The sequence below is a fragment of the Brevibacillus parabrevis genome (genome assembly GCF_003710905.1).
Taxonomy (GTDB): domain Bacteria; phylum Bacillota; class Bacilli; order Brevibacillales; family Brevibacillaceae; genus Brevibacillus; species Brevibacillus parabrevis.
This window is the reverse complement of record NZ_RHHV01000001.1, coordinates 1-57306: the sequence shown is the minus strand read 5'-3', so window position 1 is coordinate 57306 and position 57306 is coordinate 1. Positions and strand designations below refer to the sequence as shown.

The 57306-nt window shown below is 50.6% G+C and carries 53 protein-coding genes, 7 tRNA genes and 4 pseudogenes (1 of these 64 only partly in view); 15 read left to right on the top strand and 49 right to left on the bottom strand.

Translation table 11 applies throughout. The features are described from left to right. The 4 genes from EDM60_RS00325 to EDM60_RS00310 all read right to left on the bottom strand — a co-directional run. Positions 1-98, bottom strand: the start of a protein-coding gene (locus tag EDM60_RS00325) for a VOC family protein (RefSeq protein ID WP_122962188.1). The gene continues 289 nt to the left of window position 1, outside the view; the window shows 98 of its 387 coding nt (coding positions 1-98); it begins with the start codon at positions 96-98; the stop codon falls past the left edge of the window. 65 nt (positions 99-163) lie between these two features. After that, complete coding sequence (locus EDM60_RS00320; protein ID WP_122962187.1) at positions 164-373, bottom strand: hypothetical protein; 210 nt, start codon at positions 371-373, stop codon at positions 164-166. A gap of 12 nt (positions 374-385) precedes the next feature. After that, positions 386-1486 (bottom strand): threonine aldolase family protein, encoded by a 1101-nt coding sequence (locus EDM60_RS00315; RefSeq protein WP_122962186.1) that lies wholly within the window; start codon positions 1484-1486, stop codon positions 386-388. 107 nt (positions 1487-1593) lie between these two features. After that, positions 1594-2151 carry a bifunctional transcriptional activator/DNA repair enzyme AdaA gene (locus EDM60_RS00310; protein ID WP_122962185.1) on the bottom strand — a complete coding sequence of 186 codons (558 nt, stop codon included), beginning with the start codon at positions 2149-2151 and terminating at the stop codon, positions 1594-1596. A gap of 137 nt (positions 2152-2288) precedes the next feature. Here EDM60_RS00310 and EDM60_RS00305 point away from each other — a divergent pair, with 137 nt between their 5' ends. From EDM60_RS00305 to EDM60_RS00295, 3 genes are read left to right on the top strand one after another with little or no spacing between them, the layout of a single operon-like run. Then, positions 2289-3254 carry a DNA-3-methyladenine glycosylase family protein gene (locus tag EDM60_RS00305; RefSeq protein WP_122962184.1) on the top strand — a complete coding sequence of 322 codons (966 nt, stop codon included), beginning with the start codon at positions 2289-2291 and terminating at the stop codon, positions 3252-3254. A gap of 20 nt (positions 3255-3274) precedes the next feature. Continuing rightward, positions 3275-4393, top strand: coding sequence for a deoxyribonuclease IV (locus tag EDM60_RS00300; RefSeq protein WP_122962183.1), 1119 nt, complete (start codon positions 3275-3277; stop codon positions 4391-4393). 10 nt (positions 4394-4403) lie between these two features. Continuing rightward, positions 4404-4709: an Ada metal-binding domain-containing protein gene (locus EDM60_RS00295; protein WP_122962182.1), complete on the top strand. Its 306-nt coding sequence runs from the start codon at positions 4404-4406 to the stop codon at positions 4707-4709. Between the two features lie 141 nt (positions 4710-4850). On the opposite strand, the pseudogene EDM60_RS00290 reads toward EDM60_RS00295, so the two are convergent. The 4 genes and pseudogenes from EDM60_RS00290 to EDM60_RS00275 form a co-directional block, all read right to left on the bottom strand. After that, positions 4851-5618, bottom strand: a pseudogene (locus tag EDM60_RS00290) (amidohydrolase family protein); the annotation flags it as partial. A 37-nt stretch (positions 5619-5655) separates the two neighbouring features. After that, complete coding sequence (locus tag EDM60_RS00285; protein WP_122962181.1) at positions 5656-6381, bottom strand: response regulator transcription factor; 726 nt, start codon at positions 6379-6381, stop codon at positions 5656-5658. A gap of 33 nt (positions 6382-6414) precedes the next feature. Further along, on the bottom strand, positions 6415-7794 hold the full coding sequence (locus EDM60_RS00280; RefSeq protein ID WP_122962180.1) for a PepSY-associated TM helix domain-containing protein: 1380 nt from the start codon (positions 7792-7794) through the stop codon (positions 6415-6417). A 187-nt stretch (positions 7795-7981) separates the two neighbouring features. Next, positions 7982-8824 carry an aldo/keto reductase gene (locus tag EDM60_RS00275; RefSeq protein WP_122962179.1) on the bottom strand — a complete coding sequence of 281 codons (843 nt, stop codon included), beginning with the start codon at positions 8822-8824 and terminating at the stop codon, positions 7982-7984. Positions 8825-8999: 175 nt separating this feature from the next. On the opposite strand from EDM60_RS00275, the gene EDM60_RS00270 reads away from it, so the two are divergent. Continuing rightward, positions 9000-9359, top strand: coding sequence for a winged helix-turn-helix transcriptional regulator (locus tag EDM60_RS00270; RefSeq protein ID WP_122962178.1), 360 nt, complete (start codon positions 9000-9002; stop codon positions 9357-9359). Between the two features lie 48 nt (positions 9360-9407). Next, on the top strand, positions 9408-9665 hold the full coding sequence (locus tag EDM60_RS28995; RefSeq protein ID WP_233454165.1) for a hypothetical protein: 258 nt from the start codon (positions 9408-9410) through the stop codon (positions 9663-9665). Between the two features lie 48 nt (positions 9666-9713). On the opposite strand, the gene EDM60_RS00260 is transcribed toward EDM60_RS28995, so the two are convergent. Further along, entirely contained in the window at positions 9714-10922 is a 1209-nt protein-coding gene (locus tag EDM60_RS00260; RefSeq protein WP_122962177.1) for an MFS transporter, read from the bottom strand. A 235-nt stretch (positions 10923-11157) separates the two neighbouring features. After that, positions 11158-11346 (bottom strand): annotated as a pseudogene (locus EDM60_RS00255) (hypothetical protein); the annotation flags it as partial. A gap of 275 nt (positions 11347-11621) precedes the next feature. Between EDM60_RS00255 and EDM60_RS00250 the strand changes: the two are divergent. Together EDM60_RS00250 and EDM60_RS00245 are read left to right on the top strand one after the other, a co-directional pair. After that, complete coding sequence (locus EDM60_RS00250; RefSeq protein ID WP_122962176.1) at positions 11622-12476, top strand: YiiX/YebB-like N1pC/P60 family cysteine hydrolase; 855 nt, start codon at positions 11622-11624, stop codon at positions 12474-12476. Between the two features lie 67 nt (positions 12477-12543). After that, positions 12544-13620 (top strand): hypothetical protein, encoded by a 1077-nt coding sequence (locus EDM60_RS00245; RefSeq protein ID WP_122962175.1) that lies wholly within the window; start codon positions 12544-12546, stop codon positions 13618-13620. A gap of 1216 nt (positions 13621-14836) precedes the next feature. On the opposite strand, the gene EDM60_RS00235 is transcribed toward EDM60_RS00245, so the two are convergent. Then, entirely contained in the window at positions 14837-16063 is a 1227-nt protein-coding gene (locus EDM60_RS00235) for an MFS transporter (protein WP_122962173.1), read from the bottom strand. 130 nt (positions 16064-16193) lie between these two features. Between EDM60_RS00235 and EDM60_RS00230 the strand changes: the two genes are divergently transcribed. Further along, positions 16194-16799 (top strand): TetR/AcrR family transcriptional regulator, encoded by a 606-nt coding sequence (locus EDM60_RS00230; protein ID WP_122962172.1) that lies wholly within the window; start codon positions 16194-16196, stop codon positions 16797-16799. A gap of 73 nt (positions 16800-16872) precedes the next feature. On the opposite strand, the gene EDM60_RS00225 is transcribed toward EDM60_RS00230, so the two are convergent. Further along, positions 16873-17916, bottom strand: coding sequence for a LacI family DNA-binding transcriptional regulator (locus tag EDM60_RS00225; protein ID WP_122962171.1), 1044 nt, complete (start codon positions 17914-17916; stop codon positions 16873-16875). A 332-nt stretch (positions 17917-18248) separates the two neighbouring features. On the opposite strand from EDM60_RS00225, the gene EDM60_RS00220 reads away from it, so the two are divergent. Beyond that, a complete protein-coding gene (locus EDM60_RS00220; protein WP_063229073.1) occupies positions 18249-19301 on the top strand; it encodes a 2,3-butanediol dehydrogenase in 1053 nt (350 codons plus the stop codon). 90 nt (positions 19302-19391) lie between these two features. On the opposite strand, the gene cntE is transcribed toward EDM60_RS00220, so the two are convergent. From cntE to EDM60_RS00175, 9 genes are read right to left on the bottom strand one after another with little or no spacing between them, the layout of a single operon-like run. Beyond that, entirely contained in the window at positions 19392-20603 is a 1212-nt protein-coding gene (gene cntE, locus EDM60_RS00215; RefSeq protein ID WP_122962170.1) for a staphylopine family metallophore export MFS transporter CntE, read from the bottom strand. A 33-nt stretch (positions 20604-20636) separates the two neighbouring features. Continuing rightward, the gene (locus tag EDM60_RS00210; protein WP_122962169.1) at positions 20637-21380 is read right to left on the bottom strand and encodes an ABC transporter ATP-binding protein; all 744 of its coding nucleotides are present in this window, start codon (positions 21378-21380) and stop codon (positions 20637-20639) included. Beyond that, a complete protein-coding gene (gene cntD, locus EDM60_RS00205; RefSeq protein WP_122962168.1) occupies positions 21367-22188 on the bottom strand; it encodes a staphylopine uptake ABC transporter ATP-binding protein CntD in 822 nt (273 codons plus the stop codon). The genes EDM60_RS00210 and cntD overlap by 14 nt, the downstream gene beginning before the upstream one ends. A gap of 6 nt (positions 22189-22194) precedes the next feature. After that, a complete protein-coding gene (gene cntC / locus EDM60_RS00200) occupies positions 22195-23088 on the bottom strand; it encodes a staphylopine uptake ABC transporter permease subunit CntC (RefSeq protein ID WP_122962167.1) in 894 nt (297 codons plus the stop codon). Between the two features lies 1 nt (position 23089). Next, on the bottom strand, positions 23090-24022 hold the full coding sequence (opp1B, locus tag EDM60_RS00195) for a nickel/cobalt ABC transporter permease (RefSeq protein ID WP_122962166.1): 933 nt from the start codon (positions 24020-24022) through the stop codon (positions 23090-23092). An 8-nt stretch (positions 24023-24030) separates the two neighbouring features. Beyond that, entirely contained in the window at positions 24031-25644 is a 1614-nt protein-coding gene (cntA, locus tag EDM60_RS00190; protein WP_122962165.1) for a staphylopine-dependent metal ABC transporter substrate-binding lipoprotein, read from the bottom strand. Between the two features lie 37 nt (positions 25645-25681). Beyond that, positions 25682-26983, bottom strand: coding sequence for an opine metallophore biosynthesis dehydrogenase (locus tag EDM60_RS00185; RefSeq protein ID WP_122962164.1), 1302 nt, complete (start codon positions 26981-26983; stop codon positions 25682-25684). 11 nt (positions 26984-26994) lie between these two features. Further along, positions 26995-27801, bottom strand: coding sequence for a methyltransferase domain-containing protein (locus EDM60_RS00180; protein ID WP_122962163.1), 807 nt, complete (start codon positions 27799-27801; stop codon positions 26995-26997). 22 nt (positions 27802-27823) lie between these two features. Further along, positions 27824-28669: a histidine racemase CntK family protein gene (locus tag EDM60_RS00175; protein WP_122962162.1), complete on the bottom strand. Its 846-nt coding sequence runs from the start codon at positions 28667-28669 to the stop codon at positions 27824-27826. A 279-nt stretch (positions 28670-28948) separates the two neighbouring features. Here EDM60_RS00175 and EDM60_RS00170 point away from each other — a divergent pair, with 279 nt between their 5' ends. Continuing rightward, positions 28949-29716, top strand: coding sequence for an SDR family oxidoreductase (locus EDM60_RS00170; RefSeq protein WP_122962161.1), 768 nt, complete (start codon positions 28949-28951; stop codon positions 29714-29716). A 64-nt stretch (positions 29717-29780) separates the two neighbouring features. On the opposite strand, the pseudogene EDM60_RS00165 reads toward EDM60_RS00170, so the two are convergent. The 4 genes and pseudogenes from EDM60_RS00165 to EDM60_RS00150 form a co-directional block, all read right to left on the bottom strand. Further along, positions 29781-29960: pseudogene (locus EDM60_RS00165) on the bottom strand (hypothetical protein); the annotation flags it as partial. Beyond that, positions 29953-30879 carry a D-alanine--D-alanine ligase gene (locus EDM60_RS00160; protein ID WP_122962160.1) on the bottom strand — a complete coding sequence of 309 codons (927 nt, stop codon included), beginning with the start codon at positions 30877-30879 and terminating at the stop codon, positions 29953-29955. The pseudogene EDM60_RS00165 and the gene EDM60_RS00160, both read right to left, overlap by 8 nt. Before the next feature lie 21 nt (positions 30880-30900). Then, on the bottom strand, positions 30901-32385 hold the full coding sequence (locus EDM60_RS00155) for an aminotransferase-like domain-containing protein (RefSeq protein WP_122962159.1): 1485 nt from the start codon (positions 32383-32385) through the stop codon (positions 30901-30903). Positions 32386-32512: 127 nt separating this feature from the next. Continuing rightward, positions 32513-32995: a GNAT family N-acetyltransferase gene (locus EDM60_RS00150; RefSeq protein WP_122962158.1), complete on the bottom strand. Its 483-nt coding sequence runs from the start codon at positions 32993-32995 to the stop codon at positions 32513-32515. A gap of 97 nt (positions 32996-33092) precedes the next feature. Between EDM60_RS00150 and EDM60_RS00145 the strand changes: the two genes are divergently transcribed. Next, complete coding sequence (locus EDM60_RS00145; RefSeq protein WP_122962157.1) at positions 33093-33536, top strand: MarR family winged helix-turn-helix transcriptional regulator; 444 nt, start codon at positions 33093-33095, stop codon at positions 33534-33536. 101 nt (positions 33537-33637) lie between these two features. Here EDM60_RS00145 and EDM60_RS00140 read toward each other — a convergent pair whose 3' ends face one another. The 7 genes from EDM60_RS00140 to EDM60_RS00110 form a co-directional block, all read right to left on the bottom strand. After that, entirely contained in the window at positions 33638-35110 is a 1473-nt protein-coding gene (locus EDM60_RS00140) for an MFS transporter (RefSeq protein ID WP_122962156.1), read from the bottom strand. Between the two features lie 83 nt (positions 35111-35193). Then, positions 35194-35973, bottom strand: coding sequence for a TrmB family transcriptional regulator (locus EDM60_RS00135; protein WP_122962155.1), 780 nt, complete (start codon positions 35971-35973; stop codon positions 35194-35196). A 156-nt stretch (positions 35974-36129) separates the two neighbouring features. Further along, entirely contained in the window at positions 36130-36552 is a 423-nt protein-coding gene (locus tag EDM60_RS00130) for a nuclear transport factor 2 family protein (protein ID WP_167470221.1), read from the bottom strand. Between the two features lie 113 nt (positions 36553-36665). After that, the gene (locus EDM60_RS00125; protein ID WP_233454166.1) at positions 36666-37544 is read right to left on the bottom strand and encodes a helix-turn-helix domain-containing protein; all 879 of its coding nucleotides are present in this window, start codon (positions 37542-37544) and stop codon (positions 36666-36668) included. A gap of 128 nt (positions 37545-37672) precedes the next feature. After that, complete coding sequence (locus EDM60_RS00120) at positions 37673-38224, bottom strand: hypothetical protein (protein WP_122962152.1); 552 nt, start codon at positions 38222-38224, stop codon at positions 37673-37675. 71 nt (positions 38225-38295) lie between these two features. After that, on the bottom strand, positions 38296-39774 hold the full coding sequence (locus EDM60_RS00115; RefSeq protein WP_122962151.1) for a sensor histidine kinase: 1479 nt from the start codon (positions 39772-39774) through the stop codon (positions 38296-38298). After that, positions 39774-40436, bottom strand: coding sequence for a response regulator transcription factor (locus EDM60_RS00110; protein WP_122962150.1), 663 nt, complete (start codon positions 40434-40436; stop codon positions 39774-39776). Before EDM60_RS00110 ends, EDM60_RS00115 begins: the two co-directional genes overlap by 1 nt. 184 nt (positions 40437-40620) lie before the next feature. On the opposite strand from EDM60_RS00110, the gene EDM60_RS00105 reads away from it, so the two are divergent. Both EDM60_RS00105 and EDM60_RS00100 read left to right on the top strand, forming a co-directional pair. Then, the gene (locus EDM60_RS00105) at positions 40621-41010 is read left to right on the top strand and encodes a MarR family winged helix-turn-helix transcriptional regulator (protein ID WP_122962149.1); all 390 of its coding nucleotides are present in this window, start codon (positions 40621-40623) and stop codon (positions 41008-41010) included. 118 nt (positions 41011-41128) lie between these two features. Beyond that, the gene (locus EDM60_RS00100; RefSeq protein ID WP_122962148.1) at positions 41129-42280 is read left to right on the top strand and encodes an epoxide hydrolase family protein; all 1152 of its coding nucleotides are present in this window, start codon (positions 41129-41131) and stop codon (positions 42278-42280) included. A gap of 122 nt (positions 42281-42402) precedes the next feature. On the opposite strand, the gene EDM60_RS00095 is transcribed toward EDM60_RS00100, so the two are convergent. Both EDM60_RS00095 and EDM60_RS00090 read right to left on the bottom strand, forming a co-directional pair. Beyond that, positions 42403-44922, bottom strand: coding sequence for a DEAD/DEAH box helicase (locus EDM60_RS00095; RefSeq protein ID WP_122962147.1), 2520 nt, complete (start codon positions 44920-44922; stop codon positions 42403-42405). Between the two features lie 182 nt (positions 44923-45104). Further along, positions 45105-45287 (bottom strand): annotated as a pseudogene (locus EDM60_RS00090) (oligopeptide/dipeptide ABC transporter ATP-binding protein); the annotation flags it as partial. A gap of 215 nt (positions 45288-45502) precedes the next feature. Between EDM60_RS00090 and glpT the strand changes: the two are divergent. After that, the gene (gene glpT, locus EDM60_RS00085; RefSeq protein ID WP_122962145.1) at positions 45503-46867 is read left to right on the top strand and encodes a glycerol-3-phosphate transporter; all 1365 of its coding nucleotides are present in this window, start codon (positions 45503-45505) and stop codon (positions 46865-46867) included. Positions 46868-47182: 315 nt separating this feature from the next. On the opposite strand, the gene EDM60_RS00080 is transcribed toward glpT, so the two are convergent. The 7 genes from EDM60_RS00080 to sigW all read right to left on the bottom strand — a co-directional run bounded on the left by EDM60_RS00080 (position 47183) and on the right by sigW (position 55104). Next, the gene (locus EDM60_RS00080; protein WP_122962144.1) at positions 47183-47656 is read right to left on the bottom strand and encodes a DUF6896 domain-containing protein; all 474 of its coding nucleotides are present in this window, start codon (positions 47654-47656) and stop codon (positions 47183-47185) included. A gap of 394 nt (positions 47657-48050) precedes the next feature. Then, positions 48051-49883: a glutamine--fructose-6-phosphate transaminase (isomerizing) gene (gene glmS, locus EDM60_RS00075; protein ID WP_122962143.1), complete on the bottom strand. Its 1833-nt coding sequence runs from the start codon at positions 49881-49883 to the stop codon at positions 48051-48053. Between the two features lie 460 nt (positions 49884-50343). After that, positions 50344-51690 carry a phosphoglucosamine mutase gene (glmM, locus tag EDM60_RS00070; protein ID WP_122962142.1) on the bottom strand — a complete coding sequence of 449 codons (1347 nt, stop codon included), beginning with the start codon at positions 51688-51690 and terminating at the stop codon, positions 50344-50346. A 43-nt stretch (positions 51691-51733) separates the two neighbouring features. Next, positions 51734-52981, bottom strand: a complete 1248-nt coding sequence (locus EDM60_RS00065) for a CdaR family protein (RefSeq protein WP_122962141.1) — start codon at positions 52979-52981, stop codon at positions 51734-51736. After that, positions 52974-53792: a diadenylate cyclase CdaA gene (gene cdaA, locus EDM60_RS00060; protein ID WP_007780837.1), complete on the bottom strand. Its 819-nt coding sequence runs from the start codon at positions 53790-53792 to the stop codon at positions 52974-52976. The genes EDM60_RS00065 and cdaA overlap by 8 nt, the downstream gene beginning before the upstream one ends. A gap of 107 nt (positions 53793-53899) precedes the next feature. Next, the gene (locus EDM60_RS00055) at positions 53900-54523 is read right to left on the bottom strand and encodes a zf-HC2 domain-containing protein (protein WP_122962140.1); all 624 of its coding nucleotides are present in this window, start codon (positions 54521-54523) and stop codon (positions 53900-53902) included. Positions 54524-54540: 17 nt separating this feature from the next. Further along, positions 54541-55104 carry an RNA polymerase sigma factor SigW gene (sigW, locus tag EDM60_RS00050; RefSeq protein WP_063229047.1) on the bottom strand — a complete coding sequence of 188 codons (564 nt, stop codon included), beginning with the start codon at positions 55102-55104 and terminating at the stop codon, positions 54541-54543. Positions 55105-55282: 178 nt separating this feature from the next. Between sigW and EDM60_RS00045 the strand changes: the two genes are divergently transcribed. Further along, positions 55283-55432 carry an aspartyl-phosphate phosphatase Spo0E family protein gene (locus EDM60_RS00045; RefSeq protein ID WP_063229046.1) on the top strand — a complete coding sequence of 50 codons (150 nt, stop codon included), beginning with the start codon at positions 55283-55285 and terminating at the stop codon, positions 55430-55432. Positions 55433-55524: 92 nt separating this feature from the next. Here EDM60_RS00045 and rocF read toward each other — a convergent pair whose 3' ends face one another. From rocF to EDM60_RS00005, 8 genes are all read right to left on the bottom strand, one after another. After that, on the bottom strand, positions 55525-56421 hold the full coding sequence (rocF, locus tag EDM60_RS00040; RefSeq protein WP_063229045.1) for an arginase: 897 nt from the start codon (positions 56419-56421) through the stop codon (positions 55525-55527). Positions 56422-56612: 191 nt separating this feature from the next. Next, positions 56613-56686, bottom strand: a tRNA-Gly gene (locus EDM60_RS00035). A 49-nt stretch (positions 56687-56735) separates the two neighbouring features. Then, positions 56736-56812 (bottom strand) — tRNA-Pro (locus EDM60_RS00030). Between the two features lie 15 nt (positions 56813-56827). Further along, positions 56828-56904: transfer RNA gene (locus tag EDM60_RS00025), tRNA-Arg, on the bottom strand. A gap of 22 nt (positions 56905-56926) precedes the next feature. Then, positions 56927-57002, bottom strand: a tRNA-Lys gene (locus EDM60_RS00020). A gap of 5 nt (positions 57003-57007) precedes the next feature. Next, positions 57008-57082 (bottom strand) — tRNA-Gln (locus EDM60_RS00015). A gap of 15 nt (positions 57083-57097) precedes the next feature. Further along, positions 57098-57182: transfer RNA gene (locus tag EDM60_RS00010), tRNA-Tyr, on the bottom strand. An 18-nt stretch (positions 57183-57200) separates the two neighbouring features. Continuing rightward, a tRNA-Val gene (locus EDM60_RS00005) sits at positions 57201-57276 on the bottom strand. Positions 57277-57306: the final 30 nt, after the last annotated feature.

The window sequence follows — 57306 nt, the reverse complement described above, 5'->3', positions numbered from 1 at the left end:
GGAATGTCCATTTTGGTCACGAAGCCGAGTATCTCCGTATAAAACTTTTGCGCCTTTTCCTGATCGTCTACAAAAACACTCGCCAAACTGATTCGCATAAGGAACCTCCTGATTACTTTTCAGCCTATTTCGCTAGTGTACCCCCGATGGGCTGCTTTCCTACCTACCTGTCTTTGGGCAAGGCAAGATGAAAAATCCATTCCTCGCCATACACGACAAAAGCTCGCTGCTCGGCATTCGCTTGCGAGACCGCAACGACGTCAACTGGCAGCGAAGTATAAATAGCCTGCTCTTCCGGCAAGCAATAAGCGGCGATAGCAGGAAAGTCGTCTTGCTCATACGGTCTGATCCAAAATCCATTCGCTACAGTCATGGAAGCTCCCTTCTATTCCTGGCACGCCTCTCTCAGCTTCTGATCGAGCACCTGAAAGACGCTTGCCAGCTTTTCTGCGGGAACGTTCGCATAGCGATCGCCTATGCTCACTTCGTAGTAGCTGGAATGCTCGTCTACCTTCCGCGCATAATGGGAGATTCCTACGCCTGTCTCCTCGCAAATGGAAAGAAGAATTTGCTCGAAACGCTCTTTGGGCAAACGGACATGCACATGGAACATGTTTGATACAGGTACGGCAGGGATGGTGGTGACGCCGTGGCATTGGTTGTATCTGCCGGCGAGGTCTTTGGCCTGCTCGTAATACTCGCCGAACTTGCCCTTTCTCGCTTCAAAGTTGGCTTCGGCAGTCAAAATGTACGGATACAAGCTGATCAGATCGCCGCCATGGCGCCTTTTCCAGATCACGGCCTCTTTCGTGAAAGTCTCGTCTCCGGCCAAAATCGCTCCGGCGATGCCGCCGACTCCTTTGTACATCGAGATATAGACACTATCGAACAACGCGCATACTTCCTCGGCCGTTTTCTGATAGTATGGCAAAATTTCCAGAAGCCTTGCTCCATCCAGATGCAAGCGGATGCCTTTTTCCTTGCAGTGGCGCGAGATTGCTTGCAGCTCCTCGTAGGACGGCAGTTGTCCGCCGATTTCACGCTGCGGGAGTTCCAATAGCAGGCAGGAAATCTCCTCCGTCATGCCGAGGACATCGTCCAGCGCAATTACCCGGTGTTTGTCCGCAAGCAGCACCGCGTCGATGCCGTGGAGCTTGCGCAGCCCTTCCTCTTCATGAATCTCCAGATGGCAAAGCGGATGGTACGCCACCCGGTTGATGCCTTTTTCCTCGGACCAGATGCGCATGGCGATTTGCTGTGCCATCGTACCGCTCGGGAAAAAGACGGCGGATTCTTTTCCCAAATATTTTGCCATTTTATGCTGAAAATTCTCGATGACCGCTCCCGTTCCGTACACATCCGCCTGGAGGTCGCCATCCAGCTCCTGAAAAACAAGCTGCAATTGGCGGATATCTCTCTTGCTGTGCCCAGCTAACTGATAGGTCGTCTGATTGAATGCTTGCAGCAACGTTTTCTGATCTTCCATGTCGACAGGTCCCCTTTTTCCAGCTGAGTAGGCTGCGATTGTTTGCATGCGGCTTTGCCATGCCCCTTCTTCCAAGATACCATATCTTTTTCGCAGCCTTCTCAAAATTATTGCTTCAAGTGCAATTGACGGTATTCGCTGGGGGTGCTCCCTGTCGTCTTTTTGAACAGCGTAATGAAGTACGGCGTGTTTGGCATGCCGACCTCCGTGGAAATCGCGGCGATTGACTTGTTTGATTGAGCCAAAAGCTCTTTTGCCTTGTCCAGCCGTTTCTGCTGAATGTATTCCACAGGCGTCATTTCCTTGATTCGCTTGAACGTGCGATGCAAATGGTAGGGGCTGCCGTGGCACATGTCTGCCAGATGGGCCAAGCTCAGCTTTTCGGTGTAGTGAGAGTCGATATATTGCGTCATTTGTGCGACCCATTCGCGATCCGGCAGGCGCTGACCCGTCGGCTTGCACCTTTTGCACGGGCGAAACTCCTCGCGAATCGCCTCGCTCGCCTGTTCAAATATCCGCACATTTCCCCATCTCGGCGGCTTCGACTTGCACGATGGGCGACAAAAAATGCCCGTCGTCTTCACCGCGTAAAAAAACTGCTGATCATAGGTCGCATCGTTATTGATGATGGCTTGCCATCGCTCCTCTGTAATCCCAAGCTCCATGTTGCCCACCTCCACCGTCAGTATACCCCCAAGCGAACCGCTTCGTGCTCTGTTGTAAATAAAATAGCAAGATAACGAAATGACAGTCCAGCTTTTCTTGCGATACAACTAAGAGAGTGCCAAAAGGAGGCTGTTTGATGATGAATACAAACAAACGAATATATACGGAATTGCCACGCCAATGTCTACCTGCCAACGCTTGGGTCGATAATAAGAAGGAACTGATCCTGCATACCGAACAACCTTTTTCATTTTCCCAAAACCTCCATTACTTGTCGCGCAGCAACAACGAGTGCCTATACCAGATTGAAGGAGATCGGCTGTACAAAGCGATTCCTGTTGACGGCGACATCCCTGTCGTAGAAATTCGCGCCGACGATGACGGGCAGCTGTCTGTTCGTTTTCTCGGAGACGCTCCGCCGCCAAATGTACGCGCCCAAGTAGCGCAGTACGTTTACGACTGGTTTGATCTGGGAACCAATCTGACAAAGTTTTACGACCTGGCCCAAAACGATGCCTTGTTAAAAAACGCTGTCGCTTCTTACTACGGGCTGAAAAATATGGGCATCCCCGACCTGTTTGAAGCGATGAGCTGGGGGATTATCGGACAGCAAATCAACCTGACGTATGCCTATACGTTGAAAAGACGTCTCGTGGAAAGCTTCGGGCAACGGGTCGAGCACGCAGGGCGAACTTTTTGGGTGCATCCTGCGCCGCAAGTGATCGCCGAACTTACCGTGCAAGACCTGGAAGCGCTGCGGATGACCACGAAAAAGTGCGAGTATTTGATCGGTGTTGCACAACTCATCGTTGAAGGGAAACTATCGAAAGAGCTATTATGGGACGGAGGAGATTGTAAAAAGGCGGAGAAAAAGCTGATCAGCATTCGCGGGATTGGTCCGTGGACAGCCAACTATGTCCTCATGCGCTGTCTGAGGATGCCGTCTGCTTTTCCGATCGACGATGTCGGCCTGCACAATGCCATCAAATATGTTCAGGGTACGGAGACAAAACCGACCAAAGCCGAAATTCTGGCGCTGTCCAGCAGTTGGACAGGCTGGGAGTCTTACGCCACCTTTTACTTATGGCGTTTTCTCTACTAACCAAAGGAGGTTTCACTCGCATGCTGAAAATAGGCTCGCACGTTTCCTTCTCCGGCAAAGGTCTGCTCAATGCCGCAGAAGAAGCCGCCACCTACGGCTCTAGCACGTTCATGATTTATACGGGAGCGCCGCAAAATACAAGACGCAAACCGATCGAAGACCAATACATTGAAGAAGGCAAAGCTGTCATGGCCAAAGAGGGCGTCGAGGAAATTGTCGTGCACGCCCCTTACATTATCAATCTCGGCTCCTATAAAGAAGACACGTTTGAACTGGCTGTCCGCTTTTTGCAAGAAGAAATTCGCCGGACTGACTACATCGGCGTCAAAAACATCGTGCTCCATCCCGGCGCCTATACCGACAAGGACGCGGAGTACGGCATTGCCAGAATCGCCGAGGGCTTGAATGAAGTTCTCGCCGGCGTGAAAGACACTGACGTCAAGATCGCGCTGGAAACCATGGCCGGAAAAGGAACCGAGATCGGACGCAGCTTCGAAGAACTCGCCGCGATCATCGAAAAAGTCGAAGACAACAGCAAGCTCGCCGTCTGCATGGATACGTGCCACATTCACGATGCGGGCTACGATATCGTCAACGATTTTGACGGTGTGCTGGAGCAGTTTGACCGCACCATCGGCCTGGACCGCCTGAGTGTCGTTCACCTGAACGACAGCAAAAACTTCCGCGGCGCCGGAAAAGACCGCCATGCGCCAATCGGTGCCGGGCTGATCGGCTTTGACGCGATGAACTACATCGTCAATCACGACAAAATCCGCCACCTGCCGCTCGTTCTGGAAACACCGTGGATCGGAAAAGAAAAAGGCAAGGAGCGCCCGATGTACAAAGCCGAGATCGCCCTGCTGCGCGGCGAGATCGAACAGCGCTTCGGCGACGAATTTATGGATCACGTGGAGCGGCTGGACTACTTCTTCTGCAAGCAAGATGTGACCAGACGCGAATATGTCGTCGGCATCTGGGATCTGTTGAAAAACGACGCGAAAGCCAAAAAAGCGGACGGTCGCGAGCCGATGGAACGACTGTACGACATGGCGCACGAAGCACGCTTGTTCCCGGAGCTTTCCGAGGAAGAGCTGAATCAACGCCTGACCGCCTGGTTTGCCATCCCGAAATTCTCGTAAGCCAGGCTGCATGAATCTCTCTGGCAGATTCGACCTGAACAGCGGTGCAGCCAAAGAAAAAACGTACTTGCTTCTCGGAAGCGACGGTCGGTTGTATCGAAGCCAAACTCCGGGTACAATCGGTGGCTATCGGCGGAAAAAAATATACGGACGGCTGGACTGCCCCTCCGCTCTGCGTGCCATCGCACGGGGAGGATATGTAGCCCATCGCGTATTTTTCGCTGACGAAAAGACCGCTGTCGCTGCGGGCTATCGGCCCTGTGCAGTTTGCCTGCCTGACAAATACGCTCTGTGGAAAGCGGACCGCTCCCTATAAACTGCTGGAAGCGACATGCGACCGCTGTGTATTCATGCATTTCCTACAGCTACAGTAAATCCTACACGCCAAAAAGCTGGCCCGTGCCGATGACGGAAGCCAGCTTTTTGGCTTTTTGCTTTCTTCGCTGCTTTACTCGTTCACGCTGCCAGACACGCCATTTTTGTGCAAAAGGGGAACAGGCGGAATGACTCGGAAATACGGGACGCTCGTGACGATGGAGATACCCGCTTCCCGCAACACGGCTGCCATCTCTTCCGCTTCCTGCGCCGGAATGTCGCCCAAGGCAAAAGCATGACTGATCGCAACTCGCCCCTGCAAACCAGCCTCCGTGGTCATGGCTGCCAGCCGCTTCATGGTGAACGTGCCGAGATGACCGTGGTCGTGCAAATGCAAATCGATACCCGCCCCCGCTTCGACAGCCAAATCGACCATCTGATAGAGCGACTCTTCAATGTCCTGATCGACTGTCGCCGGGTCCACGCCGCCGACGTGTGTCGCCCCTTGCCGCAGCGCTTCCCTGACGAGTCCTTTCGCCTTGGTGCGCAACAGCCCGTGCTGCGGGAACGCGACGATTTCGTGCGTCAGCCGATCCGCATACGTCGCAAGCGCCGCCTGAACCTGCTCCAGGTTGGAGATTCCTACTTTCGGATAAATGTCTACATGAGTACGCACATAGGTGGAGCCGTATGACAGCAGGACAGCAAGGAAGTTTTCCGCTCGTTCCTTGGTGGACGTCGCAAGCCCCGGCAAAATCCGCTTTTCGATCTCGCAGCGCTCGATCACGTTTGCGGCCGGGATCACTGCCCGCCATTCCTCGCCCAACAGTGTCTTGTCCAGGTGGACGTGCTTTTCCAGCAAGGTCGGCATAGCCAACAGCCCTCTGGCGTCTTCCCGCTCGATGCCATCCTCGCTCAGCTCGTCAGCAGCAGACACGATCCGGGCGTTACTTGCGATTCTCAGCGCACAACTGATAGCCCCAGCCCCAGACGGTCGTAATCATCCCCGCCGCTTCCGGGGAGCGCTGGGACAGCTTTTTTCTGATTTTCCGCACGTGGGCGTCAACCGTGCGGGAATCCCGCTCGGTTTCGTCATTCCAGACATTTTGCAGCAAATCTTCCCGCGAAAACGTCTCATTGGGATGCAGCGCGAGAAAATACAGCAGCTCAAACTCTTTGGGAGCCAGTCCCACTGTTTTTCCGCTGACCGTGACCCGATGAGCCAGCGGTTCGATCAAAAGGTCAGGATAGGAGATCGCCACAGGAGAGCCGCTGCTTTTTTTGCCTGTTTCTTGTAGACTGGCAGTCCGATGCAGGATGGCCTTGATTCTGTATACAAGCTCGTGCGGGCTGAACGGCTTGACGACATAATCATCGGCTCCCGCCTCAAAACCTCGCAAGCGGTCAGCCTGCTCCCCTCTGGCCGATACGATGACAATCGGCACCGGATCTGTTTCGCGCAGACGCAAGCACAGCTCGATCCCGTCCATACCGGGCATCATGAGATCGAGTATGATGAGGTCATAATCGATCTGTTTGACCAGTTTCAACGCTGCGAATCCGTCCTCTGCCTCATCCACGACATATCCCGCATTTTCCAGATACATGCGCAAAATACGCCTGATTCGCTCCTCGTCGTCCACGATCAAGATTGTAGCAGGATGATCTCCCATGACGCTCTCCCTCCTCGCTTTTGCAACTGCTCCCTACGCTCCCAAAAATCGCTTGGCCGCAGGAATCCGCCTGATGACAAGCAAATCGACAAGCAGCACGGCAACCAGGGAAATGCCCACCAGCGGAAAAAACAGTCCAAACGCGATGATGATGGCTGCGACGCCTTTCATCAGCTTGTAGTTTTTCGGCAAAGCTGGCGCTCCCAGCTTGCCAGCCGGCTTGCGTTTCCACCACATGATCAGCCCGGTAAGCGAAATGCCTACCAAGCCGAGGCAAGTCAATGCCGCCAAAAGCTGGTTCGGCCAGCCGAAAAAGCGTCCCTCGTGCAAAGCGATGCCGATTTCGATTGCTTTTGCCATTGTCCCGTAATCGGCAAAACGCAAGTCAGCGAGCACCTTGCCGCTGTATTGATCGATGTGCAGCGTCGCGTTATCTACCGGAGATTTCGGGAAAACCGACACGGTGTAGACGCCTTTTTCTCCTTCGGGCAGATTGATCGTATATCCGGCAGGGACTTTGCGCTCAGTAGCAATGTTGACTACTTGTTCCAACGGCAATGTTTGTACTCCGCCTTTTTGAGCGGATTCCGGCACGGGCATGTTTTCGGCAGCCCACGATACTTCGGCAACAGCCTTTGTCGGGATCACCGACTCCGGTACGCTACCCCACAGTTGGTCGGGGTAGCCGGATTGTGCGGAAGTGGCTGCCTTGTTGACGTAATCGCCCCAGACGCCAGACCACGGCAAGCCTGTCATGATCAGTACAGCGGTAAACAAAGAGAGCCAGAAAGCGGGCACAGCATGCAAATCCCGCCAGAAAATGCGTTTTCCTTGCGTGAATCTCGGGATCAGCGTTCCGTACAGCGATTTTGTGTTGCGCGGCCACCACAGATAGACTCCGGTTACGAGCAAAATCATTCCCCAACAGGCTGACAGCTCGATAATCCGGTCGCCTGTTTTCCCTGCCATCAGCTCGCCGTGAAGTTTTTTCATGACTTGCATGAGCTTGTTCTGATCATTCAGATCGCCGACGATTTTGCCGTCAAACGGACTGACGAAGACAGTTTTGCTGACCTTGTGTTCGACAATGCCGACCTCGGCTGTTCGTGTCGGCTCATCAGACGGACGGTAGCGTGTGATGACGGCTTCCGGATAAGCCTGTCTTACTGCCTCAACCTGCATGGTCGGCGATACAGCCGTATGTCCCGCCGCGACATAGTAAAGGTCCTTGTACATCCACGCTTCAATCTGCGGCTTGTACAAATAAATTCCGCCAGTGATAGCTAATAAAATCAGAAAAGGAGCAAAAATAATACCTGCGTAAAAATGCCACCGCCAGATCGCCACATACAAGCGTTTTTCCTTTTGTGGCTCCTCTGTTGCTTCTTGCTGATACGTTTGCGGCATCGCCATATACCCGCGTTCCCCCTCGTACTGATGATTTTACGAAATTGAGTATATGACGATTGCCCGTTTCGCTACATGACTCAACCTGGCTATTTTGGGCATGAATATGTGTCGGAAGATTGACAAGTTTCAGTTCCCGCTTCCCAAAAAGAAAAGGATATAGAGGCGGCTCTATACCCTTTTTCTGTATCGATTAAAAATCAAAGTTGTCCGGATCTGGACCGACGCGATGATTTTCATTCAAGCCGTCGATCAGCTCCATATCTTCTTTTGTCAGCTCAAAATCAAACACCGAGGCATTCTCGACAATGCGCTGTTCTTTTGTCGATTTCGGAATCGTCACAACGCCATGCTGCAAGTCCCAGCGCAAGATGATTTGGGCAATCGATTTTTGGTACTTCTCAGCGATCCCTTTCAGGACAGGATTGTCCAGCAATTGGCCCTGCATCAGCGGCGACCACGCTTCAAACTGGATGCCCTGCTCCCGGCAGTAGGCGCGCAGCTCTGTTTGGGACAGTCGCGGATGGAACTCCACCTGGTTGACCATCGGCTTGATTTCGGCGTCCTTGAGCAGCTCTTCGAGATGATGAATGTGGAAGTTGCTCACTCCGATCGCCTTGACGCGCCCTGCTTTGTACAAAGTTTCCAGCGCTCTCCACGCCTCTTTGAATTTGCCTTCCACCGGCCAGTGAATCAAGTACAGATCGAGGTAATCCAGCCCCAGCTTGTTCAGGCTCGTTTCGTAGGCAGCCAAGGCGGATTCGTAGCCAAGGTCGGCGTTCCACACTTTTGACGTCACAAAAAGGTCTTCTCTCGCCAAGCCCGCTTCTTTCAGGCCAGCGACAATGCCGCGTCCGACACCTTCTTCGTTCTCGTAAATCGCCGCCGTGTCGATGCTCCGGTAGCCGTGCCGGATCGCAGCTTTTACGGCGTTTTCCAGCTCCGATCCTTCCGCGACTTTAAATACGCCAAGGCCCAGCCAAGGCATTTTCACGCCGTTGTACAGTGTGGTAGTCTCTTGCAAATGCTTTGCCATGATTAATTTCCTCCATCCCTATTGTCTATTTATGAAAGACAGTCTACAGTAGTCAAATATGCGGGGTACGGTTTGACAAGTGCTATTATGAGAGACAATAGCCAAAAGAGAAAGTACGTACTTTTTTGTGCGATAGGTACTAAAAAGTGCCTATGCATGCAGGAGGGAACCGTTCTTGAAAAAGAAGTACAACATTTCAGTCGAAGCCACACTCGAAGTTATCGGCGGCAAATGGAAGTGCGTCATTCTTTGCCATCTGACGCACGGAAAAAAACGCACGAGCGAGTTGAAGCGGCTCATGCCCGGCATCACGCAAAAAATGCTCACCCAACAGCTGCGCGAGCTGGAAGACGACGGGATTATCAACCGGATCACTTACAATCAAGTTCCGCCAAAGGTCGAGTACGAGCTGAGCGAGTACGGCTGGAGCCTGAAAAGCATTTTGGACGCGTTATGCGCCTGGGGTGAACAGCATATTATCAAGGAGTACGGGGACAAATATGCTGTATTGGAAGACAGCATTCTCAATAAATAACAACCGCGGCACCCCCATTCATGTGATTGAGAAAAGGAGAGGTTCACCTTGGCAGCAACCGCATCTTCTGTTTTACGCCAGCTGGGCAGCTCTGACCTGCTGCTGTCGCCGCTGGGGCTTGGCTGCTGGCAGTTCAGCAACGGCAATGGCATGATCTACTCCTTTTCCTCGGTTGCCAGTGAAATGCGGGAAATGGTCGGCGAACTTTCGCGAGTCTGGTCTGAAAAAGACGTTGCCGCTCATCGAAGTGTTGGACGAACTGGCAGGCAAATACGCGTCCTCCTCCACACAAAAAGCAGGCTGTGATCCGCGAGTAGATCACAGCCTGCTTCGTTTTTTCAAGAACGCAGCCAATCAACGGCGCGCCTTTTCCCGTTTTCCGCTGATGGCAGTAAGAATCGCCGCCCCCAACACCATCACTCCGCCGATCCACGGCGTATGAATCAAGCCCAGCGAATCTACAACGATTCCCCCTACAAAAGCTCCGATGGCGATTCCGAGATTAAACGCGGCAATATTGATCGCAGACGCCACATCCACCGCGCCGGGAACGTATTTTTCCGCGAGCTGCACCACGTATACTTGCAGCCCTGGCACATTCATGAACGCCAGCAAGCCCATCAACATAATCGTAATCGTGCCTGCCACCTTGAACGGCGCGGTAAACGTAAGAATGAGCAAAATGACTGCCTGAACCACAAACATGAAGAACAACGCTCGCAGCGGATTTTTGTCGGCTGCCCTCCCTCCGACTGTGTTACCGATGGCAATAGCGATGCCGTACACAAGCAAAATCAGGCTGACGACATTGGCATGATAGCCTGTGATCTCTTCCAAAAGCGGCGTCAAAAACGTAAAGGTGACAAACGTTCCGCCGTAACCGAGTGCCGTAATGGCGAAGGCCAGCAACAATCGGCTATTTGTGATAATTTTCACTTGATCTTTCAATGAGGCAGGCTTGCCTGTTTTCAACTGGCTGGGAACGAGTATCGCGGTCGCCACCAAAGCAATCAGGCCAAGGATGGCTACGCCCCAAAACGTCGCTCTCCAGCCAAACATTTGACCAATAAACGTTCCCAAAGGCACACCTGTAACCGTGGCGACCGTCAATCCGGTAAACATCGTCGCGATCGCACTTGCCCGTTTATTTTCAGGCACCAGGTCTGCCGCAATGGTCGAGCCAATGGAAAAGAAGACACCATGGGAAAAGGCCGTGATGAAACGGGCAATGAGCAGCAAAGCAAAGCTTGATGACAGCGCAGCGACACTGTTTCCGACGATGAAGACCACCATTAGCAAAAGCAGCAGCGTCTTGCGCGGGATTCGGCTGGTCAGCGCGGTAATGATCGGCGCTCCCACAGCCACGCCCAGCGCGTAGCCGGAAATCAAAAGTCCGGCGAGCGTGATCGTTACATGCAAATCCTGCGCGACAGTAGACAACAGACCGACAATGACAAACTCCGTCGTTCCAATGCCAAATGCACTGATTGCGAGAGCAAGTATAGCGAGCGTGGAGTTTTTCGCACCTTTTTCATGCTGCTCTCGGTTGATAGCTGTGCTCATGATGAAAACATCCTCCTGTTATTTTACTTGCCAGTCATTCGGCAGGGCCCTTGCACATCATGATTGGCGAATATGTTGTGTTGCTGATTGCCATTATCGAGCATGCGAGCTTTTAGCGGAAGTACGTACTTTTTAGTAGCATAGGCACAAAAAAGTGCCTTAGGCGCGCCGGATAAATCTGCTCAAGCTTGCCTGGCCCGCGTTCCCGTTGCACAAAAAAACGTCTCCCGGCCCTTTATAACTGGCCGGTGAGACGCTCTGACGACAGCTGGCTTAAAAATCGTTTGGTTCGTTCATGACTTGGCGCAGAAAAGAGCCGAGCTGGCGGGCCTTCTTCAATGATCCTGCCATCGTGCATGACGACGACCCGATCTGCCACTTCGCGGGCAAAGCCCATCTCGTGCGTCACCACGATCATCGTCATACAGCAAAATAAAAGATGATCAGTCAAAAGGTGATCATGTGGATTGTAAGTAGCAAAAAGCTAATGAAATTTTAGCACTAAAAACAGGAAAAAATGAGTGAGCATAAGCGTAGTCAAATTAATAGAATTAATTTAGCAAATAGCATTGACATACAAAATAAAAAATGTAAAATTTTTCATAAAAAGTTATCTACTTACACTTCGGGACAAAAAGGTAAGTTTTTCGCAATTTCCATCCTGTTTATATCATTACAATTTTAATTTAGGAGGACTTTATGAAAAAGTTACTGAGCGCTTTTGCTATCTTTGCATTAATATCCAGCCCATTAAGTATCGTGAATGCTGAATCAGAGTATAACAATGAGGAAATTCAAAAAGTTGCCTTAGCAAGTGGGAAAAGCGAACAAGAGGTAATCAAATTGCTGAACCAGAGACAAGAACGACTCAAACAGACAAGGGAGAACTGGTCGAAAATCATCCAAAAACAACGTGAAGAATTTAAGGACGAAGTAGACAAACAGAAAGCCAACCTAGGGAAAAAGAATGAAAAGGTTGAGATGATCCGTATTATTACGTCAATCGATCCTAAATTTGAGAAACAGAACTTCTCTTACAATGAAGAATCTGGGGAACTTCAGTTGGAAACGACATCTGGAACCGGGCAGATTGGCACTTATGGCGATATACTGATTACACTTGATTCTGGATCAGAAAGTTCAGGTACGTTTTACGGAGGTCATGCTGCTATTGTATCTGAGGATAGCAACTCCTGGACTATAGAGTCGTTCGCAAAAGGGTGGAGTCCGCAAGCGCCGAAAATTGACGGCGTTTATTGGCACATAAATGACTGGGCAAATCGATACGATACTGTGGCAGGATATCACGTAAAAAAAGCTTCTTTATCCGACTACACTGACGCTGCACTATACGCTGAGGACAACTTGTACAAACCTTACAACTTTAATTACTTCGACAAATGGGACACTACATCTTTCTACTGCTCACAAATAGTCTGGCGTGCATGGTATAACCAAGGCTTTAACCTAGATTCTGATGGCGGAGATGAAGTATGGCCAGAAGATATTGCTAATTCTTCGAAGGTTATCCCATTCTACAGTGCTGGTATCTAAAAGCACAAGAAAGGTAGGAAAATCCCGTATTTTCCTACCTTTCTGTCTATATTAAAAAGGAGAGTCTATGAGAAGTAAATATTTACGTTTTAAATTTTTTCTGTTAGTTTTTGGAGTTACAGGTGTTTTAAGTATAATAATGTTAAGCACCGGACAACTTTCATATAAGATTAATAAAAATGCAGAAAATTACATAATACTTCGCACTTCATTTATAGAGAACAAAAGTAAATTAGAGATATATTCTGAAGACAAAAAAATAAATGAAGAGAGTATTGACCAAGGAGCATTAAATAGTCTTATTAAGCATAAGAATGATTTTTATATTTCTTCTAGATATAAAGGCGATTACTATATTCTTTCTAAAAATGGACGGTTAATTAAGAAAAGAATTGAGTCAGGAAAAGGAATTACAAATACATTCTATAACAATGATAAAATTACATTTATCACCAACTGGGGGCAAAAAAAAGAGAAGGGAATTATTTCTTACACGAGTGGAATATATTTACTTAACGCTAAAAGTGAACCTGTCGAATTTGTTCTAAATAATGGATTTTTCACAAGCGGAACCTTTTTTAATAATCATATATATGTATTAACATTTGACCCAACAGTTAAAGAAGAGCAAATATTAAAAGTAAATTTCAATGGTGAAATAGTAAAAAAATTTGTACTTGGCAGATCTCCCCGATTTGAGTTCAGATCCATTACCACAAGTAACGATTTGATATATATGTATTCTAATGATGGAAAATTGCTATTTATAGATACAGCAGATAATCTTCAAGAGATACCCCTTACAAACGGAACTGGTAAAGTATTTAAAATATTTCCTGCTTACCAAGGAATACATGTGCTGTTCTATAATGGAGTTTTTATTCAGATAAAACAAAATAAGGTCAATAGTGTCTTGAAATTGCAAAATGAATCAAATGAGCATTTAATTAGTATCCAATCCAAAATTAAAGGCAAAGTATTACACGTTCTATATACATTTGATAAAGCATATTACGGAAAATCCTATAAATATGAAGGACTTATTCGGCAATATAGCATCGATGATGGCTCTGTATTAGCTAATTTTTATCTTGAGAAACTAGATAATCTAAGATTAGTTGACTTCGATATAACCAATAATTAGATAGTTCAAAAAAGTAATTTGTTGTTTAACAATTCGCTTCAAAGGAAGTGGAATTATGGAATTTTTAATATTTATTGGTTCTTATTTAATTGCATTTCATATACTTTCTATAATTATCACTGGGTGTTTACGTTTTTTTTTACCAAAGATTCATTTTCTTGTCCTTTTATTCACTAATGCGATGCTAGGGATTCTGTTCCTAAAATATTTTGCATTGACTTGGTCAATTTCATTTCTATTTATTAATTTGCTTACTGCATCTATTGGAATGGGAATCGCGAGCTTGCTTAGAAAATTAATTCATAATTTCAGGGAGGACTGAGGAGATCAACATACGTAATTTACTATTGAGCCTATACAATGCTCTTCCAGATTAACGTGTCAAAAAATTACGTAATGGGGCTGCTATTTTCTTCGTTACTTGGCAGTTTGTTGAACCAAGAGCATGCTCTATATTGGGCAACATATATACTTCATTCAGTTATGAGCCACAACCTGTCGTGATGTTGAAAGTTGTGGCTCCTTCCTTTTTTGCTCCCAACTGCTGTTACAAACCTTAAACGTGAACGCTGTCTCTACTTCACTTCCTCTATCTCTCACCTGAACGCTAACCTTCAAAATTCCCCCACAGATGGCTTCGTTTGTATTCTTCAATCACTTTCCTGCTTCATCCTATCGTCTCCACATATATATTCTTCAACAGGACTGTCGACTTCCCTATAGTTACTTTATATTTTCAAACTTTCAAAAATCATCAGTGAGCTTCTCTCTTTAAGTCCCCCATGAATTCGGACACACTTAGTTGGGAAAGAATGCTGACCAGTATTAATATGATTTGCGCAAGCTTCCTCTACAACTACTTCTCCCCTTTTCGCTCGTACAGCTCCCACAAGAGTTTTCCTGCTTTCGATTTCATTTGCCGTAAATCACCTGTCTTCCGTATTTCAGAGCAAATACAATATCGTATTACAGTTCAATGTGCATGCTAAGCTAAACTACTTTTGTCCATCCGTTGGTTTCCTTAATTCATGTAAGCAGTTGGCAGACCAGTTCTCAGCGCATCATTGATTTAACAGGTTTCATTTCCGCTCTTATCTTTATTTTGCGAATGAGCATTATAAAAACTCTAAGAAAAAGTGTCGTTCTACACACTCTCATCCCATCTCCAATTTTCTCATAGTCGCATCCAACGGCAACATTCCTACCAAACACGCCTTTACCCATGCTTCACAGCTGCTTCCTCCGCGCGCGAGATGGCGCGAATATGCGCCGAGCGCAACGAACGATAACCCAATCCCGCGATCAGCATGGCCAAAACTCCCGCCACAATCGCCACCATGAAGCCTGCGTGAGAACCGAACCCGTCGATCACCCAGCCCGCTGCCGCAGAGCCGAACGCCACGCCAATCCCCAAGCCTGTAATGGCCCATGTCATGCCTTCTGTCACCATCGATCGCGGGACAATTTTTTCTACCAGCCCCATCGTCACAATCATCGTTGGCGCCACTGACAGGCCAGCGAAGAACACGACGATGGCGAGGGAGAAGAGGTTGCTCACCAAAAACAGCGGCAGCATCATGACCATGCACAGCGCGACTGCCTGTAAAAATTGTCGGTGCAAAGGCGCTTTCAGACTGAGCGTACCGTACACAAGCCCAGCCAGGCACGAGCCGACTGCGTATATCGACAACACGATGCTCGCAGCGACTTTGTTGCCCTGTTCCTCGGCAAAAGCTACCGTGACGACATCCACCGCGCCAAAAATGACACCCATGGCTGCGAGCGTAAACACCAGTGCCTGCAAGGAGCCGAGCTTGATGACGCTCCCTTTTTCCTCAGGATCAATAGGGCGCACTTTTGGCTCTGTACCCTTTTGCAGCGTAAACAGCACCACTCCTGTCAGCAAGAAAAGGCAAGACAACAGCGGCCCCGCTTCGGGAAAGACTGCCACACTCAAGCTTACGGAAACGATCGGTCCGACAATAAAGCAAATCTCATCCACCACCGATTCAAAAGAAAACGCGGTGTGCAGCTTGGGGGAGCCGCCCAAAATCGCAGCCCAGCGAGCGCGCACCATCGCTGCCATGTTCGGCATTCCCCCGGCGAACAGCGCTGCCAAAAACAGCGTCCAGTCCGGCGCCCCGAGCCTTGTGCATAAAAGCAAAATAGCAGCAGCGGTTACGCTGATCCCCGCAGCAGGCAGCAGCACGCGGGATTGCCCCAGCCTGTCAGCCAGCCGCGAGATATGGGGAGCCAAGAGCGCAGATGCCAAGGCAAACGTCGCTGCCACAGCACCTGCCAGCCAATACTCGCCTCGCAGCTGAGACAGCATGGTAACGATTCCGATCCCCATCATGGAAATCGGCATTCTGGCAATAAAGCCAGCCGCAGAAAACCCCTTCGTTCCAGGAGTTTGAAATATCTCACGGTATGAGCGAAACATGATGCACCTCCGTAAATGTAGGATGACTTGTCACGACCGTCCTTTCAAGTTGACATACGTCCCGTATGCCAATATCATAAAAACATACGCGACGTATGTCAATCCATACCAATCAAACAGGAGGAGTCCCATGACCCGCAAGACACGCCAAGAAATGCTAACAGAAACCCGCGCCAAGCTGGTAAGTGCAGCCAGACAAGCCTTTGGCACAATCGGATATGCGGACACATCCATGGACGATCTCACAGCCTCTGTCGGACTTACCCGCGGAGCGCTTTACCATCATTTCGGAGACAAAAAAGGTCTGCTCGCAGAAGTGGTCAAGCAAATCGACGCAGAAATGGACGAAAAGCTCGCCACCATCTCCACAGAAGCGGAAAATGCATGGGAAGGCTTTGTCTGCCGTTGCCGCGCTTATCTCGCCATGGCGCTTGAGCCGGAGATTCAGCGCATTGTCCTGCGGGACGCACCTTCCATCCTGGGCAATGCCTACTGGCAATCCTCCCAGTCCCAATGCCTGGCGACGATGGCGGAAACGCTCCGCCAGTTGATGGAAGATGGCATGATTGTCAAAACAGACCACGAAGCGCTTGCCCGGCTGTTGAACGGCGGCCTGGCTGATACTGCCTTTTGGCTCGCCAACTCCGACGCGCCGGAAGCGGATTTGTCCAAAGCGTTGCAAAGCCTCACCGCTTTATTGAACGGTCTGTTGCTGACAAAAGAGCCGCTGAAATAAATCGGCTTTTCCCCAATAAAAAAAGCCGAGAGATCGCAGGAGCAATTCCTTCCTGTCCAGCTCTCGGCTTCCTTCATCTTGGCAGCTCGTTATCCATCGGCGACTTGCGAATCATCGCCACGCTTGATTCCCTGACAATGAGCCTCGGTTCAAACTGTACCCGCTCATATGCACCGGAACCGTTTTCGCGAATCCGTTTCAAAAGCAGCTCGGTAGCCAGCCGTGCCACTTCCTCCCCCATGATGGACACAGAACTGATCTGCGGAGTCGTGATCGTCGTCCAGACATTGTTGTCGATCCCCACGATCGCCACATCTTCCGGAACGCGAACGCCCAGCTCTTTGAAGCGATTCACGATCCCAATCGCCACCATGTCGTTGACCGCGTAGATGGCGTCCGGCATGTTTTTCAGGCTGAAAAAATAGTCAGCGGCCCGGCGGCCAGTCTCAAAGGAGAAGTCCTCGCCGAAATACACCAGCGAAGGATCGACGTGACTGAGCGATCCTTCGTACGCAAAGTAGCGTTCCTCGATCTTGTCTTTAGGCGCCCCGGCGTAAGCAATCCGCGTCCGCCCGATTTTGATCAGATGCTCCATGACAAGCCGCCCCTCCTGGCGAGCCATGCTGACGACGTCGGCCTTCACGTTTTCTTCAAGCCTTTTCCCGTAGTTGATAATCGAAACCGGGACGCTCGCCTTGTTGATCAGCGGAACAAGCGTTTTCGGGTAGGCGAGCGGCATGATGATCAGCCCGTCCACGTGCAGCTTTTTCACCTCGCGGACAGTCTCCAGCTCGGTCCGCGCATTGCCTGACGTGTTGATTTGCACGACGCGATAGCCGTGCTGCTTCGCCGCTTGCTCCACAGACCAGGCAATGTCCGGGATAATCGCGTTGCGAATGTCCGGCACAGCCAGCGCGATCTGATACGTCTGGCGTACTTTCAGGCTCTGCGCAGAAGTGTTCGGGGTAAATCCGAGTTCCTCAATCACCTGGAGAACCAGCGCTTTCGTCTTCGGGCTGATCCCTTCGCTGTCATTGATCGCTCGCGACACAGTAGCAATTCCTACCCCTGCTTTTTTCGCCACGTCTTCAATCGTCACTTTATGATTGGTATCCAATGCAATGCTTTCCTTTCCTGCTTGGAATCGTTTTCTGCTTTCTTACGAATCTGCCGCTTTTATTATCGTTATTATATCACACGCGGCTCTGGCGGTAATGCAAACGCCACGCCCGGTCAGAGCCTTCACGCATGCAACAACGGATATTTTCAGCCAAACCAAAAACATTCGCTCGATTTCCCACTCAACAATCAGTCGCACGATTTTCACTCGATATTACAGTTTGACAATATGTCAAAGTTATGACATATTATTTTTCGGAAACGTTTCCTGTTTTAATTACTGATTCCGATCATCATATATTTTATCCACCTACAAGGAGCTGACCATTTATGAAAGCGTTACGCTGGCATGGTTTAAAGGACCTCCGTCTGGAAACAATCGAACAACCTGAACCTCGCAAAGGACAGGTAAAAATCAGAGTGGAATGGTGCGGCATTTGCGGAAGCGACCTGCATGAATACGTAGCTGGACCAATCTTCATCCCGGAAGGAACCGCTCACCCGCTCACTGGCGAAAAAGCGCCAATTGTCATGGGACATGAATTTTCCGGACAAGTTGTCGAGATCGGTGAAGGCGTACAAAATATCAAGGTTGGCGACCGCGTCGTTGTTGAACCTGTTTTCGCGTGCGGCACTTGCGCGGCTTGCAACCAGGGCAAATACAACCTGTGCAGCAAAATGGGCTTCCTCGGCCTCGCTGGCGGCGGTGGCGGCTTCTCGGAATACGTTGCTTGCGACGAACACATGGTTCACAAAATCCCGGACAGCCTCTCCTATGAGCAAGGCGCACTGGTCGAGCCATCTGCTGTAGCTCTTTACGCTGTGCGTTCCAGCCAACTGAAAGCAGGAGACAAAGCAGTCGTCTTCGGTGCCGGACCAATCGGATTGCTCGTGATCGAAGCGTTGAAAGCGGCAGGCGCAGCAGAAATTTACGCTGTCGAGCTGTCTCCTGAGCGCAAAAGCAAGGCAGCAGAGCTGGGCGCAATCGTCCTCGACCCACAAGAATACGACGTGGTTCAGGAAATTCACAACCGCACCAACGGCGGGGCTGACATTGCCTTCGAAGTAACAGGCGTGCCACCAGTTCTCACCCAAGCGATCGAGTCTACGAAAATCGCCGGACAAATCATGATCGTCAGCATCTTTGAACGCGAAGCGTCGATCAAGCCGAACAACATCGTCATGAAAGAACGCTCCATGACTGGCATCATCGGCTACCGCGACGTATTCCCGGCCGTAATCAGCCTGATGGAAAAAGGCTTCTTCCCGGCGGACAAGCTCGTTACCCAACGCATCAAGCTGGACGAAATCGTCGATCACGGCTTCGAAGCGCTCCTGAAAGAGAAAAATCAGGTGAAAATCCTCGTCAGTCCAAAAGCGTAACCGAAAACGATTCCAATATCATGAATCCCTCTCACAAAACAAAGAGCGGACAGGCTGGCTACACTCCGGCCTTCCGCTCCTTTTTCTTTTCTACGCCGCCTTCGCCTCTGTCAGCGCTTTGCGCCGCTCATAGGCAAACAAGGTCATAGCCACTCCCAGCAAAGCGCACAGCATATACATGAACGAATACGAAGACAAATCCGCGACTGGCCCCATGATAATCCCGCCGAGCGAAACACCGAGATCGGCTGTGGCGATAAACAAACCGATCAGGACATTGCGGCTTGCCTGCGGCAAAACAAAGGTCAAATACGTGGTCAATGTCGGATAGAGCAGCGCCTGCGCGATTCCCATCAACACAGCCCCTACGTAAAAGAAGACAAACCCGCCCGCAGCGGACAAGCTCACACTCTGTGCCGCGACAGCGAGTATAAGCATCACTCCCATAATAAAAGAAGCGCGCCATTTGCCATCGGAAGGAATTTTTTTTCGCAAAACAAACCGCGCCAAAACGACCGTTCCCGCCTGCAGCATCAGGAAAACTCCCGCATGACCGCCGGCAATTTGCAGTGCGTACAACGGAATAAAAGCAGTCACCGCCCCGAATACAAGCGAGGATGTCAGCATCAGCACACTGCATGCGAGCAAGTGCGGATTTTTGAAAAATGGGCCGAACGCCGAAAAGGTTTCCGCTTTTCCATTCGCATTCGCCTGTCCTTGCCCGCCAGCCCCGGCTTGCCCATCGCTTGGATCGTCGATTTTGGCGGTGAACCCGACCACACCCGTCAAAATCGCAATCGCGATCATCGTGACGGCAAAGCTGCCCATCTCCCCGGGCTGCCAGATGCCCAAAGCCAAAAGCGGCCCGACGATCCCTGGCAAATACGCGCACAACGAGTACATCGATATCCCTTGGGAGCGTTCTTTTTCCGGCAGGGCATCAATAATGCCGAGCTGCAAAGCCATGGAGAAAAAGGCCGTGCACACCCCTTGCAGCATGCGAGCGACAAAATACCCTTCCAGTCCGGTAAACGTGTACAGGATCAACGCCGCCCCGTTCAGGATCAAAATCGTGCGGAGCACCTTGATCGGCCCGCGCTTTTGAATAATGTGACCAGCCCACGGGCGCAGCAGCATTGTCGTAAACAAATACGCCCCCATGACTATCCCGATGGTCGTATTGGAAGCCCCCAGCGATGAGCCTTGCAGCGGAATGATCACATTCAGTATGGAGTTGGCGCTAAAATAGAAAAGAGTCAAAACATACAACCGCAAAAAAGGCCAGGCCAACGCTCCCTTCACAACAGCTCTCCCTCCTTGTCTGTCGTCGTTACATTACAGCATGACCATGCCCAACAGCTTTCTGGCATAGGCAGACTGTACGTCTTTCAGTTGCTCGACCGCGACCGTCTCTACCACTCGTCCGCGATGTACGATCATCACCCGGTCGCATAAATAAGCCGCCGCCTGCAAATCGTGCGTAATAAACAGGTAGCTCATGCGGTATGTCTGCCCGAGCTGCTTCAACAATTGCAGCACCTGCATTTGCACGGAACCGTCCAACGAACTGATCGCTTCGTCCAGGACGATGCACGTGGGATTTGTCGCGACAGCCCTTGCGATGCACACTCGCTGCACTTCGCCCCCGGACAGCTCATGCGGATGCTTTTGGCGATAGGAGCGATCAAGCCCGACCTGATCCAGCAAAAAGTCGAGCTTGTCACTTGCCTCCTGCCCTCCCATCCCGATCAAGCGCAACGACTCCATAATCGCCGCTTCGACGGTATAAAACGGATTGATCGAAGAAGTGTAATCCTGGAACACAGCGCTGATTTTCCCGGCTCGGCCCCTGCGCTTCGTCACGCTCTCTCCCTCGAACAAAATGCTTCCGCGATCCGGCTGCTCAATCCCCAGCACGAGCCGTCCCAGCGTCGACTTCCCGCTTCCGCTCTCCCCGATGATCCCCAGACATTCTCCGTAATCGCAGGCAAAATGGATATCCGCCAGCACTTGCTCTCTTTCTCTGGAAAAAAGACCTGCTTTTTTATACGCTTTCGCTACCCCTTCAACCTTCAGCAACGTCCACGCCTCCCATCACCTGGCTGAATCGCTGGCTGAGCGCAAGCTTGTTGGACACGAGATAACGCGTATACTCATGCCGCGCCTTGGAAAAGATCTGGTGCGCCGCTCCGCTCTCGACCACTGCCCCTTCCTTCATGACCAGCACCTCATCCGCGATCTTTTTGACGACGCCCAAGTCGTGCGAGACGAAAATCATCGCGCAGCCCGTGTTCTGACGCAAAGCCATGAGCTGCTCTACCACTTCAAAGGCCGAGACGGCGTCGAGAGCTGTCGTCGGCTCATCGGCGATGATGAGATCAGGGGCAAGCACAAGCGCCAGGGCAATCATGATCCGTTGCAGCATCCCTCCGGACAACTGGTGGGGATACTTGTTCATGATCTCCCGCGGATTTCTCAGCATGACGCTCTCCATGGCCGCTGTCAGCCTGGTCGTTATCTCGTCACGCCCCCAGTCAAAGTGAGTAGCAATCGTCTCAAGCAGATGCACCCCAACTACGCATGAAGGGTCAAAGGCACGCATCCCATTTTGCACAATCAGGCAAATCTGTTTCCCGCGCTTTTGGCGCATCTCTTTTTCCGAGAGAGCCAGCAAGTTCTCCCCTTTGAACCGGATTTCTCCAGACTGACGAAGCCCGCTGTCGTTCAGCCGCATAATCGCCTTGCAGGTCAGCGACTTCCCGCTCCCGCTTTCCCCGACAATCGCCAGACAACTCCCGGCTTTTACCTGAAAAGAACTGCCAGCGACCAGGCATTGATTCGTGCCGCTGTCCCAAATTTGCAAATCCGCTACTTCCAGTACAGCCATGTGCAATCACCTCCCGCTCTTTCCACTGATTCCGGTATCCAGGGCGGAAACGAGCGCTTGCGGCTTTTGCCTGCTCCGCCCAAGCTTCGGGTCCAGGGCTGTCTGAAGCGCATCCGCCAAAAAGTTGACCGCGCAAACCGTCAGGACGATCGCCAAACCAGGGGCAAGCATCAGCTCCGGGCGGGAAAACATGACTTCCCGCGCTTCGCTCAGCATCATGCCCCACTCGGCGTTCGGAGCCTGGATTCCCAGCCCCAGAAACGAGAACCCGGATATTTGCAAGATCATCGACCCCAAGGAACTGCTGGCAATCACGGCGATGTCGGGAGTCGCCACCAAAGCGATATGCCTCGTCATGATTTGCCAGTCGCTGATCCCGATCGCTTTGGCAAACCGGACATAATCCGCCTCTGCGTACTGTCTCACAGAGGTGCGAATCACCCTGGCAAACCAGGGCCATTTGGAGAGGACAAACGCAATCAAAATATTTTCCAGGCCCACTCCCATAATCCCGATGATGGCCAAAGTCATCACATACCCGGGAAAAGACAGCATGACATCGCACAACCGCATCAAAACGGCGTCCAGCCGCCCGCGGAAATATCCGGCCACAAAACCGACGATTCCCCCGATGCCCACAGACAACACGAGCGCTGCGAGCACCCACAGCAAGCTGGGACGGATGCCGTAGATCAGCCGGGACAAGACGCATCGCCCCAACTGATCATTGCCAAGCGGATACTCCCACGAAGCCGGAGCAAAGCGCATATCCATATGCACAGCTTTTGGATCATGGGGAGCCAGAAACGGGGCAAAAATCCCGGCTGCCGCAATCAACACGAGAAAAGTGAACGATGCCATGGCGACTTTGTCGTGAAGCGCATTTTTCAGCCATTTCATGCTACAACTCTTCCCTCAGCTTTGGATTCAACGCCGCTTGAAGCACATCTGAAACCGTGTTGAACAAAATAAAAGCGACTGCCAGCACAAGCACGTACGCCTGAATGAGCGGAAAATCCCGGCTCATGATCGCTTTGACGCTCAACGTTCCCAGCCCCGGCCAGGCAAAGACGTTTTCCACCACAACAGTGCCTCCTAAAATGACAGGGATCGCCATACAAAATACGGCGGTAGTCACCTGCAACGAATTTCTTATGACATGCAGCATGATTTTTCGCTCCGGCAGCCCGCACGCCCGGCTGTAACGCACATACTCTTCATGCAAGTTGCCAAGCACCGCGCTCCTGACCATGCGAAAATAAATGCCTGCGTAGCCAATCGTGGTCACAGCGACAGGCAGCAAGTAGCTTTTGTACGAATCCATGCCGCTCGTCGGCAGCCAGTCGAGCTTGACTGCGAAGTACCAGACCAATATCGCCGCCAGCAAGTAGGGTGGAAGCGAAGCCAGCAAAAAGGATACGGCTCTGACCGCTTGATCTGTCCGCTTGCCTGCTTGCAGGGCGCATATAACCCCGAGGGCGACAGACAGCACGAGAATGGCGGCAACTGAAACCAAAGTCAGCTTGAGCGTATTGACAAAAGCCGGACCGAGCAGCGACCAGACCGATTTGCCCGTGACGTACGAATGGCCGAAATCAAGCTGCAAGCAGCTCAAGAGCCAATCCAGATAGCGCACGATAAACGGCTTGTCCATGCCAAGCTCCGCTTTGGTCTGCGCCACCAGCTCCGGAGTGATCTGCGGTACGCCTTGCGCTTGCAGCACCACCTCTGCCGGGTCGAGCGGCGAGAATTGCATCAGGCAAAAGGTGCAAAACGAAACCAAGACAAGCAGCGGAATCGAAATCAGCAGCCTTTTTAGCAAATAACGCCCCATCTCTATCCTCACTTCGTTGCAAACGACATGCGTTCAAACGGCAACTCGTATTGGGTCTGTTTAAAGGAAATGCCTTGCAAATCTTTGGGAGCGACAATCGTGACGCTGCCGTTCGTCAGTGGAATGAACACCGCTTCCTCATGCACGATATTCAAAATGTCGCGGTAAAGAGACTTGCGTGCTTGCTCCTCTGTCGACACCATGACGTCGTTGATTTTTTTATACAGCTCATCCGCCTGCGCAATGCCGCTTGTCGTATAGTAGTAGGACGACTTAGAAGTAAAAGCCGCGATCGTGCTTTGCGGATCGTAAGCCAGTCCCCATGTTTGGTTGAAAAGCAAATCGTAGTCGCCACTGGATCTGCGGCTGGCAATAGAAGAGGACTCCTCTCCGATCAAGTCGAGTTGAATCCCGATCCCCTTCAACTGATCCTGCATCCATTCCGCTTCCATTTTTTGCGCAGAGGAGTTCACATCGTAGTAGAGTTTCATCGCCAGCACCGCTCCGTTTTTCTTGCGCACACCGCCTGCCTGCTCCGCGAGCCACCCTGCCTCCTCCAACAGTTGCTTGGCTTTTTCGGGAGCATACTCGCGCTGCTTCAACTCGACATTGGCATAGTTGACGTTGGAAGAAAAGAGAGTGTCGGCTGGCGGCTCCGTTCCCGCAAAAATTTGTTTGCTGATCAGCTCTCTGTCCATCGCGTACCAGAGCGCTTCACGGACAGCGCGGTCGTGGACGGGACTCTCCTTCTTGCTGCTGTTTGCTGCCAAAAAGTTCGTGTTCATCGGCTGGCTGCGGACAATCTGGTATTTTCCCGACTGTTCCAACTGGTTCATCGCCTCTACGTCGAGATTGTTCGCCCCCCGGTCATCGGTAAAGGCAAAATTGACCTCGCCTTTTTGCAGCGCCAAATACGTTGTTTCCCCCGCCGGAAGCACCTTCGCCGTAATTTTTTTGATAGCTGGCGCACCGCCCCAGTATTGTTCATTCGCTTCGAAGACGGCGGACTGTTCCGCTTTATGCTCGACCAGCCTGTATGGCCCGGTACCGCTGTAACCGTTCAGCCCGTCTTTCGTTTCACCCTCGATAAAATTTTTCGGGGAGACAAACACATACGGGCGCGTCATCGACAACTCCACTAGAGTCGGATAATAAGGCTCGGTCAACACCAACTCGACAGTATGCTCGTCCACCACGTTGCAGCTTGCGATCTTGGTCGACAGCTTGATCCAGGAATGCTTGGCGGCATTGTGCTGGACCGCCTCGATATTTTTCTTTACAGCGTCTGCGTTGAAGGGCGCTCCGTCGTGAAACGTCACATTTTTTCGCAGATGAAACGTGTAAACCTTGCCGTCTCCAGAAATCTCCCAAGATTCAGCCAACAGCGGTTTGATTCCCTCTTCGGTATTTTCCACCAGCGACTCATACAGCATGCCCTGCGCGAACATGGAGCCTGTGTACAGATGAGGGTTCATATCTTTTATATCTTTGGATACAGCCATGACAAGTTCCCGGGCTTGCTTCTCCGGTTCGCTCGGCGCTGCGTTTTCATTTCCGCATCCCGCCAATACCAGCAGCGAAACGATTGCTCCCCATAGCCATCCTGCTTGTGCTTTTTTCATGCTCGATCCTCCTGCGTTTCCTGTTCATTTTGTCTGTCTAGTGATGCACCTTTCCCAGCTCGCGGCAAACCAGCTGCACGTCGCTCTCGAAGCTTTGCACGCGAAACGCCTCTGATAGTGACTCGCCTGCAAGCGCGGCAGCGGCTTCCTCCAGTTTCTTTTCATACGTAGCGATAAGCTTGTCCATCGTCGGGCAAAGAGCGCCCACATACGCGGCAATTCCGCGAATCATTTTGATCCGGTAGTAATCCTCTTTCGGCATGCGCGGCATATCCCAGCTGCCTTCGCTGTTGACGAACATCGTGCGGATCGGAACGGCGGAAAAGTCGAAATACCTGCCGTTTTGATCCGGTTCGGAGTACGGATCGACCAGCAAAGACGTATAGCGGATATACAGCAAATACGCTTGACGGATCGGTTCGAAAAACGGGAAGTTCTCAATGTCACGGCGCGACAGGCTCTCCAGACGCACCGGGTAATTGTCGTCGGTCATAAACTGCAAAAGGTTGACGCCTTTCATGCCGAGCTTTTCTACCACATTCGTGATTTCCTGCCACAGCCCGAGCATATCGAAAATGACGTGCTGCGTGATCGGACCTTCCGGAAACATTTTGTACACGTACTTCGGCACCTTTTCCTCTCCGAAAATGACGCGCAGCGAAAACTCGTTCATGAATAAAGGCGGGTGCACGTACAGCGATATATTTCGCGTCTCGGCCTCAAGCGGGGAATCCTTGGCTTCCAGTGCAATTCCCATGCGCTCGTACAGCTCGCGCAGCCTTTTGACAGAAGCAGAGAGCAGATTGGTAGAGCCGATGAAGACTTTTTTCTTCACTCCTGTCGTCACGACTTCATGCGACGGATCGCCATTCAACCAGCGTGTGTCGCCGAGATACGTGGAAAAGCTGATCACTTCCGCGTCCGATTGCCGCTCCTGCAAATATTGCCGGACCAGGCCGCCGGAGCCGAATGTCGGCGAAATCAGGACAACTCTTCGCACCTGTTGCCATACCGACTCATCCAGTTGCTGCAACACTTCTATGTACGCATCGGCCGTGACAGACAAAACAATCGTGTCCCACTCGCCATAAACCGTCTGATACCCGCAAAACAAGTAATCGAGGACGCATTCCCCAGCCAGTCTGCGGTGCTGCTCATTTTGTACATGGACAATCAGGCGCTGGCCGCTTTCTTTGACTGCCGAAAAGAACGACGCAGAGCGCACCGATTTTCGCCCGACCATTCCCACCTGGCAGTTCCACTCGTTTTTCAGCAAAACAGCCAATTGAACCGCTACCGGACCCGTTCCCAGCAGCAACACTCGTTGCAAGACGTTCATACACAACCTCCCTATTGGATGACTGCTGCTTTGCGATACAAAGCGATGTCAAAAACATGCTCAGGACGCAAGACGGTTTCGACCAGCCTCCACTTTTGCTCGTCGACCGCTTCCATCGGATAGTTGAACAGCGACTTCAAGTGATCGCCATACCGCATGGCGACGACCACGTCTTCCTTTGTCAGCGCGTGTAGCTGATCGAGAATCTCGTATTTATTCGAGACAGTCGAACTGAAGATGATATGGGTCGCCTCCTTCGTCACAGGAAGCTGCTCGACATACGATCTCTCCAGTTGAATCGGCAGCCCCGGTCCAAGCCTATCGACTACTTTTTGCCCGAGCTGGATAGCCTCCTCGTCTATATCGATCCCGACGACGGGCGCTCCAGTGCGCTTCGCAATCAATAAAGGCGTCATCGGGTAGGAACCGGAGCCGACCAGCAGCACTTTGGAGTTTGCCCCTACCTGAAAGCTCCCAAATTCCTCCTCGATGCACGATTCGATATTTTTGAAGTAGTCCGCTCCTTCTGCTTGCCCGCCAAGCAGCTTCAACGCCCGGTATTTTTCCATGATCGCCACGCAACGCGACGCCACCTGCCTCACATCCGCTATCAGCCCTTGAAATGGTTCCGGCTCGTTTTGCACCAGCCATTCCCAGGCTTCCTTGTTGCTTTCTGCCGTCACAAAAGCAGAGTATTCATCGATCACAGCGGCAAGCTCGAAGCTGTGCTGGATCGTACCGTCATACACCTTCGCCAATTCGGAAAATCTTTGGCAAAAATCCCGGACACACTCCTGAAACAGTTCTGGTTTGATCACTCCACTCCCACCTTCACCCTCTTCAATTGTTGCTCCCTATTTCGATATACGCTTTGCCTTGTGCGACAATGCCGACAGACCCGCCAATTTGCAAACGAACGACTTCCTGCCCTCGCCAAGTGGCATCCACATGGATGGTCCCTCCCGGCTGTCTGATCTCAACAGACGTATCTTTTTGCTGCTTCCAGGCGAGATAGGCACCGACCGAAGCGGTTCCCGATCCGCAGCCGCGCTCCCAAACCAAGCTGTCCAGCTCGGGAACGTAAATGAGCGGCGCAAGCTCGTTTCTGACAGGCTGATACAACAAAATCCCGACCATGCTCCACTCCGACACCGAGCCAAGAAGCTTCGCCAGCGACTCTGCCCTTTTCCGCAAATCCTCGCAAATGATTTCGGCTTCAATCACGACGTGCAAAAAGTCCGGGTATCTGACCATCGCCAGGTTCCATTCGCTGCCCTCGTACGAAATCGTGCGCTGCTCCAAACGCTGCGGCACTGGCATATCAAGCTGGCAGTAGTATTCATCCGCGAGGCGGTTGACCCGGCAATTCACAAGCCCTTCCGCTCCAGATACCCCTAACCGGACTTCTGTCCGCTCATTGGGGCCAAGACCGTTCTCCCAGGCGAGCCAAGCAGCCAGAGCCATGCACGCATTTCCGCAAAATTCACCTCCCGCCATTTGCAAATGAGCACGCGCTCCATCCTGCTGCGCCTGTTCAATAAAGCCGACTTGCTCTGCATGTACGCTGTCGTAGGACATCAGCCTGGACGCAATGCGCGAATACTGCTCCGTCAGATGCTTCGTTTTCACCAGAATCGTCATGTTTTGCGTGGGATTGAACTTGATAAAATCGACTTCTTGCCTCATGATCCCCACCCTTTACACATATGATTAACGTAAGCATCTTGGGTTGTTTAAATGAAAAACGTAATCATTACGTTTTAATACCGATAACTATATGGTACAATTCTGGTGATTGTCAATGTGTTCCAAATATATTTTTTTGTCGCCATGCTCCGGAGTACCGATATCGAGACAATGGTCAGGAAATCAATCTGTACCCTAGACGGAGGAATGAGAGAGCAATATTTCAAATGTCCCCCTGTGATATAACTAACATGACTTTTCAAACAGGGAGATGAGGACATGAGCAAGTTGAATGGAAAAATCGCTTTGGTAACGGGAGCAAGTCGCGGTATTGGCCGCGGCATCGCACTGCGTCTCGCACAAGATGGCGCATTGGTCGCCGTACATTATGGCCGCAGACAAAAGGAAGCCGAGGAAGTCGTGCAGGAGATCGAGAAAAACGGCGGTGCTGCCTTTGCCGTCGGTGCCGACTTGCGCACGCTCGCGGGTATTCACGACTTGTTTGCCGCTTTGGATGATGCCTTGATCGCTCGCACCGGAGAGCGTCAGTTTGATATTTTGGTGAACAACGCGGGGATCGGTCAGATTTTGTCTCTGGAAGAAGCGACAGAAGAATCGTTCGATGAAGTCATGAGCATCAATGTAAAAGGTCCGTTTTTTGTCATCCAGCAAGCCTTGTCTCGTCTGAAAGATGGCGGGCGGATCATCAATCTGTCGTCGTTTGTGACGCGCGTAGCTTCGCCAACGGTTTTTGCCTACAGCGTGTCCAAAGGAGCGATGGATACCCTCACGCTCGCGCTGGCAAAACAGCTTGGCAGCCGCCACATCACGGTAAACGCCATTCAACCGGGTATCATCAATACCGAAATGAATGCTGGCACCCTGCAAAACAATCCAGACGGACAAAAATACGCCGCAAGCCTGTCCATTTTCAACAGATGGGGCGAGCCAGAAGACGTGGCAGATATCGCTTCCTTCCTCGCCTCGCCTGACAGTCGGTGGGTAACCGGACAATTGCTTGACGCCAGTGGCGGATCGCGGTTGTAAGGACACTCGACGCAAAAAAGGGCTGTCTCCCAAGTCGATTTTCCGACTGCGAGACGCCCTTTTTTCACAATGCTCCGACTGTTCCGGGCGATTGCTGCGGCTGCCAGGCTGCCGCTTGCCTAAACTTGCCCATTCGCTCCAGCGCCCGCTGCAAATCGTCACGCGAGCTTGCATGGGAGCAGCGAATAAAGCCCTCTCCGCCTGCTCCGAACACACGTCCCGGTACGACTGCCACCTTACCTTCCCCACTCCTGTTTCCGCTCATGCACGGAGCTGGCAATCATTCGATCCAGCAGCTGCGTATAGGTCATGCCTGCTGCCGCTGCGCTTTTTGGAAACAGACTGTTGGCGGTCATGCCCGGCAGCGTATTCACTTCCAGCACATACGGTGTATCCTGATACAAAATCATGTCGATCCTGGCGTACACTTTGCATTGCATCAACTGATAGCTGGTCAGTGCCGCATGATGTACGCGCTGCTCCACAACAGCGGGAAGCTGAATCACCTTTTCCTCCGCGCCGCCGACCTCGTATTTTGCCTGGTAGTCGAACCACTCCGAATGGGCGGAGCGAATCCCGATAATCGGCAAAACCTCGCCATCCAAGATCGCAACGGTCAGCTCTGTCCCTTTTATATACGGCTCAATCAAAATCGTCTCGCCCAAGCTGCAAGCTCCCTGGACAGCCGCCAACAGCTCCTGCTCGTTTTGCACAAGCTGGACACCGATGCTCGATCCGCCCGTATTCGGCTTCACAATAACCGGGTAACCTAGCTGCGCCACCATCTGCGGGTCATAATCGTTCATTCCTTGCCAGCAAAGACCCGCAGGCGTGTGCACGCCCGCTGCTTTGAGCAGCATTTTGCTCAGTTGTTTATTCATGCACAGACTGCTAGCCAAGACCCCGCTGCCTGTATAGGGAATGCCCAGCGTCTCCAGCGCGCCCTGCACCGTGCCGTCCTCCCCATACTCGCCGTGCAGCGCCAACAGAGCGACATCAATTCCTGCCTGCTGAACTTGCCTGATTAAATCCGGCCGCTGATCGATCACGATGGGAACGACCTCGTAGCGACTGCGATCCAACTGTTTGATCATCTCTTGGCCTGTTTGCAGAGAAACCTGACGCTCCGAGGAAACCCCGCCCATAATGACACCAATTTTCATCGTGACACCTCTCCTTTATCGTTATCCTTGCAAAAATTTGCGCGTCTGCTCGCCGATTATGCGAATGCCCCGTTCGATATTTTCATCCGTTACCCGTGAAAAGCCTAACCGCAATGTATGCACGCCTTCGCCTTCCGCAATGAAAAACTTGTCTCCCGGCGTAAAAATAACGCCTTGCTCCGTGCAAGCTGCCAGCAGTTGACGGGTATTAACGCCTGGCGGGAAAGCAAGAAACAAGTGCAGGCCCCCGTCTCCAGACAGCTGCGCTTCCGGAAGGTGCGCTTCACAGCATGCTTTTGTCAGCTCGTATTTGCGCTTGTATTCCGTCCGCGCTTTTTTGACGTACTTATCAAAATTTCCGTTCAGCAAATATTGGTACAAGATCGCTTGATCGATGGTGGATGTATGAATCGTGCGTGCGCGCTTGATGCTTTCCAGCGTGTCGATCAGCGCTCTGTCTCCAAGCACCCAGCCTACTCGCAGGCCAGGGAACAGCACCTTGGAAAAGCTGCCGATGTAGATGACCCCGTTCCCTTTTCCCACTGTGGCAATCAAAGGCGACACATGCGCTCCCGAGTAGCGCAGCTCCTCATTGAACCCATCCTCGATTACCGGAACTTGATAGCGGCTCATGACATTCATGACGGCGCTGCGCTTGGCTGGCGACATGACGATGCCAGTCGGATTGTGATAGGAAGGAATCAGGTAGGCCAAATCGAAGCGATTGGCTTTTAGCACTGCCTCCAGCCGCTCCACATCGATGCCGTCACGTTCCAGCGGAATGCCAGTTATCTCGAATCCGTGCAGCTTCAAGTTTTTGATCGCCGTATGGTGGGTCGGATTTTCACAAATGGCCGCACCGCGACGCCCGGAAGGCCGTAAAGCGGACAGCACCATGTCAAAGCCTTCTGTAAACCCGCTTGTGATCAACATGTCCTTGCCGCTTATATCCACGCCTTTGTTTTCCATATAGCGCATCAAGTATTCCATCAGCGGCTTGTAGCCTTTGGCATAGCCGTAGTTGAGCAGCACCTGCCCCTCGATCGCCATGCGATCCATAAACGCCCGCTTTACATCCCCCAGATCGAACAAATGCTCATCCGGCGCAATGCTCGTAAACGAGATCGTTCCTTTTTGGGCGCGTATGCCCTGCTTCATCATGTCCAGCTCTACAGCTGCTACCGCATACTCGTTCATTTTCGCCTTCCAATCGACTTGCCAGCTGGCGGGGCCTTCCGTTCCTCCACTATCTGTGGCTGACTGGTCCACTATAGCAGCCACGTAGCTGCCCTTGCCGGGGATCGCATACGCAAAGCCGTCATCCGCCAAGCCTTCATAGGCGGCGATCACTGTATTGCGGCTCACTTTCAAAAGACCGCTCATCTCTCGCGTGGACGGCAGCTTCTGATCCGCTTGCAGCGCCCCTTTTATCATCAAACGTTTAAGGTATTCTTTTACTTGGATCACGACCGGCCGGTCATCGACGAGCTTGAAATCATGGAACATCCTTCATCGCCCCCATCTACAATGATGGCACAGAAGACGCGCGAAAAAAAAGAACCACCGCGATCGATTTTTCATCGTGCGGCGGTTCCTTGCTCGCTTCCCCCATTAGGTGACAAGCTTTGCTTCTTCAACTTTGTTTCAGATCTTTTATATACCATGCATCCATTGCGGAATGTTCAGAGCCAGGTAGCGGCTCAGGTAAAAGGGTAAAGCCAAACTTCTCATACAATCTGCACGCAGCTTTCAGCTCGTGCTGTGTTTCCAGGTAGCATTTTTCATAATGCTCGGCAGCAAATGCCAAAGCTGTTTCCATCAACTGTTTCCCAAACCCCAGACCTTGCGTTTTGGGACTTAAATATAGCTTTTGCAATTCGCAAATTTTCTCGCGCTCGTCAAACGGCGCTATGCCAATCCCGCCAGCAACCTCGCCATTGATTTCAACCACCCAATACTGGCTGTTTTTCAAGCGAGTATAGTATTGGTGAAGATCGTCAAGCTGCGGATCAAAGTAAGCTGTCCCTGGGATGTCTAGCCCAAGCGATTTTAATGAATCTTGAATGATTTTTTTGATTTGCGCATTGTCTTCTTTGCTTATTTCGCGGATAACCATATGCTTTCTCTCCTTCAAAAGTTGACTCAGTCCACATTTTAAAAGTACAATTATACTAATCTTAAATGTGGACTAAGTCAACTAAAAAGGAGCCTATATGAATAAGCAAAGCATCTCTGACATTCGGCAATTCAATCGGTTTTATACGAAGATACTGGGCTTATTTAATGATCAAATTTTAGAGACCAATTATACATTAACGGAAGCGCGGGTATTGTTTGAGATCAGCGAGAGAACGGAATGCATCGCCAACAACCTCGTGCAAGAGCTTCGGATCGATAGAAGCTACATGAGTCGAATTTTACGCAAATTTGAGAGAGAAGAACTCATAGAGAAAAAAACTTCACTGACCGATAGCAGAAAAACGTTCCTTTCTTTAACACAAAAAGGGAGAGAGATATTGGATAACATTCACAGCCAGTCAGACGAACAAATCGAGCAATTGCTGGATGGACTGACTGATCGTGACGTGAACGAGATTTGCGAGGCAATGGCACTCATCCAAGAGAAATTGAGCAAAGCAAAAATGAACAGCAAGTAATCTAAGCCTGGTCTGGAAACGCATGCATCACATGCCTGAACAATAAAAGACGCTGCACCCCTATGAGTACAGGGATGCAGCGTTTTTGTCAGCGTATAGATTTACGTCCCTTTTCCCGCTTTAGCCATAGCGCCTTGCTGCGGAACGGACTTTTTCCATTGCAAGCCAATAATCAGAATCAGCGTTACAACGGCCAGGAAAATACTGCATCCTAACGCCAAGGTGAAGGCGTTTAGCTGCAGGTGCATATCAGCTGCTGCTTGCCCTGAGAGAGCTGCAAAAAATACGGTCCCGATTACGGCGACTCCAAGCGCATTGGCTGTCTGCATGAAAGTGCTCAATATGCCTGACGCCGCTCCTACATATTCCCTTCCGACACCTGACATAATCGTTCCCATCAGCGGAGCGCCAACCAAACCTTGTCCCAAGCCGATCAGGAAGAATGGCAAAATGAGCTGCTGCCAGTACAGCTCAGCGGCCAAGGCATAACACGCCGCTATGACTGCCGCATAGCCCGCGATCAAGACCGTTGCCCCCACTTTCAGCACATGGGCATTTTTCTTTGCCCACTTCGGCCCAAGCAACGATGCGATAAAAAAGCCAAGCCCGATCGGAGTGAACGCCAGCGCCGAATCCATGGCAGAAAGGGACAAAGCGTCCTGTAGCGTTATGGATACAACGAGAAAAAACCCGCTATTGCCGATTTGATAAGCCAAAATGGTAAGGACACCCAGAGTAAAAGAACGCTCGTGAAAAATCGCTGCAGGAATCAACGGCTTCTCCCCGCGCTCAACCATTCTCTTTTCGTGTATGCGAAACAGGAAGAAAGCAACGAGCGCTCCCGCAAAGCTTGCGAATACCCACAGCGGCCAACCCGCCTCTCTTCCGACAACCAGCGGATAGATCAACAGCAGCAAGCTGCCCGTCAAAATGAAGATGCCGAGCGCGTCAATTTTTTGCTTTCCTGCCGATTTTGTTTCCTTGATCAATGGAATGATGAGCAAAACAGCCAAAATACCAAAAGGAATGTTAATAAAAAACAAGGAACTCCAACCGAGCCCTCCGATATCAAAATGGAGCAGTGCGCCACCGACCATTTGTCCCGCGATCAAGCCAAGCCCGCTGACTGCACCGTAAAAACCAATCGCCTTCCCTTTTTCCTCAGGCGGAAAGATCACCTGAATAATAGCCAGCACTTGGGGGATCAAAAGCGCGGCGCCAACCCCTTGGATGACACGTGAAAAAATCAAAAATCCTGCGCTTGTCGAAAATCCACATAAGGCAGAAGCCACGGTAAATATGATCATACCGACAATGAACAGCTTTTTGCGTCCCAGCCAATCCCCCAGACGAGCGCCAGTAATCAGCAACACAGCATAAGAAAGCACATAGGCAGCCACAATGAATTGAATTTGTGTGGTACTCGCGTGTAATTGTTCTTCAATCGTTGGAATCGCTACGTTTACAATAAACGAATCCAACAACACCATAAAAGTCCCAAGCAATAAAACAGCCAGCGCCCACCAGCGCTTTGGATCGATCGCCTTTGCGGTCTCCGGATTAGCCGTGTTCATGCAGAGTCGCACTTCCTTTTCCGTTATTTTAGGAGTATTTTTAAATACTACTATTTACAGATCAAAAATAGAGGAATACTGTTTTACAAGTATTCCTTGTACGCATCAATGATCCGCTCATAATGCTTCCCGTACTTCGCTTCCAGCTCTTTGCCAAAATCGCGCTCCACTTGCTCCATGATGAGGTCATGGTAAAACGTGTTTTGCAACAGCTCAATGAGCGAAGGGTGATTTGTTTCCAGAGCGGTGGGCTTGATGCCTTTCCCAAAGCTGCCAAGCAAAGCGGAATGAACATCACACAAAATCGAAAATTTTCGCGTGCGAACCGAGCTCCACTCTTCGCTTCTTTGGTGAATGATCACATTTTTTACGCTCGTGTTGCATTCCCCGATCGAGATCAGCGTAACAGCAACCCCGCGCTTTTCCGCTTCCAGAAGCGGCTCTTCCACCCAGCTCACATCTTCGGACCAAATATCTACGACAATGCTTTTGTCCGCATTCGCAATCAGGCGATGAATAACCGTTTCGATCGTTTTGTCACCTTGCCAACTGTAAAAAGACGGCGGCGTAGTGGGGACAGCATTCAATTGCTCCTGAAGCACACGCGTTGTTTGTTCAAATTCCGTTTTCAGCAGACGAACAAGCTGTGCAATCGGGACGGCATCATAGAGCACAGGCTCGCTTTCGATCACCCGGCATATGCCCTTTTCCGTTAAAGAGCGCAGGGCCGCATACACATTCGTGCGGGATACGGATACTTTTTTGGCAACCTCATAACCGGAAATCTTCGGGTCCTCATGAAGCGCCAAATAGCATCTTGCTTCCAGATCGGATAATCCGATTTTTCGCAGCTCATCAATCATGGCTCTACCTCCTTTCTTATCCGTTTGTTTTTAGTGGTGTTTTTAAATACTACTATCGTTTTGCGAAGAAGTCAACTCCCAACTCCCGTTCCAGCATCTGCTGCTATCACGGTAAAGTGGAACGCATTCCTCGCTCCTGCCAGCGGGTTTAGACGACTACTTGTGATCGTCAATCGAGGCAAGGGCATGCTGCAACGGAATCGGATTAAAATATTCTCTCCACAAACAAATTTGTCCATCGCTTACCTGCACGAGACTGACGTACGATTGGGCATACGCAAACCCGCTTTGCTTCACAGTCCCTTTGCTCTCCATTTCTGCGAAAACAAGCTCGGTCTTCCCATCGCCAACCGGGTACACCCGGATGTTGCTGATTTCCCACGCCGCGTACATCCCGTTCTCTTTTCCAATGAACTGATCAAGCAATTGCAGCAGCTTTTCCTTGCCCTTGATCTGGCCCGCTTGCAGACCGAACGGCATCTCATAGACGATGTCGCTGCTCATCAAGCTCCCCATTCCCTGTATATCCTGGTTAGCCTCCCGTTGAAAAAACTCGCTCACGATTTCCGCTGCTTTCATTCCTGCTCCACTCCTTTTCATTTCTTGGCAAACCTGCCCCCAAAGTATAGCGCCAGCTTTGCCGCAAAATATTGAACAGAATGCGCAAGTTTTTGTGAAAAATCGCGCTCCTTTCAACGGGAGGACGCGTATTTCAACGGGGTCAAGCCCGTCGCTTTTTTAAACTGCCTGGTAAAATGGGCCTGATCCGCGAAGCCGCTCTGGGCAGCAACCTCCTTTAAACTCTTGTGGCCGCAGCGAATGAGCTGCTTGGCCCGTTCCATTCTCAACCGGATCAAATATTGATGCGGTGTCACTCCCGTATGCTGTTTGAACAACCTCACCAACTGTGACAGGCTGATATTGGCAACCACCGCAAGCTCCTTCAAGGAAATGTCCTGTTCCACATTCATGCGCATGTATTCGATTGCGGCCGTCACCTGCTCGTTTGTCGCTGTAGACGATGCCACACTACTTCTGGCGTCTGCGGTATAGTTCCGAAGCAAATGGACTGCCATCGTCGTCGCAAGCGATTGGCTGTACAACTTTCCGCTGGCTCCGCCGTTGAGCACTTCTTCCATCATCCAGCGGGTGAGCACGATCAGCTTTTCGTCCCTGACCAAGGGCTTTTGTTCCAGCTGCCATTTGTCTGTATGCCCAAACCCCGACTCTTCGGCAACCTGGTCGAGAAAAAGCGGATCGATCGCAAGCTTCACAAAAGAGATCGCTCTTGTCCAGCGGCAGGACCACTTCTCGCCCGCTGCTAACAACTGAATATCGCCTGGCGCCAGCTTTTTTTCCGTTCGATTGCCGTGCTGAAAAAACTGCAAGTTCAGCGGCTCCTGTGTGCCATGTATGGCCATGACATGCCTTTTGGCGAGGGAAGCGTCGTACAGGTGGGCAGGCGGTATGTTCTCCCACCGGGAAAGCATGATGTTCGACCACCCCAGATCATCGCTGGACAAAATCGGCTTTGCACCGCTAGATAAAAACTCCTTGATCGCTCCATCCATTGCGCTCACCCTGTCTCCCGAATAGTTTTTTCGTATCAGCCAGTATAGCATACGCCGCTTTTTGCCACAGAGCAGGCGTCACCTGAAAAAGAGCCGCATACGCGACTCTTTTCCTTCACTGTCATAAGCTAATTTGCGGAACTGGCGGCAGTTGGCATCCCGCCTTGCTCAATCACGCGCACAGTCTGGATTTCACCCGTCCCTTTTTGCAAATCGGCTTTTGTAAAGTAGACGAAATACACCTTGCCCTCGATGTCGTTCATCGGCCCGATACCGTCAAAGCTGTTTGGGTACCAGTCAATTTGCACGTCTTTTGATTCGTTGTCGATATATTTGCTGCTAATCCAGTAGCCATGCTGGGGCAGCTCGATCTTCCTCGCTTTGAAAGCTTCCGTTGCCGCTTTGATAAACGGCTCGGCTTGCTCTTTGGACATGGCGGTTGGAAAAACTATTTGGGACTCGGCTTGTGCATTTTGCTGTTTGGAAGCATCCGCAACCGTCTCTTTCCCCTCAAGCTCTTTCGGTGGTGCAGCCTCCGTCATGACCACATTCATCTTGCCATCCAGCACAGATTGCGCATACGTCGCCACGGAAAAACTGGATGCGACAGCGAGCGTGCCGATTGCGGCAAGGCCGAGCAGCAATCGAGACTTCCTGTTTGTTTTTTTGCTGGTTTCCATACGATTCCCTCCCTGCAAGAAATGAGGCCGAACCTCCGGATGTTCGACACCGTTAGCGTATCACCGGCATGTCATCCTTCCATCTGCGTTCTGTCATCGTTTTGCAAAACTTGTCCGTTCGGCACTCGTATATAGACACTCGTCCCTTTTCCCAAACTGCTGACGATGGAAATACTCCCCCCGTGCGCTTCCGCAATCGCCTTGCAAAGGGACAAGCCTAATCCGTGGCCGCTGTACTTTCGATTCCGGGCAGTATCCAACACAAAAAACGGCTGAAACACATCGCTTACATGTTCCGCCGGAATGCCGCAGCCCTTATCGCTTACACAGAAGACAACAAACTCCCCTTCCGCATAAACACTGAGGAAAATCGTCTCGTGATAACCCGACGCTTTCGAGGCATTTTCCACCAAATTATTCAGCAAAACGTACAGCAGCTCCTCATCCACCAAGGCAGTCTCCACGACGGATTTCATCACCAATGACTGCCCTTTGCCCGCAAGCGACAACTTCGAGATCATGTCGAGGTGCTCCAAAAGCTGAGCGACCCTGACCTGTTCTTTTCGCACCACTCGCCCATTGCCCAGCCGGAACAGATTCAGCAGTTTTTTGGACATGTCATCCAGCCGCTTGCTTTCCGAGTGAATCAGGCGAAGCGCTTTTTGTTTCTCGGCTTGCTCCAGTTCATAGTTTTCCAGCAAACTGGCGTAGCCCATAATCGACGTGAGCGGCGTTTTCAATTCATGGGCAAGGCTGGCAATCAAGGTTTCCCGCTCTTTTACCTCTCTGCGCAGAAGCTCCATGTGGGATTGAACAGCATCGGCCATATGATTGAACTCTAGCGCCAATTGCCCGATTTCGTCCCGGCGAGCCACTGCAATGCGCGGATCGTAGTTTCCCCTGGCAAGTGCTTTTGCTTGCGTACCCAGCTGGGCGAGCGGCCTTAACGCATGACGGATGAGGACATACAAACCGATCGCAAGCAAAATCATCCCTGCGGAAAACCACAGGGCGATTTGTGTAGCGAGAGTCTGCTGACCAGCTACCATGTCGGTCACATCGTTTTCATAGTCGAGACGATAGAGCTGGCTCGCTATGCTCATCCAGCCTGATACAAACAGGACGCTGTGCTCACCCGATTGACGAATCACGAAGCTCCGCCTGCCGTCTTTTGGCGGGTCCAGTTCCATGATCTTTTCATCCGCTGGGGAAAAACTGCTGTACAGCTTTTCTCCATCCAGACTCGTCATCGCGATATAGCTTTTGCCATCTGTATAGTACCGCCCGTAATTTTGTGCCGCTCTCGTCAACAACTCTTGCCGCAACCCCGGATTGAACGCCATTTTCTCGATGGAAGCTGCATACATTTTCATCGCACTCGCAAACATCACATGCCTGTCCAGCGAGCGGCTATATTCTCTCTGCATGCTATGCTCACTTGAGACAGCCGTGATTTGATAGCAAAAGAACAAAATAATCACCGCACTCAAGCCGAATGCCAGCAAATAAATCCGTATCCAAAGAGGCATTTGTCCGTCTGTCCGCAACATCACGCCAGCTCCAATCGGTAACCAACTTTGTGCACCGTCTGAATGTAGCTGGACAGCCCGAGCTTTGTCCGCAGGTTCAAAATATGCGTATCCACCGTTCGCGTACTTCCGTAAAAGTCAAAACCCCACACCTGGCTGAGCAGGCTTTCACGGGAAAAGGCAATGTTCGGGTTTTGCAGCAAAAACGCCAGCAGTTCATACTCTTTCGGCGTCAAAGTAATAAGCTCGTTCGCTTTGTACACTTTGCGCCCAACACAATCTACTTTCACGTCGCCAATCAGCAGCATCTCCTCTGTCTCTTGAACCCGCCTTCTCAGCGCAACTTCCACTCTTGCCAATACTTCCAACAGTTCAAACGGCTTTGCAATATAATCCTCAGCCCCCAACCGCAATCCATGCACCTTGTCCAACACACTCGCTTTGGCAGTCACAAAAATAACGGGTACGTGCTTCTCTTTGCAAATGTCCAGCAACTGGTATCCATCCAGTCCCGGCAGCATGATATCCAGCAATGCCAAATCGTAGCCGCCATCTCCCAACAACTGCTTCGCGATGTGTCCATCCCCTGCGATTTTGCAGTGATAGCCGGAAGCGGTTAACGCCAGCTGAAGCAGCTCGGCGATAGACGGATCATCCTCTGCAAGCAAAATGGAATAAGCCATACGTTCCTCCCCCATTTTTTCCTTCATTCATTATGGCAGCAGCTTCGTATTTTCTTGTCAAAGAAATGTAAAAACCTATCCTTTTTTCGTTCATAGCGAGTGAAGATATTTTTACAATTTGAACGTGCAGGAGAGATACAGTAAAATCAATATATCTTTAGGCTGCAAAAGGTGGTTTTGGAACATGGAAGATGCTTTGCAAACGTGGATGGCTCTCGATCAGTTGTACGTAACCCTCAATCAGCAATTGGAAAAATTCCTTAAATCCAACTACGATTTAACCGTCAGTGAGTTTATGGTCATCACTGTGCTCAACGACGACACTGGCGCGGGACTTACCATCGACCAACTGAGCAAAATGGTCAATCTGAGCCACAGCGCGGTTTCCCGTCTTGTCAGTCGCCTGGAAACTTGCCATACTGTGGAACGCCGTTTAAATGAAACCGATCGCCGCAGCTCATTGGTTCGCCTCTCCGACCAGGGAAGAGCCGATTATCAAGGAATCTTGCCGGACATCACCGCTATTATCCGTAATGGGATGAACAAGAAAAACATCTCGATCACGATTTCATGAACATGCTGCTTTTTCATGAGCGTTGACGAACAAAAAGCATCTTGTTATATTATATGTGCGTGCGCACACAAATAAAAGAGCAGCTTGTATCTTGCTTTTCTACAAGGAGAATAAACCAATGAACAGTCGCCCTCTATCCTTTACCGCTCCCCGTCCTTTCCAAATCTCGGTCGATCAGCAAATCCTCGATGATTTGTCCGATCGGCTCAAACAGACACGCTGGCCCGACCGAATCGAACATACAGGATGGAGCTACGGCACTGACGATGTCGTCTTGCGCGATCTCGTCGCCTATTGGAGCGATGGCTTTGACTGGCGCAAACAGGAGCAAGCCTTGAATGAGCTGCCGCACTATATGACAACGATTGACGGTATCGAGATCCACTTCATCCACCTCCGCGGAAAAAGTCCTTCGGCCAAGCCGCTCCTGATGCTCCACGGCTGGCCCAGCTCGTTTGTGCAAATGGCGGAGATTGCCCCGCTCCTGGCTGATCCGGCCGCTTATGGCGGACAGGCAGATCAAGATTTTGATGTCATCATCCCTTCCTTGCCTGGCTATGGCTTCTCTGGTCTGCCAAGTGAATCCGGCATGGATATCGCCTACATGGCTGACATTTTCTCCACTCTGATGACGAAGGTGTTGGGCTACGAGCGCTATATCGGGAGAGGCAGCGACATGGGACAAGGTGTGCTCATGCACCTCGCTCACAAATATCCAGAGCAGCTCATCGGCCTGCACTTCTCGGGTACGAATCTCCTCGTCGCGGAGGTTCCTGACGATATCACGCCAGCCGAGGCAGAATTTATCGCCAACTCCGCCGCCTGGATGAAATCAGAGTGGGCGTACGCATTGCTGCAAGCGACGAAGCCGCAAACGGTTGCCGTGTCCTTGAACGACTCTCCGGCAGGTCTGGCTTCCTGGGTTTTGGAAAAATTCCATGCCTGGACAGACCGCCCCGATGATTTCGTCAACCGCTATGGACGGGATCGGCTTTTGACGAATTTGACAGTGTATTGGGTGACCCAGACGATCGCTTCCTCGATCCGGTTGTATGCAGAGTGTACGCGCAGCAACAGCTTCCATCTGGATGTAAAAGTCCCTACGTGCATGCTGATGGCCGGCTCCGACATGTTTTTAATGCCACGCGAATGGGCGGCCCGCAGCACGAATATCGCGCGCTGGGTCCAGCTTGATTGCGGAGGACACTTCCTGGAATGGGAGGAGCCAGCGCTGGTCGCCGAAGATTTGCGCGCAGCTTATTTTCAATAACCTCCGCCTCCACGCTCGTGCTTGAAAATAGACCGTCAAACCTCAAGAACCTGCAACAGCAAAAAAACGCTGTTACAGGTTTTTTGACGTGTCTACCCCGCCTTCCAAAAGGACAGCTCCCTCTATCTTATCTCCAAAATGTCTCGAATCCCCTCCTCCGTAAGCTTCCACGATTGATTTTCCCCCGGTTGAATAACTTCTTGAAAAAGCTTTTGTTTACTGGTTTGCAACTCATGTATTCTCTCTTCAATCGTTCCTTGCGCGATCAGCTTGATGACTTGAACGTCTTTCTTTTGCCCCAAGCGATACGCGCGATCGGCTGCCTGCTGTTCCACAGCCGGATTCCACCAGAGGTCGTACAGGATAACCGTGTCTGCCCCTGTGAGATTCAAGCCTGTCCCTCCCGCTTTTAGCGAAATGAGAAACACTTCCCTCTCTCCCTTGTTAAACCGATCGCACAGCTGTACCCGCTCCTTGGCGGCTGTATTACCGTCCAGGTAGAAGTGGCTGCATTCCTTTTGACTCAATTCCTTGCTAATGATCGCAAGCATCTCCGTGAATTGCGAAAAGATGAGCATTCTCTTGCCTTGCTGCCGATACTCCACCACCAGTTTGCCGAGCTGCGCAAGCTTCGCCGAGCCTCCTGCATACCCTTCCAAAAACAAACCCGGATGACAGCAAAGCTGGCGCAACCTCGTCAAGCCAGCCAAGATTTTCATCTGATTTTCCTGAAAAGTATCCTTGCCGACATGCTTCAGGGAAACATGCTTGAGCCTCGCCAAGTAAGCGGCGTACAGCTTTTTTTGTTCAGGCAGCAAGTCGGAGGTCAGAATGGTTTCCATTTTGCTTGGCAGCTCTCTGAGCACTTCTGCCTTCATCCGGCGAAGCATGAACGGCGCGATCAGCTGTGCTATTTTTTCGCGCGAAAGCTCATGAAAAACTTGGCGATCCGGCATTAACCCCGGAAAAACAACGTGGAAAATCGCCCAGACATCCTCGATGTTATTTTCAATCGGCGTGCCTGTCAGCGCAAAGCGATTGGCGGCCTGGAGTTTTTGGAGCGCCTTTGCCGTCAGCGAATCGGCGTTTTTAAAAGCTTGTGCCTCATCGAGAAACAGCGTATGAAACACCCTTTTTTGATAGAAATGACTGTCCATTCGCAATAACGGATACGACGTGATGAAAACGTCTGTCTCACTGGCCCGCTCCAGCGCCGCTTTTCTTTCTTGATGAAGACCATCCACAACCGTAACACGTACTTCCGGTGTGAACCTGGCAAACTCGTGCAGCCAATTGTACATAAGCGAGGAAGGCGCTACGACCAGAACTGGTTTGCCCTGCGCCCTGATCTCCGATAGCTCTGCGGCGATGAAGGCCAAGCTTTGCAGCGTTTTCCCCAGCCCCATATCATCCGCAAGAATCCCGCCGCAGTTATTTTGGGCTAAACGCTTCAACCATTGGAACCCCTCTTGTTGATAGCTTTTCAAAATGGGCGCAAGCTGCGGAGGAAGGGGAAAGTCGGACTTCCTCGGATTTTTCAGTTCCTCCACCCACTGTTGAAAAGAGCTTCCTTTCGTCAGGATACTCTCTGGTGTCTGTGCCATTTGCTGTAGACCAAAAACAAACGGGACACGAATTTTGCCCTCCACGACCTGCGCTCTGCCCCTGTTCAGCTGTTCAAGCAACATGCCCACATCTGCAAACTGCTTTGCCTCCAAAGACAGCAAGCGGCCATCCCGCAGTCGGTAAAACTTCCTTTTTTCACTCAAGCTCAGCAATACTTCGCGAATCTCTACTTCCGGAACTCCCCGCATATCAAACTGAAAGATGAGCCAATCGGTGCGCTCGTCAACCTCCACCCTGACCGTTGGCCGCGTATCTGCTTTACATATGCGGTCCCGCACCGCTGTTGTGGCATGGATTTCTACATGCGATTGCAGCTGCGGAACCATGTGGACCAAAAAATGGTACTCCTCTTCATCGTTGCTCCAATAATAGCCGCTCTCCGTTCGCGTACCGAGGCTCTCTTTCATTAGCCGAAGAATTTCCTGCTCCTTCTCTCCCAGTTGGCTGAGGCGTGCTTCGGTTGAGATGTCGTCATGCATGGCTTCCAATGGATTCATGACGATCGCATCATAGTGAAACTCCAAACCCGCCAGCAGCCTGTTTTTGATTCTGTCCAGAAACAGCTTGCCTTTGAAACGAGCCGTTGCTTTTCCTTTTGCCAGGTCGTCGATGCCTAAATCCCCTGCCAAGCTGCGTGCCGGCGTAGGTTCCGGGTGCTCGATCCTTTTTGCAGCTGATAATGGCGAAGGAGTCTGGCGCGGAGAAACTTGCTGGGTAGGTAAGCCATTGACCTGTATATCGTGCAAGCAGAGGAGAACAGCCGCAACGTGCTGGCAGCTTTTGTGGTAAGAAGAGAGTCTCGGGCAGGTGCACTCCGCGTAGATGTATCCGTTATTGTCCTTTTTAATCGTGACGTCGAACAGCGCTCCGCTATTTACAGTCGCCCGGAAAATCGACTGGCCGGGATGGTAATGGATGAGCTTTACCCGCTTTTCTGCAAAGTACCTCTTCCCTTTTTTAAACGAGATATCGCCGCATATTTGTTTGATTTTTTGCTGATTGAGAAAGTAGTTCATGGGGTGGCTCCTTATAGAATCCGTGTTTGATTTTATTTGCGTGCGCATGCATATATAAAATATCAATTTTGAGGGGGAGTGGCAACTTTTTTGTTATCGAGAGAGCCACCCCCTTCTGCTGCCAGCTCGGTTTATTTTCGCGTAGAAAGTCGGAAAAGCGTTAGCTGTGTAGGCTAACGAGGCTAACGCTCTCCGCTTTCGTATAAATGGCAGGCTACACAATGGTTGGGAGCTGCTTCTTGTTTAACGGGAGTCAGCTCTTTGCAAGCTGCCTTCACAAACGGACATCTGGTTTGAAAAACGCAGCCTGATGGCAGATTCAAGGGAGACGGGATTTCGCCGCGAAGGATTACCCGCTCTCTTCTTCGGGTTAGGAATCGGCACAGCTAATCCCGCCAAAATAACTTCATTGACAACGTTTTCACTGAATAATAGAATATATTTAATGACAAGTTAACTTTGATGGAGACTCGGAGACTCATACTTTCTGGCACTTTCATTTTTGAAAGCGCCATTAAAGTATGGGTTTTTTTGCGTGTATCGTCATCTTTGTTAGAAATTACTTTAGGGGAGGAATACGATGCTCAAACTGTTTAGGCCTGCACCGCCTATTGACAGATTGCCTGACGAACAAATTGATTCTGAGTATAAAAAGCTCAGGCTTCAGGTGTTTTTAGGAATCTTCATTGGTTATGCGGCGTACTATCTCATCCGCAAAAACTTCTCGCTCGCCATGCCTTATTTGATTGAAGAAGGATTTACAAAATCAGAGCTTGGTTTTGCCTTATCTGCCATTTCGATTTCCTACGGGATCAGCAAGTTTGTAATGGCCATTTTTTCAGACCGAAGCAACCCGCGAATGTTCTTACCCGCCGGTTTGATTCTTTCTGCACTTATCAGTTTGCTGATGGGCGTTGTCCCTTACTTCACCTCATCCGTCACGATTATGTTTGTAATGCTATTCCTGAACGGTTGGTTCCAGGGAATGGGCTGGCCTCCATCTGGACGTGTCCTCGTACACTGGTTTAGTGTAAGGGAAAGAGGAGGCAAAACAGCGATTTGGAATGTTGCCCATAACGTTGGCGGAGGCTTGATGGCCCCTCTTGCTGTTGCAGGTGCAGCGATGTTCACCGGACTTTCGGGTACTATCGGTTCCGGGTATGAAGGCGTATTTATCCTGCCTGCTCTGGTTGCCATTGTCTTTGCATTCATTACGTATTTCTTAATTCGCGATACTCCGCAGTCAGTCGGCCTGCCGCCTATCGAAGAATATCGCAATGACTATCCAACCAAGACGAAGAAAACGTTTGAAACAGAATTTTCCACAAAAGAAATCCTTTTCAAATATGTGTTGAACAACAAATGGGTTTGGGCCATCGCAGTTGCCAACATCTTCGTCTATTTCGTCCGTTACGGCGTTCTGGACTGGGCGCCAACCTATTTGAGCGAGGAAAAAGGCTTTGATATGAACAAGTCGAGCGTTGCTTACTTCCTATACGAATGGGCAGGCATTCCGGGAACGCTCCTGTGCGGCTGGCTGTCCGATAAATTGTTCAAGGGCCGCCGTGGACCCGCGGGGTTTGTCTTTATGCTCGGCGTATTGATCGCTGTTCTGGTCTACTGGTTCAACCCAGCTGGAAATTCCTTAGTCGATATGATTTGCCTGATCGCGATCGGGTTCCTGATTTACGGTCCAGTCATGCTGATTGGTTTGCAAGCCCTTGATTTTGTTCCGAAAAAGGCCGCCGGAACCGCGGCAGGGCTGACAGGTCTGTTTGGTTACCTTGGCGGTACGGTCTCCGCAAATGCATTGATGGGGGTTATCGTTGACGCCTCCGGCTGGGATGCAGGGTTTATGTTGCTGACAGCTTCGTGCGTAGTGGCTGCGCTTGTTTTTGCGCTGACGTGGAATGTGCGGGGGCAGGAAGTCGTTAAAAATCATTAAAATAGCAAAAAGAAGGATGAAAATCGTTGTGATTTTTATCCTTCTTTTTCATGTGATGAATAATCAGTCTTCGCCGGATTTCTTCCTGGTATTCAACTCACCGGATGACTAGCCCCTCTACATAGTCCAAATAGAGAACAATCTTACATCATGGTTAATAAATTAGTGACTGCTGCAGCATTCTCATGGCTTCTCCGGTTGCACCCATCCCCCATTGCGTCGGGAAACAATATACCTTCGTGTTCGGTGAAAACCTTTTCGTCCCCCGCCGAATTTCTTTTGCCTCTCCGTAGAAGCGCTCATCAACGAACAAAATTATTTTTCATTCTGAAGAATCTTTCTGTATTCAACACCGTGAATATGTACAAGTATTTTTCGCTTTTCTAATGCCTCAAAAAAATTCAACATATCACCAAACGGGTTTGCAAAATATTGAATTAAGTGTTTAAAATCCTCAGTTGTTTTCAAGAAGTCATAAAAAAAGTAAGGATCAATATTTCCAATATCGTCTTTATTCCCGAGGGAAACTTCCAATTTTTGTCCGGTATCTAAGTTTTCAAACATGCAATGCTCTCCATGAACATCAAAGTACCAATTACCGCTTAAATGTTCTTCACCGTTTAGTAATTCCGCATTTGAAATTAAGTAGTAACTTCCTTTTATTATCTCTGATTTTTCAGGCTGGTTTGTTTCCAATATTAATTTATCCATGAGTTCTTGCGCAATTTCTTTATAAGCGTCCATTGCTGCCAACAATTCATCTACCGTTTCTTTGGTTAGCGTGTTCATACATTACCGCCTTTTGTGCTATTTATATTTTTCAGATAAAGTTTTCCTTTAATCGTTTCTTACCAACTCCCCCTGCGAATATGCTTCCTTGCAATTTCGCAGAACGTCCAGTTATTCAGGAAGTACAAAAGATATATCCAACCTGCTCCGCACCTTTGCCAAAAATTCTGCCAGTCCCAAAGTCTGCAAGCTTGCATTGCGAGCTTAGTGTTACAACTTTATCATCCAGTCTATTCCTTTATTCATCTGTCTAAAACTGGATTGTCACTGCACAAGCACAACAGCCCTTTTTATAAATAAAAATCCCGATGACCTAACAAAGCATCATCGGGACTTTTCTTGGAGTTTCATACTTTTTTATAACCAAACACTTGCTATATTAGCCCTATCTCCCCTACTCCACCGTAACACTCTTCGCCAAATTCCGTGGTTTATCCACGTCCAGGCCGCGAGAGATCGAAGCGTAGTAAGCGAGCAATTGCAATGGAATGACGGTCAGAATCGGTGCGAGCATTGGCAGCGTGGCTGGCAGGTAGATGACTTCGTCCACACTCTTTGCCAGGTCTTGGTCGCCTTCGGTTGCGAAGCCCAGGACATGGGCGCCGCGCGCCTTGACTTCCACGATGTTGCTCACCATTTTTTCGTAGATGTCTGGTTGTGTAGCCAATGCGACGACTGGTACGTTATCTTCAATCAGCGCAAGAGTACCGTGCTTCAGTTCGCCAGCCGGGTACGCCTCGGAGTGGATGTAGGAGATTTCCTTGAGCTTCAGGGAGCCTTCCAGCGATACCGCGTAGTCCAGGCTGCGGCCGATGAAGAACAGGCTGTTTACCCCTTTTGTGCTCTCTGCAAAATGGCGCACTTGCTCAGCGTCTTCGAGCATCGATGCGATTTTGCCAGGAATGGTTTCCAAGTGCTCCACTACGCTTGCTACCTCGGCCGCTTCCAGCGTGCCTTTTACCTGCGCCAGATACAGGCTGAACAGGTACAGGGCTACCACTTGGGAAGTGTACGCTTTGGTAGAAGCTACGGCTACTTCAGGACCAGCCCAGGTGAAGATCACTTCGTCCGCCTCGCGCGCGACAGAGCTGCCTACTACGTTCGTGATGGCCATGACCTTCACGTTGCTCTTCTTCGCTTCGCGGAGCGCAGCCAGCGTGTCTGCTGTCTCACCGGATTGGCTGATGACGATCATCAACGTTTTGTCCGTGTAAATCGGGTCGCGGTAACGGAACTCGGAAGCTACAGCTACCTCTACCGGTACACGAGTCCATTTTTCGATGACGTCTTTGCCGACCAGACCTGCGTGCATGGAAGTACCGCAAGCGACAATGTAGATTCGGTCGTACATTGCCAGCTCGGCATCGCTCATTTTCAGCTCAGGCAAAATGACGCGTTTGTTCTCGTGGTCAATGCGTGCGCCCATCGTGTCGCGGACTGCTTGAGGCTGCTCATGAATTTCTTTCAGCATGAAAGAATCATAGCCGCCTTTTTCCGCTTGCACCAAATCCCACTCGACATGGAACAGATCTCGCTCGATTTTTTCTCCGTTCTCTGCGTCCATCAGTTCCACGCCGTCGCGAGTCAAAACAGCCATTTCGCCTTCGTTCAAAATGTATACGTCACGTGTATGCTCCAAAATAGCCGGGATATCCGAGCCGATGAAGCTCTCGCCTTGACCTACGCCGACCACAAGCGGGCTAGCCAAACGAATCGCTACCAGCTTATCTGGCTCATGCTCGGTCATGATTCCCAACGCATAGGCACCACGCATACGCTGCACAGCTCGACGCGCTGTAGACACGATATCTCCGTCGTACATGTCAGCCAGCAAGTGAGCGATGACCTCGGTATCTGTCTCGGAAGTGAACGTGTAGCCTTTTGCAAGCAGCTCTTCCTTCAACGGCAGGAAGTTCTCGATGATCCCGTTGTGAACGACAGCAAAAGACGTTTTTGCGTCAGTATGCGGATGGGAGTTTTCGTCAGACGGTTTTCCGTGCGTCGCCCAACGTGTATGCCCGATTCCCATGCAGCCGGAAAGCGGCTTCGACTCCAAACGATCTTCCAGCACTGCAAGGCGTCCCTGCGCCTTTTCCAATTCCAGGCCGTTGTCATTCACTACCGCGATACCAGCAGAGTCATAACCGCGATACTCCAGCTTGCGCAGACCTCCGATAACGATCTCTTGCGCTTGTTTATCTCCAATATATCCAACGATTCCGCACATAAGTGTATGATCCCCTTCCAAAATTGACGGGGACACAACCCAAAACCAATGGTACGGGGGAGTGCCCCCGCCATTCCATGTTTTATGATCTATATTTTTGTACTAATCCGTGGCTTGAAACGTATCACACGCAAAGTTTTGTCCATCAGATCACCCTGATGCTTTGTCCTTGCGTTCTGCGGCAGTGATACTGCTGCCGGGAGGTACCCGCCGAAATCTTCGATAAACCTCCACCTCGTCCACTGGGCTCCATGTCGGGCAGCCACAGTGCTGGCGCTTTACGACTGTTGGTTTCTTGCTTTCCCTCAAAAATGTGTCTGTTCAATCTCCTCCCAATTTTTGCAATTGGTGCTCCGGCGCACATGAACACTGTACCACAGATCGAACGAAGCGACAATATCTTCGTCATTTACATGTATGCAAAAGGGAGTGGCATCGCACCACTCCCTCCGAACATTTTTTATACCAGTTCCTGTTTGACCACGTCGACGATCCGGTGTACAAGCCCTTCCAGCTGAGCAGCATCCGGGCCTTCTGCCATCACGCGTACAATCGGCTCTGTACCGGACGGACGAACCAGCACACGGCCGTTGCCTGCCAGCTCTTCTTCCACCTCGCGGATCGCCTGCTCGATCGCTACGTTGCCGTTCAACTTCGACTTGTCCTCTACACGGACATTGATCAAAAGCTGCGGATACTTGACCATCACCTGTTTCAGCTCGGACAAAGGCTTGCCCGATTCCTTGATGATGTTCAACAGCTGCAAGCCTGTCAAAAGGCCGTCACCTGTCGTATTGTAATCCAGGAAGACGATGTGGCCGGACTGTTCTCCACCGAGGTTGTAGCCGCCGCGCAGCATCTCTTCCACCACGTAGCGGTCGCCTACAGCCGTTTTGGTTGTATGAATGGAGCACTCCTCCATCCCTTTGAAAAAGCCCATATTGGCCATAACGGTTGTTACAACAGTATTGTTGTTGAGCTTTCCTTTTGCTTTCAACGCACGTGCGCAAACCGCCATGATGTAATCGCCATCGATGATTTCGCCTGTCTCGTCGACCGCGATACAGCGATCCGCATCGCCGTCAAAAGAAAGTCCCAGGTCAGCTTTATGCTTCAGCACTTCCTCCTGAAGTCGCTCAGGATGGGTAGAGCCGCATTGTTCGTTGATATTGACTCCGTTCGGGTTGGCCCCGATGGTGATCACTTCTGCGTCCACGTCTGCAAACAAACGGGCTGCCAGCGACGACACCGCTCCATTGGCACAGTCCAAAACAACCTTCAAACCGTCGAAACGCTCGGATACGGTACTTTTCAGGTGAGAGAGATACTTTTGTCCACCCTCGAGAAATTCCAATACCGTGCCGATCTGTTCTCCTACTGGTCTTGGCAAAGTGTCCTCTGCGGCGTCCAGATACTGTTCCACTTCGGCTTCTACGTCGTCGGACAGTTTGAAACCGTTGCTGCCGAAGAACTTGATTCCGTTATCCGGAAACGGATTGTGGGAGGCGGAAATCATGACACCCGCATCCGCACCCAATGCACGCGTGAGATACGCAACACCCGAGGTGGAGATGACACCCAATCTGACCACTTCTGCTCCAACCGAAAGCAAGCCAGCCAAAAGCGCGTTTTCCAGCATTTGTCCGGAAATGCGCGTGTCGCGCCCAATCACCACTTTTGGTTTGCCTTCCTGCTTGTGTCTGGTGAGAACGTAGCCGCCAACGCGACCGATTTTAAATGCCAGTTCGGGTGTCAATTGTGTATTGGCTACACCACGCACACCGTCTGTTCCGAAATACTTCCCCATGTTTGTCCCTCATTTCCTTCCTTGTGCACACAACAGCTTATGTCTACCTTTGTTTGTTCGTGATTTCGATTGTGACCTTTTTCGGTGCGCTCGCAGAAGTCTTGATATAATCCGGCTGATTGAAAATATAATTCAGAGGCACCTCGTACACACCAGCCGGCATATTGCTGACGTCTGCCACGACCTGCAAGTCTTCGTGTCTCAATTGATCCAGCACTTGGGCTGCACCTATTACATCAAAGTCAATTGTAGACAGCTCCTGACCATCGGTGGACAACACCCTGGCTTGCATAGTCTCTGACAACCCGCTGATGCGAATCGGGATTTTCTCCAAACGCTTGGTTGTGGACGGAACTACTTTCAACGATACCTTGAGATACTCCGGCTCTACCTTCACGATGTTATCCGCTAACGGTATCTTTAGCTCCAAAAGACGATCTGATGTAATGTTGCTAAGATCGATTTCCGGTCCTGAGTAGGTGTTCGCCTTCATGGCGTCGATGACCTCTTTCGGACCAAAAACGGTCACTTCATCCACATTCATATCCATACTAGCCAAACTATAGCCATTCGGCATTTCATTCGTCAAGTTTAATTTGATCGGCACTTTCACAAAAGGACTGGTGACCGGGATGTTTACCTCAACCGTCAGCGGAATGACATCCGCCCCTTGAATCACATTTCCTGACTTGTCCACGACTTTGAGTGGGACTGTAGTCTTAATCGCGGAAGTGGCCCCTTCCAGATCGACGGACGCCTTGACTGCCGCCACTTTGTCTACCTGGCTTTCCGGAACTCTGACAAGCGCCCTGAACGGCTTGACGATCGGTTCACCCGCGGTATAGCCGAGAGCTACTTGTCCCAGTTTTTCCACGGTAACTTCCCGTTCCACTGTCTTCTTCTCTTCCAGCGTAATTTCCACGATGTTCGGAATGATGCCCACTTTCACTTCATCCGGAAACCCTTTGTACTGGACAGGAACCCTGTGAGTCCCTTTTCCCAAATTGGTCGCATCGACGTATACTTCCATCGAATCAGCCGGGAAAAAGTTATGGCGGTAAAACGGGTTGTTGCTTTCCAAAGCGACTTTTACCGTTCGCTGCTGCTTGACGACCTGGAAACGATCCGTATCGTACTTGACGTGCAAGGTCACGCCGTCAATAAAGACGGGCTGGCTCGCTTCCGGAGTCGGGGTCTGCTCTGTTTCCAGATTGACGACCATCCACATCATGACAGCCAAAAGCAGCGCCACGGCCCGTGCAAACCAATGACTGTTCAACCATTTATCCATGTTTTCGCCTCCATTGCCAACGACTGCCAATGGACTTGCCCTTTGACAGAGGCTGGAGCTGTTCGGTCAGCATCTCTGCCAGTTGCGCCTCCGTCAGATTTCGGTTCATCGCGCCATGCGCGGCAAAAGACACTTGTCCCGTCTCTTCCGAAACGATAATGGACATGCCATCCGAAACCTCGCTCACGCCGATTGCGGCGCGGTGACGAGTCCCCAGCTCCTTGGAGATGGAGTTGTTCTCGGACAACGGAAGGTAACAGGCAGCAGCCAAAATGACGTCCTTGCGCATGATCACGGCTCCGTCATGCAATGGCGTATTCGGAATAAAAATATTGATCAAAAGCTCCGAGCTCACCCGCCCGTTGATGGCGATGCCCGTCTCTACATAGTCGTTCAGACCTGTCTCGCGTTCAATGACGATCAATGCCCCAATCCGCCGTTTTGCCATGTAGGTAACCGATTTGCACACTTCCTGCACCACGCGGTTTACCATGTCGTCATCTTGCAGGCTGCTCGAACGCGAAAAGAGCTTGCCTCGCCCGAGCTGCTCCAGCGCACGCCGCAGTTCCGGCTGAAAGATAATGACCACAGCCAATACCCCGAAAGTAAACGCCTGGGACATCAGCCAGTGAAGCGTCGTCAGCTGGAAGTATTTGCTGAGAAGCCAGGTGATGACGATAACCATGATCCCCTTCAGCAATTGTACCGCGCGTGTTCCGCGGATGAGCATAATGATTTTATAGATCACGTATGTAACGAGTAAAATATCCGTTCCATACCGCAGTAAATCCCCATAATCCATCGATATCATAACGAAGCCCCCATATCTCGCTCCATCTAAATAAGGTCAGCCTGTCTCCTGCGGAAAAAGCACGGCTCCACTGCCGTGCTGTTGATAGCTGTACTCTCTATTTTCTCTTATGGCAAGATCGGAAGCAAGTCATTTCCAATATTTTTCACCTCATACCAAATCCAATCGAAAATAGCTTCTATAGATTCAGTGTTTCCCACCACCTGAGCGGTAGATGCCACGAACACTTTGCCTTCGATGGCTACGACATTTCCTTTGACGTGTCCTTGAACGTCTACATTGCCGTTGCGCACGACCAAATCACCGTCGATGCTCGTTCCAGCCGGCACCACGACGACGTTGCGTTGCCGATCTATTTTCAACTTATCCATGTTCGCGGAGGATACCTGTAGCGTGTTGTCCCGATCGAACCAGTTCGCGCACAAGCTGCCCGTCATGAGGAACAGAAATACTGCTGCCGCGGTCAAAAACGGGTGATTGCGCAGCCAGCTGGAAAAAAGGTTGGCTTTGGTCGGCGCAGGTAATTGCGCGAGTACGCGTGCAGTAAAATCAGGAGAAACATGAATATGTGAAGCGCTCTGTACAAAAGCGATGGCCCGCTGCAGCTCGTGCATATGCTGGCGGCAGCTCGCACATGACCTTATATGTGCTTGCAAATGCTGATTGGCTAATTCATCAGTGTCCCCATCCAAATATTCGTGAATGAGAATTATCATTTCCCGGCATTCCATCGTGATTTTCTCCTTTCTCACATCAATCGCAACTTGCTTCGCAACGCTTCCCGTCCTCGGTGAATGCGCGTTTTAATCGTCGTAATGGGAAGTTTTACGATATCGCTGATCTCTTGCAACGACAAGTCCTCGATGTAGCGCAAGATCATAATCGAGCGATATTTGGGCTGCAAATGAGACAGGGCATCCTGTACTGTCTCCTGCAACTCCTGCGTCACGACTTTGTCTTCTGGTGTTTTTTCACTAGAAGACAGGCGCGAATACCAGTCCATTCCCTGTCCTGGTTCGGTTTCTTCATCCAATGAAAAGTCAGGTCGTTTTTTACGGCCGCGGTCGATACATAGATTGGTTGCGATCCGGTAGATCCATGTGGAGAACTTGTAGCTGTCATCGTACGAATGCAGGTTGGCATACACGCGCAAAAAGGTTTCTTGCGCGATGTCCTCCGCATCCTGACGGTTCCCTACCATACGATATGCAAGCTGAAAAATCTTGTCTTTATAAATCTCGATCAACTCCGCAAATGCTTCGCGGTCTCCACGCTTCGCCCGCTGAGTCAACCGTTTCTCTACAAAATCCATGCGATCCTCCCCACAATACCGTAATCCTATATACGGATGATACTGCAAATGGTTTCGTTCCAAATACGCGTTTGTGCAGGTAATTTGTTGGGAATTAGAGGAATAAGGCTACTGCCTACCTCTATATATTAGTGATGATAACTCTTTCATCCCTCCGATGGAAAGGAGAGTGGGACGTATGTCAAAACAAGACGTTCTCCTCCAGATCGAGCAGTTGCGCAAAGAACTGAATGATCAGTACAAGAAGCAGGCATCCATCACTCCTGAATTAGTCGCCCTAAGCGTGCAACTTGATCACCTATTAAACGAACTACATCTCCATCCTTAGAATGTACTTCTTTCTTCCACCAATGTAAAGATGCGTAAAAAGCAAAAAGAGAGGCGATTGCAGCCTCTCTTCTTGCTTTTTACCCCTTCATTTTACAGCAATTTATCTCCGAATACAGAGCTCATCAACGCAACGGCAACCCGTGCCGTCATGTTTTCGCGATCAAGGATCGGATTTACTTCCACAAACTCGGCGGAACACAGAATGTCGGCATCAGCCAGCATCTCAAGGGACACATGGCCTTCACGATAGGAAATGCCGCCAATCACCGGCGTTCCTACCCCTGGTGCATCATGCGGATCGAGTCCATCCAAATCCAGACTCAAGTGTACGCCATCTGTGTTTTTGGACACATGGGCAATCGCTTCATCCATCACGCGAGCCATACCCAACTTGTCGATCTCGTGCATCGTGAACACTTTCATGCCGATGCGCTTGATCAAATCGCGTTCCCCTTGATCCAGATCGCGCGCTCCGATGATCACCACATTTTCCGGCTTCAGCTTAGGTGCAAAGCCGCCGATGTTCGTCAGGCGCTGATGTCCGAAGCCAAGGCTTGCTGCCAGCGGCATTCCGTGAATGTTGCCGGATGGAGATGTCTCCCCGGTGTTCAAGTCTCCGTGAGCATCAAACCAGATGACCCCGAGATTTTTCACGTGTTTTGCCACACCAGCGATCGTACCAAGAGCGATGCTGTGATCGCCGCCCAGCACGAGCGGAAAACGGCCAGCGGTCATGATATCGCTTACAACATCAGCAAGCTTTTCATTTGCTTCTACAACTTCATCCAGATATTTATGATTTTCCGTTTCCGTAAAGTGATGTGGACGGGTGACAAAAATATCTCCGCGATCCTCGATGTGAAAGCCCATTTTCTCCAGACGAGCTACTACACCTGCATAGCGGATTGCGCTAGGCCCCATATCTACTCCACGGCGGTCTGCCCCCAGATCCATCGGTACGCCAACAATACTCATGTTCTTGTTCATTATAAATGCCCCCAATTCCTTCGATCGTTGTTGCTTCACCCCTATATTGTAGCCTCCGATGGCGAAATGACTCAACTCGACAGGATTTTGCATAAATAACCCGTTTGTCATGTTATTGTCAAAAATGTCCCTTTTTGGGAAGCACAAAAAAACGAGCAACCGAATCGGCCACTCGCTTTACACAAAACATATGGAGCGGGTGATGGGAATCGAACCCACGCGACCAGCTTGGAAGGCTGGAGTTCTACCATTGAACTACACCCGCACAACTTTATGGAAAACATGCAAAACCCTGCAAAAATGAAGGGTAAAAATGGTCGGGAAGACAGGATTCGAACCTGCGACCCCTTGGTCCCAAGCCAAGTACTCTACCAAGCTGAGCTACTTCCCGATTATAAGGTGAAAATGGCGTGCCCTGAGAGATTCGAACTCCCGACCTTTTGATTCGTAGTCAAACGCTCTATCCAGCTGAGCTAAGGGCACATATTTTTTTACCAGTAAAAACTGGTGAGCCATGAAGGACTCGAACCTTCGACCCTCTGATTAAAAGTCAGATGCTCTACCAACTGAGCTAATGGCTCGCAAATGGCTGGGGTACTAGGATTTGAACCTAGGAATGACGGAGTCAAAGTCCGTTGCCTTACCGCTTGGCTATACCCCAAAAACGCGAAAAAAATGGTGGGGAGAGACGGATTCGAACCGCCGAACCCGGAGGGAGCAGATTTACAGTCTGCCGTGTTTAGCCACTTCACTATCTCCCCATTTTCAGCTATAAAAAGTGGTGGAGGCTGACGGGATCGAACCGCCGACCCTCTGCTTGTAAGGCAGATGCTCTCCCAGCTGAGCTAAGCCTCCGAAGTCCCTCACAAAGTGAAGAGATTGCGT

Excerpts from the sequence above, each read along its gene's own strand:
- EDM60_RS00320 (WP_122962187.1), bottom strand. The coding sequence starts at position 373 with ATGACTGTAGCGAATGGATTTTGGATCAGACCGTATGAGCAAGACGAC.
- EDM60_RS00315 (WP_122962186.1), bottom strand. The coding sequence starts at position 1,486 with ATGGAAGATCAGAAAACGTTGCTGCAAGCATTCAATCAGACGACCTAT.
- EDM60_RS00310 (WP_122962185.1), bottom strand. The coding sequence starts at position 2,151 with ATGGAGCTTGGGATTACAGAGGAGCGATGGCAAGCCATCATCAATAAC.
- EDM60_RS00305 (WP_122962184.1), top strand. The coding sequence starts at position 2,289 with ATGATGAATACAAACAAACGAATATATACGGAATTGCCACGCCAATGT.
- EDM60_RS00300 (WP_122962183.1), top strand. The coding sequence starts at position 3,275 with ATGCTGAAAATAGGCTCGCACGTTTCCTTCTCCGGCAAAGGTCTGCTC.
- EDM60_RS00295 (WP_122962182.1), top strand. The coding sequence starts at position 4,404 with ATGAATCTCTCTGGCAGATTCGACCTGAACAGCGGTGCAGCCAAAGAA.
- EDM60_RS00285 (WP_122962181.1), bottom strand. The coding sequence starts at position 6,381 with ATGGGAGATCATCCTGCTACAATCTTGATCGTGGACGACGAGGAGCGA.
- EDM60_RS00280 (WP_122962180.1), bottom strand. The coding sequence starts at position 7,794 with ATGGCGATGCCGCAAACGTATCAGCAAGAAGCAACAGAGGAGCCACAA.
- EDM60_RS00275 (WP_122962179.1), bottom strand. The coding sequence starts at position 8,824 with ATGGCAAAGCATTTGCAAGAGACTACCACACTGTACAACGGCGTGAAA.
- EDM60_RS00260 (WP_122962177.1), bottom strand. The coding sequence starts at position 10,922 with ATGAGCACAGCTATCAACCGAGAGCAGCATGAAAAAGGTGCGAAAAAC.
- EDM60_RS00250 (WP_122962176.1), top strand. The coding sequence starts at position 11,622 with ATGAAAAAGTTACTGAGCGCTTTTGCTATCTTTGCATTAATATCCAGC.
- EDM60_RS00245 (WP_122962175.1), top strand. The coding sequence starts at position 12,544 with ATGAGAAGTAAATATTTACGTTTTAAATTTTTTCTGTTAGTTTTTGGA.
- EDM60_RS00235 (WP_122962173.1), bottom strand. The coding sequence starts at position 16,063 with ATGTTTCGCTCATACCGTGAGATATTTCAAACTCCTGGAACGAAGGGG.
- EDM60_RS00230 (WP_122962172.1), top strand. The coding sequence starts at position 16,194 with ATGACCCGCAAGACACGCCAAGAAATGCTAACAGAAACCCGCGCCAAG.
- EDM60_RS00220 (WP_063229073.1), top strand. The coding sequence starts at position 18,249 with ATGAAAGCGTTACGCTGGCATGGTTTAAAGGACCTCCGTCTGGAAACA.
- cntD (WP_122962168.1), bottom strand. The coding sequence starts at position 22,188 with ATGGCTGTACTGGAAGTAGCGGATTTGCAAATTTGGGACAGCGGCACG.
- cntC (WP_122962167.1), bottom strand. The coding sequence starts at position 23,088 with ATGAAATGGCTGAAAAATGCGCTTCACGACAAAGTCGCCATGGCATCG.
- opp1B (WP_122962166.1), bottom strand. The coding sequence starts at position 24,022 with ATGGGGCGTTATTTGCTAAAAAGGCTGCTGATTTCGATTCCGCTGCTT.
- cntA (WP_122962165.1), bottom strand. The coding sequence starts at position 25,644 with ATGAAAAAAGCACAAGCAGGATGGCTATGGGGAGCAATCGTTTCGCTG.
- EDM60_RS00185 (WP_122962164.1), bottom strand. The coding sequence starts at position 26,983 with ATGAACGTCTTGCAACGAGTGTTGCTGCTGGGAACGGGTCCGGTAGCG.
- EDM60_RS00175 (WP_122962162.1), bottom strand. The coding sequence starts at position 28,669 with ATGAGGCAAGAAGTCGATTTTATCAAGTTCAATCCCACGCAAAACATG.
- EDM60_RS00170 (WP_122962161.1), top strand. The coding sequence starts at position 28,949 with ATGAGCAAGTTGAATGGAAAAATCGCTTTGGTAACGGGAGCAAGTCGC.
- EDM60_RS00160 (WP_122962160.1), bottom strand. The coding sequence starts at position 30,879 with ATGAAAATTGGTGTCATTATGGGCGGGGTTTCCTCGGAGCGTCAGGTT.
- EDM60_RS00155 (WP_122962159.1), bottom strand. The coding sequence starts at position 32,385 with ATGTTCCATGATTTCAAGCTCGTCGATGACCGGCCGGTCGTGATCCAA.
- EDM60_RS00150 (WP_122962158.1), bottom strand. The coding sequence starts at position 32,995 with ATGGTTATCCGCGAAATAAGCAAAGAAGACAATGCGCAAATCAAAAAA.
- EDM60_RS00145 (WP_122962157.1), top strand. The coding sequence starts at position 33,093 with ATGAATAAGCAAAGCATCTCTGACATTCGGCAATTCAATCGGTTTTAT.
- EDM60_RS00140 (WP_122962156.1), bottom strand. The coding sequence starts at position 35,110 with ATGAACACGGCTAATCCGGAGACCGCAAAGGCGATCGATCCAAAGCGC.
- EDM60_RS00135 (WP_122962155.1), bottom strand. The coding sequence starts at position 35,973 with ATGATTGATGAGCTGCGAAAAATCGGATTATCCGATCTGGAAGCAAGA.
- EDM60_RS00130 (WP_167470221.1), bottom strand. The coding sequence starts at position 36,552 with ATGAAAGCAGCGGAAATCGTGAGCGAGTTTTTTCAACGGGAGGCTAAC.
- EDM60_RS00125 (WP_233454166.1), bottom strand. The coding sequence starts at position 37,544 with ATGGATGGAGCGATCAAGGAGTTTTTATCTAGCGGTGCAAAGCCGATT.
- EDM60_RS00120 (WP_122962152.1), bottom strand. The coding sequence starts at position 38,224 with ATGGAAACCAGCAAAAAAACAAACAGGAAGTCTCGATTGCTGCTCGGC.
- EDM60_RS00115 (WP_122962151.1), bottom strand. The coding sequence starts at position 39,774 with ATGTTGCGGACAGACGGACAAATGCCTCTTTGGATACGGATTTATTTG.
- EDM60_RS00110 (WP_122962150.1), bottom strand. The coding sequence starts at position 40,436 with ATGGCTTATTCCATTTTGCTTGCAGAGGATGATCCGTCTATCGCCGAG.
- EDM60_RS00105 (WP_122962149.1), top strand. The coding sequence starts at position 40,621 with ATGGAAGATGCTTTGCAAACGTGGATGGCTCTCGATCAGTTGTACGTA.
- EDM60_RS00100 (WP_122962148.1), top strand. The coding sequence starts at position 41,129 with ATGAACAGTCGCCCTCTATCCTTTACCGCTCCCCGTCCTTTCCAAATC.
- EDM60_RS00095 (WP_122962147.1), bottom strand. The coding sequence starts at position 44,922 with ATGAACTACTTTCTCAATCAGCAAAAAATCAAACAAATATGCGGCGAT.
- glpT (WP_122962145.1), top strand. The coding sequence starts at position 45,503 with ATGCTCAAACTGTTTAGGCCTGCACCGCCTATTGACAGATTGCCTGAC.
- EDM60_RS00080 (WP_122962144.1), bottom strand. The coding sequence starts at position 47,656 with ATGAACACGCTAACCAAAGAAACGGTAGATGAATTGTTGGCAGCAATG.
- glmS (WP_122962143.1), bottom strand. The coding sequence starts at position 49,883 with ATGTGCGGAATCGTTGGATATATTGGAGATAAACAAGCGCAAGAGATC.
- glmM (WP_122962142.1), bottom strand. The coding sequence starts at position 51,690 with ATGGGGAAGTATTTCGGAACAGACGGTGTGCGTGGTGTAGCCAATACA.
- EDM60_RS00065 (WP_122962141.1), bottom strand. The coding sequence starts at position 52,981 with ATGGATAAATGGTTGAACAGTCATTGGTTTGCACGGGCCGTGGCGCTG.
- cdaA (WP_007780837.1), bottom strand. The coding sequence starts at position 53,792 with ATGATATCGATGGATTATGGGGATTTACTGCGGTATGGAACGGATATT.
- EDM60_RS00055 (WP_122962140.1), bottom strand. The coding sequence starts at position 54,523 with ATGGAATGCCGGGAAATGATAATTCTCATTCACGAATATTTGGATGGG.
- sigW (WP_063229047.1), bottom strand. The coding sequence starts at position 55,104 with ATGGATTTTGTAGAGAAACGGTTGACTCAGCGGGCGAAGCGTGGAGAC.
- EDM60_RS00045 (WP_063229046.1), top strand. The coding sequence starts at position 55,283 with ATGTCAAAACAAGACGTTCTCCTCCAGATCGAGCAGTTGCGCAAAGAA.
- rocF (WP_063229045.1), bottom strand. The coding sequence starts at position 56,421 with ATGAACAAGAACATGAGTATTGTTGGCGTACCGATGGATCTGGGGGCA.